This is a genomic window from Serratia sp. TMDUHS_CL (assembly GCF_037137105.1).
GTDB lineage: Bacteria > Pseudomonadota > Gammaproteobacteria > Enterobacterales > Enterobacteriaceae > Serratia > Serratia nevei.
This window is the reverse complement of the sequence record NZ_JBBBDV010000013.1, coordinates 115,344-170,005: the sequence shown is the minus strand read 5'-3', so window position 1 is coordinate 170,005 and position 54,662 is coordinate 115,344. Positions and strand designations below refer to the sequence as shown.

The following is a 54,662-nucleotide window of genomic DNA, read 5'->3' as shown; positions in this document are numbered from 1 at the left end:
AGCCTTAACGCCGCGTGCGGCGGCCCCACAGGGGAGAGTCTCAGGATGAGACGAATTGTGTAGGACAAATCCGCCGGGAGCGGATTTGAACGTTGCGAAGCAACGGCCCGAAGGGGGGGCGGGCAGGACGCCCGCCATAAACTGCCAGGCATCAAACCAAGCCGAAAGCCCTGAACTGACGTTCAGGGCTTTCGGCTATGCGTAAAATGGAAAATCCCCGTTGTAACCCGCTTCATCTTTCATCTCACGATTCTATATTCATCACAAAACCAATTCATTTTTTGAATGAACTCCAGATATTCTTCGTCCGCTATTAAGTTTGGCTGTTAACTTATAAATAACAATAAAGTAACAACCAGGGCGGCAGGAAGCCGAATTTCATCATTGCTATGGCTCGGAGAACATATCATGACAGAAACAACCTCGGCTCTTGAGGGTGAGCGCGGCGTCGAACAGGGGGCGCTGGATAACAAAAAACGCATTTTCGCTATCGTTGGGGCTTCGTCAGGCAATCTGGTGGAGTGGTTTGATTTTTACGTTTACTCCTTCTGCTCAATCTACTTTGCCGCCTCATTTTTTCCGGCGGGCAACAGCACCACGCAGCTGCTGCAAACCGCCGGGGTATTCGCCGCCGGCTTCTTTATGCGACCTATCGGCGGCTGGCTGTTCGGCTATATTGCCGACAAACATGGCCGAAAAAACTCAATGCTGATTTCGGTCTGCATGATGTGCGCCGGATCGCTGGTGATCGCCTGTCTGCCGACGTATGAGTCGATCGGCAGCTGGGCACCGGCGCTGTTGTTGATCGCGCGCCTGTTCCAGGGGCTGTCGGTGGGCGGCGAGTACGGCACCAGCGCTACCTACATGAGCGAGGTGGCGATCAAGGGCCGCCGTGGCTTTTATGCTTCGTTCCAGTATGTCACGCTGATCGGCGGGCAACTGCTGGCGCTGCTGGTCTTGGTGATCCTGCAGCAAATATTGTCCGGCGAAGAGCTGAAGGCCTGGGGATGGCGTATTCCGTTTGCCCTGGGTGCCGTGTTGGCGGTAGTGGCGCTGTACCTGCGCCGCTCTCTGAATGAAACCTCCGATGCGAAGACGCGTAACCATAAGGATGCCGGTTCGCTGACGGGGCTGTGGAAAAACCGCAAAGCGTTTCTGATGGTGCTGGGCTTTACCGCCGCCGGTTCGCTGACCTTCTACACCTTCACCACCTACATGCAGAAATATCTGGTGAACACCGCTGGTATGGACGCCAAGCTGGCCAGCGCCATCATGACCGTCGCGCTGTTCGTCTTTATGCTGCTGCAGCCGGCGGTCGGCGCGTTCTCGGATAAAATTGGCCGTCGCAGTTCGATGCTGATCTTCTCGGCATTGGCCACCGTGTTGACGGTGCCAATTCTGTTTGCCCTGAAAGAGGTGACCAATCCCTTCATGGCGTTCGGCCTGATCGTGCTGGCGTTGTTCGTCGTCAGCTTCTACACCGCGATCAGCGGGCTGCTTAAAGCCGAGATGTTCCCGCCGGAGGTGCGGGCGTTAGGGGTAGGCTTGTCTTATGCGGTAGCGAATGCCCTGTTCGGTGGTTCGGCGGAATATGTCGCGCTGTCGCTGAAATCGTTCGGCGTGGAGAACGCTTTCTTCTGGTACGTTTCCGGCATGTGCCTGCTGGCGTTGCTGGTCTCACTCCGGCTGCATCGCAAAGGCAAGGAGATACAGCTGTAATAAAAACCCCGGCCTTGGCCGGGGTCAGAGTACATCTTACAGGATACGGCTAATCAGCCGATCGATGCGGATGCGCCGCAGACGGCGAATCAGCTTACGCACCTTGATCGGGTACTGCTGAATGCTTTGCAGCTCCTGATAATGGCCGACCACGGTGGTGTGGGTGCGGATGCATTCCAGCTCTTTTTGCCGCTGCTCGCGCATTTCCTGCTTGGGATCGTGGATCAGAATGGCGTTTTCCAGATCCAGCCGCCAGGCGCGCGGGTTGAGGTTATTGCCGGTGACCAGCTGCCACTCTTCGTCTACCCACATGCCTTTCAGGTGATAACTGTTATCGCCATCCTTCCACAGACGCACGATCAGCTGACCGGTGTCGACGTAACGCTGCAAGCGGCTCAGGAAGCGGCGCAGGTTGATCTCGTACAGGTAGGGCAGCGCGCCGATGATTTTGAACGGCTGGTCTTCCGGAATATAGAAGTCGTTGGCGGTTTTGTCGCCGACGATGATCTCCACCTGTTTGCCCTGGCGCAGCAGATAAATGATGTTGCGCACCAGCAGCGCCGGCAGGTTGAAATAGGGGGTACACAGCGTCAGTTTCTGGTCGGCGCACGACATCAGGTGATGAATGGTTTTATTCAGCACGCTTTGCTTGCCAAGCCCAACCAGCGGCGTCACCGCCAGCTCATCGTTACCGGCTTTACCGCGGAAGTGGTAACCGGCGCGGCGCAGGGCGAAACGGAACAGACGGGTCTCGTTTTTGATCTCCGGGCTTTTCGGCCGATCGCTGCGATCGAGGCGCTGTACGGCGCCGGCGGTGAGCAGATGCTGCTTGATGTAATCGATCAGGGTATCGGCCAACGCCTCGTTGGTAATCAGCTGGTAGCGATCGTAACGGTATTTCTCATGCTGATGCAGATAGACGTCATTGATGCTGGCGCCGCTGTAGATCACGGTATCGTCGACCACGAAGCCCTTCAGGTGCAGGACGCCCAGCGCTTCGCGGGTATTGACCGGCACGCCGTAGATAGGCACCGATTGCTCTGGATGTTGGCTGGCCATGGCGCAGTACCAGTCGGCGTTGGTATTGGCGGCGGCGGCGCCGATGCGCCCGCGCTGTGCGCGGTGCCAGTCGACCAGCACGCAGATTTCCAGCTCGGGCCGCTGCTGCTTGGCTTGATACAGCGCGTTGAGGATCTCGCGCCCGGCGTCGTCATGCTCCAGATACAGGGCCACCAGATAGATACGTTGGGTGGCGTTGGCGATGGCGTCCAGCAGCGTGGTGCGAAAGTCGGACGGCGCGTACAGCGTACGAACATCAGCAACCGTCTGGGGGAGTTTGGGCAGTTGTGCAAGGTGTTGTTGATGTTTGCTACGTTTAAATTTTGACAACATCACAGTGCGTTTCTTCTCTCATGATTGATGGCCGGAACGCCACAGGCTTAAAAACAATAAACCGAATAATCGGGCGATAATACCATTAGTTGCCTCGATTGTGCGTATGTTTTGGCGTTAAGTGGTGGATTCGTAGCGCATTGCGACGCAGGTCACTGCGCGTCGGCGGCCTGCAGCGGCAGCGTCAGATTGACGATGCCGTCCTCAAGCTGCACCTCGATGCCAAAGCCCAGCCGCTGCGCCAGTGCGATCATGCCGCGGTTATTCGGCATGGTGATGCCGCTCAGGCGAGTCAGGCCATGAGCGCGCGCATAGGCGATCATTTTCTCCAGCAGCTGACGACCCAGGCCCACGCCTTTCAGATCGGAACGCACCAGCACGGCGAATTCGGCGTCGGTGTTGTCCGGATCGGACAGCGCGCGGGTCACGCCGATGATCTCGTCTGCGCGCACCGCTACAAAGGCCATTTCTCGATCGTAGTCGATCTGCGTCATGTTGGCCAAATCGTCATGGGTAAACTCGTTGATCTCGCTGAAGTAGCGATAATAGAGATCTTCCTTGGTCACTCTATCGATGAAATGCTTCAGCGCCGGCTCGTCTTCCGGCAGGATTGGGCGGAACAGGCATTGGCTGCCGTCTTTCAGCGCGATGGTCTCTTCCAGCTCCTGCGGATAAGGGCGGATCGCCAGCCGCGCCTGCGGATCGCCGCTGAACGGCGCGAGTTGCATCGAAACGTCCAGCAGGGTGAACTCGCTGCCGGAGGCCAGCACCGGGTGAATATCCAACCGGGCGATCTCCGGGCAGTCGAGGATCAGGTTGGAGACCTGCACCAGCAGGCGGCTCAGCCCAGGGATATCCAAAGGCCGCAGCGCGCTGCGCCCGCGGATCTTGCCGCCTTTCACCGCCTGCAGCACCAGATAACGCGCCAGCGCCATGTTCAGCGGCGGCAGCGCGACCGCCACCTGATTTTCCTGGCGCCACTCTACGCCGCCTTCGCCCAGCATGATCAGCGGGCCGAAAATCGCATCCTGCTCTACCGCGATGCGCAGCTCCTGGGCACCGGCGCGGTTGGCCATGCTCTGTACCAGCAGGCCATGGATACGCGCCTGGGGGTAGGTGCGCTTCACGCGGTCGAGGATCGCCTCCGCCGCGCGCTGCACTTCGGTCGCGGTGCGCAGGTAGAGCATGACGCCCTGAACTTCCGATTTATGCGGGATATCCGGCGAACGCAGCTTCAGCGCCACCGGGTAGCCGATCTGTTCGGCAATGTGCACCGCTTCGGCGCTGTCCTCGGCAATCCAGGTCGGCAGGGTGCTCAGATCGTAGGCCTGCAGGATGGATTGCACCTCGTGGGTATCCAACTGGGTGGCGCCTTCGGCCAGCGCCTGATGGATAAGGCGGTGGGCGTCGGCGGTGTTGGCGGTGAGGCCGACCGGCAGCGCCGGCGTCTCTTTCAACTGCTTCTGGTTGCGGCGATATTCCACCATATGCATAAAGGCGGTCACCGCGCCTTCCGGCGTGCGGTAGGTGGGAATGGCGGCCTCGGTAAATAACCGGCGCGCCTCTTGCGAAGAGTATTCGCCGCACCAGTTGGTCAGCAGCGTGATGCGTTTGCCGCGCGGATGGCGGTGCAGCGCCTCGATCAGCCGCTGCGCCGTGGCGGTGCCCGGCGCCGCCGCGCTCGGCGCGTGGATTAACAGCAGCGCGTCATAGTCGTGGCTGTCGAGCAGCGCTTCGATTGCCGCCAGGAAGCGCTGCGGCGTGGCATCGTCGCGCAGGTCGAGCGGATTGCCGGCGCGGATGAAATCCGGCAGCGCGTCGCTCAATGTCGCCAGGCTCTCATCGCTCAGCGTGGCCAACTTGCCGTTGCGTCCGAGCAGTTCGTCCAGTGCCATCGCCGCCGGCGCCGCCCCGTTGCTGACGATCATCAGCCGCTCGCCGCGCAGCGGATGCATATGGCTGAGGGTTTCCACCGCCGAGAACAGCTCATGGGTATCCTGCACGCGCAGCAGGCCGGCGCGCTGGATGGCGGCGTCATAGGCGGCGTCCAGCCCCAGCTGGCTGTTGAGCAACAGCTGCGCCTGTTGGCTGCGGCCGCTTTTGATCACCAGAATGGGCTTGTTGCGCGAGGCGCTGCGCGAGGCGGAGAGAAAGCGCCGCGCATCGCTGATGTTTTCCAGATACAGCAGAATGGCGCTGGTCTTGCTGTCGCGCGCCAAAAAGTCGAGCAGGTCGTCGACGTCGATGTCCAGGCTGTCGCCCAGTGCGATAAAGTAAGAGAAGCCGACTTCGCGCTGCTGCGCCCAGTCGAGAATGGTGTTGGCCACGGCGGCGGACTGCGAGATAAACGCCAGCTTGCCCTTTTGGATCGGCACCGGCGAGAAGCTGGCGTTGATGCCCTGCCACGGCGCCAGCAGCCCCAGGCTGTTGGGGCCCAATAGCCGCATGGCGTAGCGCTGCGCGCAGGCCTTCAGCTCGGCAAACTGTTCCGGCGGCGAAGAGAGTACGATGGCGGTTTTACAGCCGCGTTGGCCCAGCGCTTCAATCAGCGCCAGATTGCGTTTGGCGTGGGTGCAGATGATCGCCAGATCCGGCGTCAGCGGCAGGCTGGCGACGTCGGGGTAGGCCATCACGCCGCAGACCGCCTTGTAGCGCGGCGTGACCGGCAAGATGGGCCCGCCGAAACCGCCGGCCAGCAGGTTGCTCATCATCAGGTTGCCGGCGCGGCCGGGCTGCTGCGAAGCGCCCAGCACGGCGATCGATTTGGGACGTAGTAGCGCTTCTAACCCTCGCTGGCTCATGCACGGCTCCTTTTGGCAACGTTACGCCTGATTTTAGGCGCTTTCTGGCTACATTGCTGTGACCGGTGCCTCCGGCCGGGTCGGTTTTCCCGCCAGATATTGTTGACGGAAATAGCGGAAATGCTGATTCAATCCGTCGGCGGCCGGCAGATCGCCCGCCTGTTGCAGCAGGGCGGCGGCCACTTCCGCCGTGCAGTGTTGCTCGGCGCGGCTGGCTTCGCGCAGCTGGTAGTCCGATGCCGCGTCGACGTTGAGGGAAAACACCGGGAATTGATTGAGGTATGGGCTTTTACGGAACATTTTGCGCGCTTCCGCCCAGGTGCCGTCCAGCATGATGAACAGCGGCGGTTTGCCACCGGCGGGCAGCTCGCTGAACACCGGCCGTTCGGCGTCGGCGTAGGAAGCGGGGAACACCACATAAGGCTGCCGCGCCGGATCGTTGATGGCCGCCAGCAGGGCCGGATCGACTTCGGTGCGCGACCAGAGGAACGCCTGGGTGTCCGGCAGGATATCGGCGATCAGGCGGCCGGTGTTGCTGGGCTTGAGCGGCTCGGCGCCGAACATGAGCAGGCAGAAACGGCTGCCGGCCTGCTGCGGGCGAATGGTGTCGCATAGGCAGTTTTTATGCGGCAGCAGGCAACCCTGACAACGCGCCACCCGGCAACCGCGCGCCAGAAAAGGGCGGGTGGCGCGGTCTAAACGGAATTGGCGCAGGCGAAGTACGGCGTTGTCGGTCATAACGATCCCGGGGAAAAACCGCCATTGTAACGCAGAAAAAAGCCCGCCGGGAGGGGCAGGCTCGATCGGGGCGCGTTCGCGCGCGATGGCGGGATACGGCCTATACTTGCCGAATCACACTAACTCGTTGAGCCAGTTGTCAAACGGCGCTTTTGGCATCGCGCCGTTGAGCATGTCGACCATCTTGCCCTGACGGAACACCATGATGGTCGGGATGCTGCGGATGCGGAAACGGGCGCTCAGTTCCGGCTCGGCTTCGGTGTTCACTTTCACGAAGCGCACTTTGCCGGCGCGCTCTTCGGCCACGTCTTCAAAGATCGGCGCAAAGCTGCGGCACGGGCCGCACCATGGCGCCCAGAAATCGACCACGACCGGCAGATCGTCCTGCAGCAGCTGGTCCAGCGTGGCGGCGGTGGCGTTGATCACTTCACCGTCGAAGAGCTCATGGCCGCAGCGGCCGCATTTCGCGTTGTCCGCCAGACGTTCTTCCGGCACGCGGTTGGTGGCATTGCAAGCTGCACAAACTGTATTCATGTTGACCTCGGGTACAGAGAAAGCATGGTCCCCGCAACGCAGTTGCAGAGATGTTTCTTTAATACTGACAATTATCGGCAAAACCCGGCGCATGAACAATGAGGTTTGTTCAATGGATGTGATAGTTGGGAGCTTTTAGCGCAAGTTGGTGGCTTCATGCACCAACATCAGGTAATCTTCGCGCCCTGCGCGTTGGTGGAGAAGACAATGAACGATTCATTTAGTGGCAAGAACGGTAAAGTCAAAGTGATGTACGTCCGCAATGACGACGACAACGGCGACGACCGCAACAAGAATAAACGTCCGGCCGGCAAAGGCCGTCCGGCTGACGGTGCGCGCTCGGGCCGCACCGGTCAAGACAAGGCGCGCGGCGGCAACGATCGCCGCGGCGCCGACTCCCGCCGCAGTGAAAGCGATCGTCCTCGCCGTCCGGCGCGCTCTGAAGATCGCGGTGGCAACGAGTCGCCGTGGAGAACCGTTTCGCGCGCGCCGAATGAAGAGCCGGCGTTCGATCACGGCGGTATCAGCGGCAAAAGCTTTATCGATCCGGAACAGCTGCGCCGTCAGCGTGCGGAAGAAACCCGCGTTTACGGTGAAAACGCCTGTCAGGCGCTGTTCGCCAGCCGCCCGGAAGCGATCGTGCGCGCTTGGTTCGTGCAGTCGGTCACCCCGCGTTTCCGCGAAGCGCTGCGCTGGATGGCGGCTAACCGCAAGGCTTACCACGTGGTGGATGAGGAAGAGCTGGCCAAGGCTTCCGGCACCGAGCACCACGGCGGCGTCTGCTTCCTGATCAAAAAGCGTCAGGGCCTGGATGCGCAGACCTACCTGAAAAGCGCACCGGCGACCGACTGCGTGCTGGCGCTCGAAGAAGTGGGTAACCCGCATAACCTGGGCGCTATCGTCCGTTCTTGCGCTCACTTCGGCGTCAACGGCGTGCTGCTGCAGGATCCGGCGCTGCTGGAATCCGGCGCGGCGGTGCGTACCGCAGAAGGCGGCGCGGAGCACATCAAGGCGATCAACGCCGACGATTTCCTGTCGGTGCTGGACACCTTCCGCAAGGCGGGTTACACCATCGTTACCACCTCCAGCCACAAAGGCACCGCGCTGGCGCAGGCCAAGCTGCCGGCCAAGATGGTGCTGGTGCTGGGCCAGGAACGTGACGGTCTGAGCGACAGCGCCTGGCAGCAGGGCGACATGAACGTGTCTATCGGCGGCACCGGCAAGGTGGAAAGCCTGAACGTTTCCGTAGCGACCGGCATTCTGCTGGCGGACTGGTGGCGTCAGAATCAGGCGTAATCTGTTCTACGTCGGATAAAAAAACGGGCGCCCCAGGGCGCCCGTTTCGTTTATTGAAGCTTAGTGAGCGCCGCCGCCCCCACCGCCGCCGGAGCTGAACGGCGGTTTCGCCACCCACACCAGCACCAGCAGCACCAGGAATACCCCGGCCGACAGCCAGAAGATCTCGTTGGCGGAGATGATCAGGCCCTGAGCGGTGATCTCGTTGGCGATATACGCCGACGCTTGTTGTTTGCTCATGCCGAGCTGCTCCAGCTGCCGGTACATCTCCTGCGACTGCGGGTTGTACGGGTTGACGAACTCCGTCAGCTGCGAATGGTGCTGCGATTCGCGCTGCGTCCACAGGGTGGTGGTGATCGAGGTACCGATCGACCCCGCCAGCGTTCGCGTGAAGTTCGACAGGCTCGACGCCGCCGCCATGCGTTCCGGCGGCAGGCCGGACAGCGTGATGGTGGTCAACGGCATGAAGAAGCAGGCGATGGCGAAGCCCTGGACAAACTGCGGCCAGGCGGAAGCGCCGAAGTCCATGCCCGGTTCAAATGTATAGGCGCGCCAGTAGAAGCACACGGCATACATGATGAAGCTGAAGGTGACCAGCCGGCGCATGTCGAGCCGGTTGCCGAACTTGCCGATGATCGGCGACAGCAGCACCGGGATCAGCCCAACCGGCGCCGACGCCAGCCCCGCCCAGGTGGCGGTATAGCCGTACACCTCTTGCAGCAGCTGCGGCAACAGCACGATGGCGCCGAAGTACAGCATGTAGGCCAGGCTGATACACAGGCAGCCGATGGTGAAGTTGCGCGACTTGAACAGCGACAGATCCACCACCGGATGGTCGTCCGTCAGCTCCCACACCACCAGGAACAGCAGTGCCACCACCGCGACGACGGTGAGCGTGATGATCTCGGTCGAGTTGAACCAGTCCAGCTCCTTGCCCTGATCGAGCATGATCTGCAGTGAACCGATGCCGACGATCAGCAATACCAGGCCGACGGTGTCGATCGGTTTGATCTCGGTTTTGGTTTCCCGCCCCTTCAACGTCGCCATCGCCGCCACGATCACGAAGACGCCGATCGGGATGTTGATGAAGAAGATCCAGCCCCAATGGTAGTTGTCGCTGATGTAGCCGCCGAGGATCGGCCCAAAGATCGGCGCGACGATAACGGTCATCGACCAAAGCGCCAGGGCCATCGCTCGCTTGGCGGGCGGATAGTTGTTCAGCAACAGGCTCTGCGACAGCGGGATCAACGGCCCGGCCACCACGCCCTGGATCACGCGGAAGAAGATCAGCATGCCGAGGCTGTTGGAGATGCCGCACAGCCAGGAGGCGAGGGCGAACAGCGCGGTGGACCAGAGGAACAGCCGCACTTCGCCGAAGCGCTTCGCCAGCCAGCCGGTGATCGGAATCGAGATGGCGTTCGCCACGCCAAACGAGGTGATCACCCAGGTGCCCTGCGAGTTGGAAGACCCGAGGTTACCGGAAATGGTGGGGATCGCCACGTTGGCGATGGTGGAGTCCAGCACCTGCATGAAGGTCGCCATGGCGAGCGCGACCGTCATCCAGGCAAGCTGGGCGCCTTCAAGCGGTTTCTGTGGCAAGATGGCCTCCCGCGCGCTTAGCCGGCGTTCGCATGGATCACGTCGGCGATCAGCTGGTTAACCGGCGCCAGATTCAACGCCAGCGCATCGCTCTGATACAGCGGTTTGTCGCGCACCACGTCGGCCAGCACGCGGCCGTCCAGGTTGGCGGTGTCGACGGTCACCAGCGTAGAAAGACCGATGCGCAGCGGATGATCGGCCACCTGCTTGGCGTCGAGCTCAATACGTACCGGCAGACGTTGCACTACCTTGATCCAGTTGCCGGTGGCGTTTTGCGCCGGCAGCAGGGAGAAGGCGCTACCGGTGCCCATGTCGATACCGGCCACTTTGCCCTGATACACCACGTCGTCGCCGTAGACGTCGCTGACCACCGTCGCCGGCTGGCCGATGCGCATGTTGGCGATCTGGGTTTCCTTGAAGTTGGCGTCAACCCAAATGTGATCGGCCGGCACCACCGCCATCAGCGGCGAACCGGCGGCGATCTGCGCGCCGACCTGCACGCTGCGGCGCGAGACATAGCCGGTGATCGGGCTGATCACTTTGGTACGCTGCAGCGCCAGCCAGGCATCGCGCATCTGCGCGGCGGCCTGTTGGATCGCCGGCTGCTGTTCCAGCGGGGTGTTCAGCACCATCGCCTGATTGGCGTTGTATTGCTGCACCGCCACTTCCAGCGCGGCCTTGGCACTGTCGACCGCATCGCGAGCGTGTTGCAGCTCTTCGCGGCCGATGGCGTCAACGCTGCCCAGCACCACGCGGCGCTTCAGATCGTTCTCGGCCTTGCTCAGATCGGTCTTGCGCAGGGCGATGTTGGCCTGATACTGCTTGCTGTTGATGATCAGCTGGTGGGTCTGACGCACGCTGTTGGCCAGGCCGGTCTTGGCGCGTTCAAACGCCTGCTCGGCATCGGTCGGATCGAGCGTCAGCAGCACGTCGCCCTGCTTGACGTAGTCGGTGTTGTCGAAATTGACGCTGTTCACGCTGCCGGACACCTGGGCCATGATCTGCACCTGGTTGCCGGAGACGTAGGCGTCGTCGGTTTCCTGGTGATGACGCAGCACCAGGAACCAATACACTAAGTAAGCCACCCCTATAACAATGAAAATAACCGTCAGCAACAGCAGCCAAAATTTACGCTGCTTCTTTTTGCCGTTCGGCTGCTGCGGGTTTTGGATTTCCGCGCTTGCGCTCATGGTGTTCTCCAAGCCTTATATTATTATGCTTTCGAATCCGCTGCGGCCGGGGCCTGATAGCCACCGCCCAGCGCGCGGATCAGTCCTATCTTCGCCTGCAGTAAATTGCTGCTGGCATTCAACTCCGCCTGTTGCTGCTGTAATAGCTGCGTCTGGCTGGTCAACAGATCGTCGCGTCCGATAATCCCTGCCTGGTAACGGGCGTTGGCGACCTGATACACCTGTTGCATCGACTGGGCCGCGGACGCCGCCTGCAGCTGCTGTTGCGCAGAGCTCTGCTGGATGGTGATGGCGTCGGCGGTTTCCTGTACCGCATTCAGGATGGTTTGGTTGTAGGATTCCACCGCTTCGTCATACAGCGCGGATTCCTCGCCCAGCTTGCTGCGCAGCGCCCCGGCGTGGAAGATCGGCAGCGAAATCGCCGGCATCACGTTCCAGGCCTGGCTGGCCGCTTCAAACAGATTCGGGCTGGTGCCACTGGTATTGGTGGTCATCAGGCCGGCGAAGGCTGAAATGGTCAGGCTGGGGTAAAACTCTTTACGCGCGGCACTGACGCGCTGGCTGTAAGACTCCACCAGCTGGCGTTGCGCGGCGATGTCCGGGCGTTTGCCCAGCAGATCCGCCGTCAGCTCGCCCTGCGGCGCCATCAGGTTGTCTGCGGGCAACGGCACCTGACGCAGGTGCTGCATGGCGTTCGGCCCCTGGCCGGCCAGCGCGGCGAGCTGGTGTCTGAGCTGCTCGATCTGCGATTGCAGCTGCAGGATCTGCTGCTTGGCGACGTCGGACTGCGCCTGGGTTTGTTGCGGCACGTCGACGCCGGTCAGGCCGGCCTGATAGCGCTGTTGGCGCAGCGCGGTCAGGCGCTCATTGTTGTTCACTTCCTGCTGCAGCAGCTTTTCGAGCGCCAGGTTGCTCTGCAGCTGATAATAGGCGGACGCCACCGAACTGGTCAGCGTCAGCGCCGCTTGTTCCTGCTCGGCGCGCGCGGCGTTGACCTGCGCCTTGGCGGCGTTCACCTGGTTGCGGTATTTGCCCCACCAGTCGAACTCGTACGCCAGGTTCAGCCCCAGCGAATTGGAGCTTTCGTAGATCGGCTTATGCGGATACCCCAGCCCCATATTGACGTTTTGCGGCACGCGCTGGCGTTGGGTGCTGGCGTTCAGATCCAGGTTCGGCCCGTTGGCGGCGCTGGCTTCACCCACCACGCTCTGCGCTTCGCGCACGCGGGCGGCGGCCTGCCGCAGGGTCGGCGAGCTTTGCAGCGTCTGCGTCATCAAGGCGTCCAGCTGCGGATCCTTGAGGGCGCGCCACCACTGCGGGCTGACGGCCAGCGAACTGACTTTCGGCTGAGCCAACTGCAGGCTCTGCGGATCCATCAGCGTGGATTGCGGGGCAATATTATCGGTCGAAGCACACCCGGCCAGCAGCAACACGGCGAACAGCGGGGTGAATCTCCAGTTAAATGGGGATCGCATAAGTAGGTACCTGAACAGAAATTGTGAATTAGGATAACTGTTCTGTGATTTCCATTTGATCCAGACGTGCCAGCAATTTGCGCGTCAGCTGTTCCAGCTGTTTTTGCTCATCGTCGGTCAGCGTGGACCACAGGAAATGCAGACATTGGTGCTGCGGCGGCAGCAGTTGACTGAGAAATTCTTCCCCCTGCGGCGTCAGATGCAGATGCAGGCAGCGGCGATCGTTGTCGCTTTCCCGGCGCTCGATCCAGCCGCGTTTCTCCAGCTCGTCGGCGATGCGGGTCGCATTGGTGCGCGAGGAGCCTAAGGCAGAGCTTAGCTCAGAAGGTTGGATGCTGTGGCTTTCCTGCGCATCCAGGGTGATCAGCGCCATAAACAGTGTTTCGTTAATCCCCTGCGCCTTCAGCATCTTATTGCGGTTTTCCAGCAGCTTGCCTTGCATGTGCATGCACAGGCGGGTCAGCAGGATTTCCTGATAAGGGAAATCTTTCTGCCGGGTGGCGCGGAAATTCAGCATTTGTTCTATGGGGGCAAACGAACTTTCCATAATTTAGGGCCTCATTAATTTCGTTCGAGATAGTAACGACGGTGACTAATAATGTAAATGTTCAGCCGTGCGGATAATTTAGCAATTCGTGTCATTTGTCAGTGTTTGTAAAGATGTGACGCATGAAAACGCCAAAGTGAAGCCAAACGATCGGGAGCGGCGTCAGCCCGGACCGAAAAGCATTAACAGCTTTAATGTGACGCCAAAGGCCGTCGCGCCGAGCAGCGTCGACAGAATGATGCTTTTGCTGCGATAGAAGCACAGCGCCAGCGCGGCGAACCCTACCAACGTCGGCAGCAGCTTGTCCGGTTCGCGCATGACGACCGGCGTGCTGGAGACTACCAGCAGGGCGCAGATCGAGGCGATGCCGATGCTGTCGAGCAGCAGGGCGGCTTTACCGCGTTTGAGGCCGGGCTGGGCGCGCGCCGGCGCCAGCCGCAGCGGCAGATAACGGAACAGGTAATTGGCGCAGCCCACCACCAGGCCGATCACCAGCACATCAGTGTTCATGGTTGGCCTCCGCAGGGGCGGGCTGGAACAGGGCGGCGACGCAACCGGCGCCGATACCGGCCAAAATGGCGACCGGAATGGAGAACAGCACCACGCCGAGCAGCGCGCCGGCCAATGCGGCAGCAATGGTCAGGCTCTGCGGGCGCCGGAAGGCGGCCAGCAGGAAACTGAGAAACAGCGCCGGCAGCATGAAGGCCAGCGAGGCTTCGATCACCGGGAACTGCTCCAGCGGGCCGTTGCCGAACAGCGCGCCGAGCGCGGTGCCGGCCACCCAGGAAAGCCAGGAACAGAGCGCGATGCCCAGCATCCAGTTTTCGCTCCAGCTGCGGTTATTGCGCATCAGCCTGGCGGTAGCGGCGGCGAAGACCTCATCGGTCAGGCCAAAGGCCCACATCGCCGTTTTACCGGGCGACATGCGCGAGACGATGCGGTGGCGCAGCGCCGGGCCGTAGAGCAGGTGGCGCACATCCATCGCCATCACCGTTAACGCGGAGACCCACAGCGACATCCCGGCGCTCAACAGGGCGGTGATCACGAACTGGCTGGCACCGGCGTAGATAATGCAGGAGAAGAAAATGCTTTCCAGCGGGGAAAAGCCCAGTTTGACGGCACTGAGGCCAAAGGCGAACGCCACCGGGACATACCCGATGACGATCGGCAAACTGTCGACGACGCCGTTGGCGAAGGTGGCGCTGACGGCGGGCGGATTGAGGCTGTCTGCAGTTTGGCTTTGCATGGTTGTGGGTCGCAGGGTAGATAGGACTTCAATAGTTTATGCCCAGAACATTACCAGAGAGTAAGTAATGTTTATACCCTGCACCGTTAATAAATTTCTTAAGTGACTATTTGCACGATAATCAGATTGTCGCCGGCCCCTGCGGATCGTGGTGCTTGCCGAGCCACCAGGTCAGCAGGTTGAGCAGGCATAACACCCCGCCGGCGGCGGCCACGCCGTACCAGCCGGCATGCTGATAGGCCGAGGCGGAGAGCAGTGAACCGAGGGCGCCGCCGATAAAGTAGCTGGTCATATAGCCGGCGGTCAGGCGGTTGCGCGCGTCCGGCATGATGCGGTACATCACGCTCTGGTTGGTGACGTGTACCGCCTGCACCGCCAGATCGAGGATCAGGATGCCGGCGATCAGCGCCCACAGCGATTGTTTGGCGAACGCGATAGGTATCCAGGACAGCAGCAGCAGCACCAGGCCGACGGTGGTGGTCAATCCGGCTTTGCCCTTGTCCGCCAGATGCCCGGCGCGTGAAGCGGCCAGCGCCCCGGCGGCGCCCACCAGGCCGAACAGCCCGATCACCCCCTCGGAATAGTTGAACGGCGGCGCGGCGAGCAGAAAGGCCATGGAGGTCCAGAGCACGCTGAAGTTGGCGAACGACAGGGCGCCGAGGATGGCGCGGGTGCGCAGCAGCGGCGTGCGGCAGAACAGGCTGAAGATCGAGGCCAGCAGCTGCGGGTAGTTCAGCCCGGAGTGTTGCTTATAGCGCGGCAGCGCGCGCCACAGGATCAGCGCCATCAGGATCATCAGCACGCTGGCGACCCAGTAGATGGTGCGCCAGCCGCCGAACGATGCCAGCGCGCCCGCGACGGTGCGTGCCAGCAGGATGCCGAGCAGCAGGCCGCTCATGATGATGCCGACGGTCTTGCCGCGCTTTTCCGGGTGGGCCAGCGTGGCGGCCAGCGGCACCAGAATCTGCGCCACCACCGAGAACAGCCCGGTGAGCGCGGTGCCGAGGATCATCATCGGCAGGGTGGCGGAGGTGGCGGTGATCAGCATGCCCCCGGCGGCCAGCAGCGTCATGAACACGATCAGCCCGCGGCGCTCGAACATATCGCCGAGCGGCACCAGCAGCAGCAGCCCGGTGGCGTAACCGAGCTGCGCGGCGGTCACGATAAAGCCGGCCTGATTGACCGACAGGTTGAAGCCGGTGGCGATGGTTTCCAGCAGCGGCTGCGCGTAATAGTTGCTGGCGACCGCCAGGCCGGTAGCGATGGCGATCAGCACGGTCAGCGCCGGGCTGAGGCCCGGGTGGGCGTTTTGTTGGCTCATGGTTTTTTCATCACGGGAGAAGATGGCGCGCAGTATCCGGCAACGCACGCCGGGAAACCAATGTATAATTTTCATTTTATTTATCTCATTTCAAGATAGATGCCATGAACCTGAAACAGATCCGCTATGCGCTGGCGGTGGCGGAAGAGCTGAACTTTACCCGGGCGGCGCAGCGCTGCCATACGGTGCAGTCGGCGCTGAGCCACCAGATCGCCAAACTGGAAGAAGAGCTGGGCTGTACGCTGTTTGAACGCACTTCGCGTCGGGTGCGGTTGACCCCCGCCGGCCAGGCTTTCGTGGCCCCTGCGCAGCGCCTGTTGGCGGCGCAGCAGGCGCTGGTGGAGGAGGTGACGGCGGCCGACGGCGCGGTGTCCGGCACCCTGACCATCGGCACCATTTCAACGATAAACGTGATGGCTCTGACCGAAAGGCTCGACAAGTTTCATCGCCACTATCCGGCGGTGAATATCCGCCTGTACGTCGGCATGAGCGAAGCGCTGCTGGAGGACGTACGCCAGCAAAAATGCGATATGGCGTTCGTCGGCATCTGGCCGGGCGATGCCGATCTGCTGCCGATGTCGCACCGGCAGTTGGCCGATGAGCCGCTGGTGGCGCTGGTGGCGCCGCAGCATCCGCTGGCCGGCCGCGAGCGGGTGAACCTGCAGGCGCTGGCGGAAGTGCCGCTGGTGGATTTCTACAGCGGCACCGGCGCGCGGCGCCAAACCGATCGCGCCTTTCAGGCGGCGGGCATTCGTCGGCACGTCAGTTTTGAAATCGATCATATCGAATGGCTGGAGAATTTGGTGCGGCGCGGGCTGGCGGCGGGCATCGTACCGATTTCGACCGCGCAACGCTTAAGCGCGCTGGTGTCGATTCCGATTGAAGACGGGCCGCGGCGCCAGGTGTATTGCATTTGGCCGCAGCCCATGTCGACTATCGCCGAGCGCTTTTTGCATTTCAGCGGCATCGATATGGCGGGGTAGGGGCGCGGCACTGGCGGCGCCCCTGAACGGTTACGGCTTCGCCGCTTCGGCGGCGGTTTTCACCCAGCCGTCGAAGGTGGCCTGGTGCGCCTTGATCCAGCCGTTGACGTGGTTCTGGATGTCGGCTTCCGAAGCCTGGCCTTCATGCATGCGCAGGTTTTGCGCGTTGATGTCGGCGATCGGCAGCTTCATGATGGCGAACAGCTTGGCGGCCGCCGGATTGGCTTCGGCCCACTGCTTGTTGGCGGCGATGCGCATGGTGTTGACCGGGAAGCCGTAGTTGGCGCCGTTAGGCAGCTTGGTGTCGACGTTCTTTTGCTCGCCCGGCAGGGAGGAGAACGGCACCTGCAGCCAGACCACGTCGCGCCCCGGCACCATCACATCGCTGACCCAGTACGGCGTCCAGGTGTAATACAGCACCGGTTTGCCCTCTTTGTAGCGGGTGATGGTATCGGCGATCATCGCCGCGTAGTTGCCCTGGTTGTGTTCGACGGTATTGCTCAGGCCATAGGCCTTGATGTGGTGGTTAATCACCGCTTCGCAGCCCCAGCCCGGGGTGCAGCCGGTCAGATCGGCCTTGCCGTCGCCGTTGGTGTCGAACAGCTTGGCGATCTTGGGATCCTTGAGCTGCTCGACGTTGGTGATGTGGTACTGTTCGGCGGTTTTCTTGTCGATCAGGTAGCCCTGCGCGGCGCCGTTGACGTAGACGCCTTCGCGGTAGAACTTGGCGTCGCCGCCGGCGGCCTTGTACTGATCGGCGTGCAGCGGATCCCAGTTGACCGCGATAAAGGTCGCGTCGCCGGAGGCGATCGAGGTGTAGGCGACGTTGTAATCCACTTCACGCGGTTCCTTCACGTCGTAACCCAATTTTTCCAGCGCCTTGCTGACCAGCAGCGTCTGGAACGTCTCTTCGGAAATGGTGCTTTGCACCGGCTGTACCGCGATCCCCTTGCCGGGTAAATCTGCCGCGCTCACGCTCTGTGAGCCAATCAGCGTCGTCAGGGCGAGAGCCCAGATGCCCGTAGTGCGCATAGTGTTTCCCCTTTTTTCGATGTGGTGGTGTCATAGCCCGCCGGGGCCGCAGCCGCCGGCGGGAAAAGCGTCAGGCCTGTTTGATGAACGGGCGAGTCAGCAGCCCGATGGGGCCGCGGCGATACCAGCGGCTGATGCCTTTGCTGCGGCGATCGCGCCCCAGCGATTGGGTGAGGCGATCGAGAATGATCGCCAGGATCACGATGCCGACGCCGCCGACGGCGGCCAGGCCCATGTCCAGCCGGCCGATGCCGCGCAGCACCATCTGGCCCAGACCGCCGACGGCGATCATCGAGGCAATGACGACCATCGACAGCGCCAACATCAGCGTCTGGTTAACGCCGGCCATGATGGTCGGCATCGCCAGCGGCAGCTGCACCTTGAACAGCAGCTGGCGCGGGCTGGCGCCGAAGGATTCGGCGGCCTCGATCAGATCCTCCGGCACCTGCTTGATGCCCAGAATGGTCAGGCGCACGATCGGCGGCAGCGCGAAGATGATGGTCACCACCACGCCCGGCACGTTGCCGATGCCGAACAGCATGACGATCGGCACCAGGTAGACGAAGGCCGGGGTGGTCTGCATGGCGTCGAGCAGCGGTCTAATCATCTTGGCGGCATGCTTGCTGCGCGCCAGCCAGATGCCGAGCGGCAGGCCGATAAGAATGCAGAAGAACAGCGCGGTCAGCACCAGCGCCAGCGTGACCATCGCCTGCGACCAGGCGCCGATAGCGCCGATCGCAACCAGGGAGAGCAGCGTGGCGGCGCCCATGCCGAGGCCTGAGACCTGCCAGGCGAGCAGCGAGAACACCAGAATGGCGATCGGCGCCGGCATGCCCTGCAGCAATTGCTGGAAGCCGCTCAGGATCATGTCCACCGGCACGCGGATGCCCTGGAACAGCGGGCGGAAGTGCAGCACCAGCCAGTCGATGCCTTGCGTGACCCAGGCGTCGAACGGCACCCAGGCTTTGTGGAACGGATCGAGCAGGCTGAAGTGTTCCGGCTGCGCCGGGGCGCCGCTGAGCCAATCGGCGCCTGACGCGGCGGCGTCATGGGCGGCCGGCGGCGGCGCGCTGGACCAGGCGTCGCCGGCGTTGGCGGCGGCATCGTTTGCGGCGCCGGTATCGGCCGGTGCGGTAGCCCAGGGATCTTGGGTTTGCGTGGTATCACTCATTGGCGGAGCCCTCCTTGTCCAACGCCTGCAGCAGCATGGCCTTGGAGATGATGCCGAGATAGTTATGTTCTTCGCACACCACCGGCACCGCGCACGGCGCCTGGGCGACCAGGGAGATTAGATCGCTGAGCGGCGTGTCGGCCGGCACGGCGGCGGGGGCCTCGAGCAGGGCATCGTCCAGCGTTTGATTGGCGGACAGCGCCTTTTTCAGCGACTCTATCGACACCACGCCGATAAATTTCTTCCCGCGTTCAACCACATAACCATAGTCCCGGTCCTCATCGCGCAGCAGCTGCAGCGCCGAACGGGGGCCAAAACCGGGGGTTTTGCGGATCAGCGTCACCGGGCGCCGTTGGGCGATATCCTTGGCGTTGAACACATGACTGATGTCCACGCCGCGGAAGAAGGTGCGCACATAGTCGTTGGCCGGGTTATTCAGGATCTCGTCCGGGGTACCGACCTGGATCACCTCACCGCCCTGCATGATGGCGATGCGATCGCCGATGCGCATCGCTTCGTCCAGATCGTGGGAAATAAACACGATGGTGCGTTGATGCTGGGCCTGTAATTTCACCAGCTCATCCTGCATTTCGGTACGAATTAACGGATCGAGCGCCGAGAAGGCTTCGTCCATCAATAATATATCCGGGTTATTGGCCAGGGCGCGGGCTAATCCCACGCGCTGGCGCATACCGCCGGATAATTCATCCGGATAAGACAGCGCATAATTCTCCAGCCCGACCTGGCGCAGGGCATCCAGCGCTTTTTCCTGGCGCTCCTGCAGCGGTATGCCGGCTAATTCCATACCGAAGGCGGTATTATTCAGGACATTCATGTGCGGCATTAACGCGAATGACTGAAATACCATGCTGATCTTATTTCGCCGCACGGTGCGCAGCGCGGTGTCGGATATTTTGGCGATGTCCTCACCGTCGATCAGTACCTGACCGCGGGTGGGTTCTATCAGACGATTGAGAAGGCGTACCAGGGTGGACTTGCCGGAACCGGAGAGCCCCATGATGACAAATATCTCGCCTTCTTCAATGGCCAGAGTGGCGTCTTTTACGCCGAGCGATAAGCCGGTTTTTTCAAACAGCCGATCTTTTGTCAGACCTTTATCCAGCAGTTTGAATGCGCGTTCCGGGTGTTCGCCAAATATCTTATACAGGTTCTTTACTTCAAGTTTAATTGCCATGCAATTTGCTGTTTCCTCTGGTTTAATTAAAGCGATATGAGCTGTCCTTAGCAAAATAAAAGAGCTTTTTACCCTAACACAGTGAATATCTGAGACAACCCTGAATGTCGTTTAAATGGGATATTAGTGGTTTACATCAAGGTTTTAATTAGTTATGGTAATTTGGCCCGCGACTCAAAATTGACGGCCGTTATTCGCCATAATGGATTGGTTTTGGGGGAAATAACGCGGCGTGAAGCAATGGGATATTTCGCTTCTGCGTCTGCCGTTCGGATAATAAAAAACCCGACCAGAGGCCGGGCAAAAGTCATCAGTATTTCATCAGTTTTAACGACAGGTGCCGATATCGAGGGGGATATCGTCGGGCGCTATGTTATCGCCGTAATATGACAGCCAGATGGCAGCCTCAGGCCTTGCGATACAGCCGCCGCGGATGGCCGATATTGCCGTACAGCATCTCCACCCGCACGAACTGGGTGGCGACGCAATATTCCAGATAACGGCGGGCGGTGGTCTTGCTGATGCCGACCTGCTCCACCACGTCTTCCACCGCATGCGCCACCGCCGGCTGGGCGATAAACAGCGCCTGCACCAGCTCGAGGGTATTGGTTTCGATGCCTTTGGCGCTCGGCTCGCTGGAGAACTGCTTCGACTGCAGGTTGTACAGCGCATCGACGTTGTCCTGATCGATAATCTTGAAGGTGCGCTGGGTCTGCACAAACTGCATGAAGCGTTCGAGCGAATTGCGCAGCCGCTTGTAAGACACCGGCTTGATGATGTAGTCGAAGGCGCCGTTGCGGATCGCCTGGCTGCAGGTATGCATGTCGCTGGCGGCGGTGATGAAGATCACCGAGCAGGCGGGGTTCTTCACCGCCGGTTCTTCCATCAGCTCGATGCCCTGGCCGTCCGGCAGGAAGTTATCCAGCAGAATCAGCCGCGGCTGATGCGTATTGGCTTTGGCCCGCGCTTCGGCCAGCGTGGCGGCGTAAGCCACCACCCGTAGGTTGAAATTTTTCTCGATGAACTCCGCGTGCAGCGTCGCCAGTTGCGGCTCGTCTTCCACGATCAGAACGTCCAGTGCTTGGTGTGACATAATCGGGTGCTCAAAAAATCGGGTTATGGGTTTTATTTAGGGATAAATATAGAGAATATCGCGCCGTGCGGCTCGTTGTCCGACACTTCTATGCTGCCGTGCGCCTGCGCCACGTGGCTGGCGACCAGATGCAGGCCGATGCCGTGGTCGCTTTTATCCGCTTTGGTGGTGACGCCCTGTTCAAACAGCGTATCACGAATCTCCTCGGCGATGCCGGTGCCGCGATCCGCCACCTCGATCACCAGCTCGTCGCTGCCGTCGCTGATATAAAGCTCGATCGCTTCGTGCGGGGCCGGGTAGTGCAGCGTCGCCTCCACGGCATTATCCAACAGGTTGCCGACGATCGACATCAGTTCGGTCTCATTCAGCGCCGCCGGGATCTGCCGCAGCTGGCAGGCCGGATCGAAGCGCAGCTCGATGCCTTTTTCTCTGGCGCTGGAGTATTTGCCCAGCAGCAGGCCGCACAGCGCCGCCGAGCTGAAGCGCTGCGAGATGAAATCGAGGATTTCCTGCGCGCCCTCCGACTGGGCCTCCACGTAGCGGATGGCCTCGTCGTAGCGCTGCATATGCAGCAGCCCGGCCAGCGTGGCGGTCCAGTTCAGCTGCTCGTGGCGCATGATGCGCAGGTTGTCGGCATAGCGTTTCACCTGGCTGAGCTGGCTGCTCAGGGTATTGATATCGTTCTTGTCGCGGAAGCTGATCACCCAGCCTTGCAGCTCCTGTTCCTGCATGATGCGCACCCGGCTGGCGATCACCCGCACGTGGTTGAAGCGGCACACCTCGTCATGCGTATCCTGGCCCAGCTGCGCGGCGGCGAAGAAGTTCGGCTGCGCCTGGATCACGTCGCCGATCGGCCGGCCCAGCAAGCCGGCGGCGGGCTGGTGCAGATCCAGCAGCTCGCGCGCCGCATGGTTGATGGTGATGATCCGCAGCTGCGGATCGATGGCGATCACCCCTTCATAGATGGCTTCCAGCAGCGCTTTTTGCTGGCGAACCAGCAGCGCGATCTCTTTCGGCTCCAGCCAGAACATCTGGCGCTTGAGGTTTTTCGACAGCAGCCAGGAAAAGACGAACAGGGCGATCAGCAGCAGGACGATGGAGCCGATAATTTGCGTCAACGTCCTGGCATTTAAATTATCGATATGCGATTTCAAATAGCCGACGGAAACGATGCCGATCACGCGATTATTTTCATCCACGATCGGCGCCTTGCTGCGTAATGAAACGCCAATGCCGCCCTTGCGAATGGAAATAATGCTTTTTCCTTCCAGCACCTCTTTATTATCGCCGCCGATCATCGGCGTGCCCAGGCGGCCTTCATATTCGGAATGATAAAGGTGGCGGGCATGATTATCGCCGATGACGATATAACTGGCGTCGCTGCTGGCGCGGATTTTTTTCATCAGCGCGGCGATCCGGGCGTCGTCGTTGTTCTCCACTGCGTCCACCAGCGAAGGAATGAGGGCGATTTCCCGCGCCTGTACCTGGGCGCGGGCGCCGAGATCGCGGTGCAGCTGCGCATCCAGCTGGTAATAGGTATAGGCGCCGATACAGGTCAGCAGCAGGCAGGAGAAGGCCACCAGGCACAGAAACAGCTTGATTTGAAATGAGAGTTTGAGGCGCATGGCGGTGCTTCACCGTAAAGAGATCCTGAAGCCTTACCCTATCACGAGAAGCGGGGTCTGTTATATTGCGCCCGATCAACTTGTGATCCCTCACACGGGATTAGAGTGAACCGGACAAGAATTGTTCGTCTGCGATAAAGTTGATAAGCTTTAAAATAAAAACGGTATTAACACCATTAAAACCACGCCGGTTTTTACATAATCTTAATTAACCCCATAGAAACCATAACCACCATTAAAAACCCTTTTTAACTTTGAACATAATCACAGCAGATAATCCGTGCGCTTCTCTATGATGGCTGAACAAACTAATAAGAGGCCAGATTATGAGCACAACAGATGATTCTTACCTCGTAGCCAAAGACAAGGCCGCCGATATTCCTCTGCGTGAGAAATGGTGGCGGATACTGGACAATTATAAAGTAGGGATTATTCCGTTACCGTTCTTTATTCTGGCCGGCGTATTGATTCTGCTCGACTGCCTGGAAGGCAAATTGCCGAGCGATATCGTGGTGATGGTGGCCACCCTGGCGTTCTTCGGTTTCGCCTGCGGCGAATTCGGCAAGCGCCTGCCGCTGATCGGCAAAATGGGCGCGGCGGCGATCTGCGCCACCTTCATTCCTTCTGCGCTGGTGCACTACGGCCTGCTGCCGGACGTGGTGGTGGAGTCGACCACCAAGTTCTACAAATCGACCAACATTCTTTATCTCTACATCTGCTGCATCATCGTCGGCAGCATCATGAGCATGAACCGCCAGGTGCTGATCCAGGGCTTCCTACGCATCTTCATTCCGATGCTGTGCGGCGAGATCGTCGGCATGCTGGTGGGGATGGGCGTCGGCATGGCGCTGGGCCTGGAGCCGTTCCAGATCTTCTTCTTCCTGATCCTGCCGATCATGGCCGGCGGCGTGGGTGAAGGGGCGATCCCGCTGTCGATGGGCTACGCGGCGATCCTGCACATGGAGCAGGGCGTGGCGTTGGGGCGCATTCTGCCGATCGTGATGCTCGGCAGCCTGACTGCCATCGTCATCGCCGGCCTGCTCAACCAACTGGGCAAGCGTTATCCGCACCTGACCGGCGAAGGCAGCCTGATGCCGAGCAAGCAGGGCGACAGCGACATGAACGCGGTGGAAAAAATCAGCGGCAAGGTGGACGTCAGCACCATCGCCTGCGGCGCGCTGCTGGCCATCCTGCTGTATATGGTAGGCATGCTGCTGCACCGCCTGATCGGTCTGCCGGCGCCGGTGGGCATGCTGTTCGCCGCCGTGGCGGTGAAGCTGGCGCACGGGGTGTCGCCGCGCATTCAGGAAGGCTCGCAGGTGGTGTACAAATTCTTCCGCACCGCCGTGACTTATCCGATCCTGTTCGCGGTCGGCGTGGCCATCACGCCGTGGCAGGAGCTGGTGGACGCGTTCACCGTACAGAATCTGATCGTGATCGTCACAACCGTCAGCGCGCTGGTGGCGACCGGTTTCTTCGTCGGCAAGAAAATCGGCATGCACCCTATCGACGTGGCGATCGTCTCCTGCTGCCAGAGTGGGCAGGGCGGTACCGGCGACGTCGCTATCCTCACCGCCGGCAACCGCATGTCGCTGATGCCGTTCGCCCAAATCGCGACGCGTATCGGGGGCGCTATCAACGTCTCGCTGTCGCTGCTGGTGTTGGCCAAGTTCTTCGTATAACTCCTATAAATCCTTAGCGTTACTTTGCCTTTCCCCGCCCCCGCGGGGATTTTTTTTGCCCGCGCGCCGGCCGTACGCGCGGGCAGGGATAATACCGGTTACGCTGCCTGTTTCATGGCGGCGTCGTACCAGGCGAAGTAGCGCTCTACGCCGCGGCGGCCGGATTCGATCAGCGCGCGTTTCTTCTCCTCGCTGATGCCGAACTCCAGCGTGCCGACGTCGAGCGTGTCGACATACACGGTGCGCTTCCAGTCGTCGCTGTCCAGGTGCACCTTGGTTTGGATGTCCAGCATCACGTTGGCCACCGCCAGGGTGAAATCAAACAGGTTGTTGACCGGCGTGCGCGGGCCGGCCTGCCCGGCGGCCTGGGCGATTTCGCCGGCGGAGTCCAGGCGAAGGCCCAGGGTGCGGGTGTTGATGCGCTGGCTGGAACTGTCGATATAAGGCGGCGTGGCGGAAAAGTCATAGTCGAACAGCCGCACTGGGTAGTTGTCGATCATGCCGCCGTCGAAGCACAGATCGCCTAGGGTATTGTTCTTCGCCACGAAGGCGAACGGGAACGACATCGAAATACGCAGGCCGTCCGCCACTTTCATGCGCGGCGTGGTGCGATGCGAATAGACCTCGCGCTGGCCGCTGTTGAGGTTGGCGCCGATAAAGTAAATCGACTTGAACCCTTTCGCCGCCTTCATCGCTTCGAACTGCTCGAAGGTAATATCCGGCTTGCCGGTATATTGCTTGATAATATCGCGCGACCATTGATAGAAATAATCGCCGGGCGCGATGCCGTATTGATTGAACAGGCGGTAGGCGTCTTGGAGCGTACCGAAAAAGCCGCCGTTATAATCGAGGAATTTTTTAAAATCCATCGCCGACAGAATTTTGGTGACGTCCGCCGAGCTGCAGCCCAGGCCGACCAGCAGCGCGGCGATGGCGCCCGCCGAGGCGCCGGAGGTTTGCTTGATCTGCGGCATGATGCCTTTGGCTTCCAGTAATTCCAGCGCGCCGCCATAGGCGATGCCTTTTACGCCGCCGCCTTCAAAGACCAGATTTTCGAATTGATAGTTCATGATATTTCCTCACTCTTGGTTTAGGGAGTAAGAAAAATAACCAAGTGGCGAGCGAGAAAATATGGATTGGGGTTGTGTGGCTCGGCAAACAAAATTATTCATAATAAATATATTATTTATATATTTATCAAAGGCATTTATTAAACAGGCGCATCGGGCCTTTTGCGTCAATACTTAGCGCTGTCCAATTCTCGCAAGGAGTCATCATGTTCTGGAAACGTTGTCTGCTGGGCGCGGCGCTGGCCGTTATGTCATTACAGGCCGGGGCCGCCGCGCCGCAGGCCAAAACCCCGACGCCGGGATTTTATCGCATCATGCTGGGCAGCTTTGAAGTGACCGCGCTGTCCGACGGCATTATTCGTTTGCCGGCGGACAAGCTGTTGCTGAACACCACGCCGCAGCAGATCGCCGCCGGGTTGGCCGAGCGGCATCAAAGCCTGCCGGTGGTCACCTCGGTCAATGCCTATCTGATCAATACCGGCGATAAGCTGGTGATGATCGACAGCGGCGCCGGCCAACTGCTGGGCGACGGCCTGGGCAAGCTGGTGGATAACCTGCGTGCGGCGGGCTACCAGCCGGAGCAGGTGGATGAGATCTACCTGACCCACATGCACCCGGACCACCTCGGCGGCCTGACGCACGACGGCAAGGCGGTATTCCCCAATGCGGTGGTGCGCGCCGCCAGTCAGGACGCGGACTTCTGGCTAAGCGCGGACAAACTGAAACAGGCCGGCGCGGGCAGTAAAAGCAACTTCGAACGGGCCCAGGCGGTGATCAAGCCTTATCAGGCGGCCGGGCACTTTAAGCCATTCAACGGCGACGGCGAGCTTTCGCCGGGCATCGCCGCCTTTGCCGCCCACGGGCATACGCCGGGCCACAGCGTCTATCAGGTGACGAGTCAGGGCAAAAAGCTGCTGTTGCTGGGGGATCTGATCCACGTAGCAGCGGTACAGTTGCCGCATCCGAAGGTGGCTATCAGCTTTGACAGCGACGCCAAGGCGGCGGTTGCTCAGCGGCTGCGGATATTTGGCGACAGCGCGCGGCAGAGCGAACTGGTCGGCGGCGCACACCTGTCGTTCCCGGGGTTGGGGTATCTGAACCGCCAGGGCGACGGTTACACCTGGGTGCCGTTGAACTACGGCGCGCTGTAACGCACGCTCTTGTTATCGGTTCCGCTCGGCGAACACCCGGCTGAACCAGTCGAGAAACACGCGCACCCGCGGCGACAGCTGGCGGTTGCGCGGATAAAGCAGCGAGACCGGCATCGGAGGAGAAGGCCAATCCGGCAGCAGCGGCAACAGGCTGCCGTCGGCGAGATCGCCGCGCAGGTGATAGCGCGGCACCTGAATGATGCCCAACCCGGCGCGGGCGGCGGCGACCAGGCTCTCCGCCGCGCTGACCGATACCGTCGCCGGCAGCGTGATGGGCTGCGCTTGCCCCGTCACCGTGAACGCCAGCGGCATTAACGCGCCGGTCGCCGAAGAGCGAAAGCCCACCATGCGGTGATGGCGCAGATCGTCCAGGCTTTGCGGCGTGCCGAAGCGCTGCAGGTAGGCCGGGGCGGCACAGGTCACCTCTTCCAGCTCGCCCAGGCGGCGCGCCACCATGTCGCTGTCCCGCAGTTTGCCGACGCGCACCACGCAGTCGATGCCTTCCCGCAGCGCGTCCACCAGCCGATCGCCTTCGCTCATATAGAGCTCGATATCCGGGTATTGCGCCAAAAAATCAGGCAAGTCGGGCAACAGAAAATGGCGCGCCAGCGTGCCGTGCACCTCGATGCGCAGCAGCCCGCGCGGTTTGGCGCCGGCGAACGCCATCTCCGCCTCTTCGATGTCCGCCAGAATGCTCAGACAGCGCTGATAGTAGGCTTCGCCGTCCAGCGTCGGGCTGACGTGGCGGGTGGTGCGCTGCAGCAGCCTGACCTGCAGCCGGGCTTCGAGCTGTTTGATGGCGTCGGTCACGGTGGAGCGCGGCAGGTTCAGATCCTGCGCCGCCTGGGTAAAGCTGCGTTGTTCTACCACGCGGGTGAACAGGCGCATAGCGTCGATTCTGTCCATAATTGTTCGTTTATTTCGGATAGTGATAACGAAGAATAGGGGATTATTCGCCGTGCCGAAAGGTGCATGATGACAACTCACTGACCCAGGAGGAGAGACTTATGCAGAACGCCACTCAACGCGTCACCATCGTCACCGGCGCATCTCGCGGCATCGGCGCCGCCATTGCCGAGCGTCTGGCCGCCGACGGTTTTACCGTCATCATCAACTATTCAGGCAACCCGGCGCCGGCCGATGAACTGGTGCGCAAGATAGAACAGGCGGGCGGCCGCGCGCTCGGCGCCAAAGCCGACGTCAGCGATGCGGCAGCGGTTTCCCGATTGTTCGACAGCGCCGAACAGGCGTTTGGCGGCGTCGACGTGCTGGTCAACAACGCCGGGGTGATGGCGCTGGCACCGGTGGCGGACATGCGCGATGAAGACGCGGATCGCCTGATCGACATCAACCTGAAAGGCAGTTTCAACACGATGCGCGAGGCGGCGAAGCGCCTGCGCGACAACGGCCGCATCATCAACTTCTCCTCCAGCGTGGTGGGGCTGCTGCAGCCGGGGTACGGCATGTATGCCGCCAGCAAGGCGGCGATCGAGGCGCTGACCAGCGTGCTGGCAAAAGAGCTGCGCGGCCGCAATATCACGGTGAACGCCGTTGCGCCGGGGCCGACCGCGACCGGGCTGTTCCTCGACGGTAAAACCCCGGAGCTTATCGAGCGGCTGGCGAAGATGGCGCCGCTGGAGCGCCTGGGCACGCCGGAAGATATCGCCGCGGCGGTGGCCTTCCTCGCCGGGAACGACGGCGGCTGGATCAACGGCCAAACCCTGCGCGCCAACGGCGGCATCATCTGATTGACGACGCGCCGCCGCAGGATCGGGTATCCTGTGGCGGCACACATCACATCAAGGGCGGTTTATGGCGGGCGACAATCAGCAATTCCAGCACGGCGTGAGATCGCCCTGCGTCAGCCTGTGCCGCATCGACGACGAAACCCAGCGGTGCCGGGGATGTCGGCGCACGCGGGCGGAGATCGCCGCCTGGCCGACCGCCAGCGACGCGGAGAAACGCGCTATTTGGCGGCGGCTTGAGCTGCGTGCGGCCTTCAAGCAAAACACATAGTCGCGGGAGCACGACACGTCGCACTCCCGCGAAAGCCTTTTCCTGATACGGCCAGCCAGCCCTCAGAAATCCCAGTCCTCATCCTCGGTGTTGACCGCCTTGCCGATGACGTAAGACGAACCGGAGCCGGAGAAGAAGTCGTGGTTTTCATCGGCGTTCGGCGACAATGCCGACAGGATAGCCGGGTTGACCTCCGCCATCGCCGGTGGGAACAGCGCTTCATATCCCAGATTCATCAGCGCCTTGTTGGCGTTGTAGTGCAGGAAGGTTTTCACGTCTTCCGTCCAGCCGACGCCGTCGTACAGCTCCTCGGTGTAGCGCACCTCGTTGTCGTACAAATCCTGCATCAGGTCGAAGGCGAAGTTTTTCACCTGCCGGCGCCGCGCGGCGTCCACTTTCTCCAGCCCTTTCTGGAACTTATAGCCTATGTAGTAGCCGTGCACCGCCTCGTCGCGAATGATCAGGCGGATCAGATCGGCGGTGTTGGTCAGCTTGGCGCGGCTCGACCAGTACATCGGCAGATAAAAGCCCGAATAGAACAGGAACGACTCGAGGAACACGCTGGCAACCTTCTTCAACAGCGGATCGTCGCTGCGGTAGTGGGCCAGAATGATGCCGGCCTTTTTCTGCAGCGCGCGGTTTTCCTCGCTCCAGCGGTAGGCATCGTCCACATCCGGCGTTTGGCACAGGGTGGAGAAGATTGAGCTGTACGAGCGGGCGTGTACCGCCTCCATAAAGCTGATGTTGGAGTACACCGCCTCTTCGTGCGGCGTCAGCGCATCGGCGATCAGGGCCGGCGCGCCGACGGTGTTCTGGATGGTGTCCAGCAGCGTCAGCCCGGTAAACACCCGAATGGTCAGCTGCTGCTCCTTCGGCGTCAGCGTGGCCCAGGAGGGGATATCGTTGGACAGCGGCACCTTCTCCGGCAGCCAGAAGTTGGAGGTCAGGCGGTTCCATACCTCCAGATCCTTGTCGTCTTCGATGATGTTCCAGTTGATGGCGCGCACCAGCGGCGCCGATGTTAGGGTCGTCATAAGTTGCCTCACAGCGAGCAGGACACGCAGCCCTGCACCTCGGTGCCTTCCAGCGCCATCTGGCGCAGGCGGATGTAGTAAATGGTCTTGATGCCTTTGCGCCAGGCGTAGATCTGCGCGCGGTTGATATCGCGGGTGGTGGCGGTATCGCGGAAGAACAGCGTCAGCGACAGCCCCTGATCGACGTGCTGCGTGGCGGCGGCGTAGGTATCGATGATCTTTTCCGGGCCAATCTCGTAGGCATCCTGGTAATACGCCAGGTTGTCGTTGGTCATGTAGGGCGCCGGGTAGTAAACGCGGCCAATCTTGCCTTCCTTGCGGATCTCGATGCGCGAGACGATCGGGTGGATGCTGGAGGTGGCGTTGTTGATGTACGAGATGGAACCGGTCGGCGGCACCGCCTGCAGGTTCTGATTGTACAGCCCGTGCAGCATCACCGACTGGCGCAGCGCGCGCCACTCGTCGCGGCCCGGAATGGCGATGCCGGCGGCGGCGAATAGCTCGCGTACCCGCTCGGTTTGCGGCAGCCAGTCGCGTTCGGTGTACTTGTCGAAGTACTCGCCGCTGGCATAGCGGGAGTGTTCAAAACCGTCGAAGGCGCCGCCGCGCTCGATCGCCAGCCGGTTCGAGGCGCGAATGGCGTGATAGGCCACGGTATAGAAATAGAGGTTGGTGAAGTCGATGCCTTCTTCCGAGCCGTAGAAAATGCGCTCGCGCGCCAGGTAACCGTGCAGGTTCATCTGGCCCAGGCCGATGGCGCGGGCGCTGCGGTTGCCCTCGGCGATCGACGGCACCGAGCGGATATCGCTCATGTCGGCCACCGCAGTCAGCGCGCGGATCGCGGTCTCGATCGCCTTGCCGAAGTCCGGCGCGTCCATGGTTTTGGCGATGTTCAGCGAGCCGAGGTTGCAGGAGATGTCCTTGCCGATGCGATCGTAGCTCAGATCCTCGTGATACGTGCTGGCGCGGTTGACCTGCAGGATCTCCGAACACAGGTTGCTCATGTTGATGCGCCCGGCGATCGGGTTCTCCCGGTTGACGGTGTCCTCGAACATCACGTACGGGTAGCCGGATTCGAACTGGATCTCCGCCAGCACCTGGAAGAACTCGCGCGCGTTGATGCGCGACTTGCGGATGCGCTTGTCGTCCACCATCTCGCGATATTTCTCGCTGACGGCAATCTCCGAAAACGGCACGCCGTACACCCGTTCGACGTCGTAGGGTGAGAACAGGTACATCTCTTCGTTGTTCTTCGCCAGCTCGAAGGTGATATCCGGGATCACCACCCCCAGCGACAGCGTTTTGATGCGGATCTTCTCGTCGGCGTTTTCCCGTTTGGTGTCGAGGAAACGCAGAATGTCCGGGTGGTGGGCATTGAGATACACCGCGCCGGCCCCCTGGCGCGCGCCGAGCTGGTTGGCGTAGGAGAAGGCGTCTTCGAGCATTTTCATGATCGGAATGACGCCGGAGGACTGGTTCTCGATGCGCTTGATTGGCGCGCCCACCTCGCGAATATTGCTCAGCAGGAAGGCCACGCCGCCGCCGCGTTTCGACAGCTGCAGCGCGGAGTTCACCGCCCGCCCGATCGATTCCATATTGTCTTCGATACGCAGCAGGAAGCAGGAGACCAGCTCGCCGCGCTGGCGTTTGCCGCAGTTGAGGAAGGTTGGGGTGGCCGGCTGGAAGCGGCCGGAAATCATCTCCTCCACCAGATCCTGCGCCAGCCCGGTGTCGCCCGCCGCCAGCGTCAGCGCCACCATGCATACCCGATCTTCGTAGCGCTCCAGATAGCGTTTGCCATCGAAGGTTTTGAGCGTATAGCTGGTGTAATACTTGAAGGCGCCGAGGAAGGTCTCGAAGCGGAATTTTTTGGCGTAGGCCTGCTGGAACAGCTGCTTGATAAATGGGAATTCGTACTGCGCCAGCACCTGCGGCTCGTAGTAGCCTTCCTCCACCAGATAGCGCAGCTTTTCCTCCAGGTTATGGAAGAACACGGTGTTTTGGTTGACGTGCTGCAGGAAGTAGTGCCGCGCCGCCAGCCGATCTTTATCGAACTGGATCCGGCCTTCCGCATCGTAGAGATTGAGCATCGCGTTGAGCGAATGGTAATCCAGCGCGCCCGTCTCGGGCCTGGTCAGTTCTGTCGTTGCCAAAATGCGGTTACTCCCTGTCGAACGTTTTCAACGTCTTGCGCGGTGCCGAGCAGCTCGAAGCGGTACAAAAAAGGCACCTGGCATTTTTTGGCGATGATGTCGCCGGCGATGCCGTATGCTGCGCCGAAGTTGGTGTTCCCGGCGGCGATGACGCCGCGCAGGTGTGAACGGTTTTGCGGAACGTTGAGAAAGCGGATGACCTGGATCGGCACCGCGCCGACGGCGCTGCCGCCGCCATAGCTGGGCACGATCAAGATATAGGGTTGTTCCATCAGCAATTTGCTGCGGGCACCGGCGATCGGAATGCGGATCGCCGGTAGGCCCAGTTTCTCAACGAACCGATGGGTGTTCTCCGAGCTGCTGGAGAAATAGACCAGCGGATTCATCGGCGGGCCTCAGCAGGTGAGCGCCAGCGCGCCGATCTTGTCCGGCCGGAACCCGGACCAGTGATCGTCACCGGCGATAATCACCGGAACTTGCTGATAACCTAAGGATTTAACGTGGTTCAGCGCCTGCTGATCCTGGGTGAGATCGATCACCTGATAATCAATCCCCTGTTTATCAAATGCGCGATAGGTGGCGTTGCACTGGACACAGTCCGGCTTACTGTAAATAATAATGCTCATGATTCGCATTTACCTTTAGGCTGAAGGAAAGGCGGACAAGTCAGATAACGGAGCATCGTTCCTGGCGTTTCTGACGGCGTTATCAACCGAACGACACTCCCTGCGGCTGACCCATAAAATACTATATGTTGATATTTGTTTTATCAACCACGCTATATATGGTGTCTTGTCAGGTTGGAGGCGCAGGCCGCGCCGGGGCTGGAAAAGGCGAGGGAAAAAATTTTTGCGGGTGTGAAATTCCCCCTCTCAGTGAAGAGGGGGAGGCGAGCGCATTACTGGCGCATGCTGACGGCCAGCCGGTTGAAGGCGTTCATGATGCTGATGGCGAAGGTCAGATCGGCGATCTCGGTATCGCTGAAGTGCGCCTTCAGCGCCTCGAAAGCGCTGTCCGGTGCGCCGGTGGCGGCGATCAGCGTCACCGACTCGGCCCATTCCAGCGCGGCGCGTTCGCGCTCGCTGAACTCATGGCTGACGCGCCAGCCCGCCAGCGTATCCAGCTTGGCATGGCTGAAGCCGCTTTCGCGCAGCGCTTTGCCGTGCATATCCAGGCAGTAGGCGCAGCCGTTGATCTGCGAAACGCGCATAAACATCAACTCGATGGTCGCCTTGTCCAGGGCACCTTTCTCCAGCGCCATCAGCGCGCTTACCATATTTTTGTACGGGGCGGGCGCCAGCTCGGCATAGTTCAAACGTTGCTTAATCATGGTCAACCTCAATCGGTAGTAACGAAATCATGCCGCTACTTTAGCGGCCTTATGGTCTATGCTATAGGGCCATAAAATGATTATTTAACCAGGCCATGATGCCATCTTTCCTGACCTCGCTGCGGCTGGACAACCGGCTGGCGGAACCGCTGTACCGGCAGATTTACCTGCGGATTAAAGACGCCATCGCCCAGGGCAGCTTGGCGGCGGGCAGCCGATTACCCTCAGTGCGCGGGTTGGCGAGCGATCTGGGCGTGGCGCGCGCCACGGTGGAAAGCGCCTACGCGCAACTTATTGCCGAAGGTTTCTTGCAGAGCCGCGGGCAGGCGGGCACCTATGTCTCGCCGCAGCTGCCGCAGCTGCCGCACGTGCCGCCGGGCGGGGTATCCGCTGCGCCGCCGCTGGCGGCGATGGCACCCGATCCGCTGCAGCCGCAGGGCATGCTGCAGCCTTTCCAACTGGGCGTGCCGGCGCTGGACGCGTTTCCCCGGGCGTTATGGCAGCGCATTGTCGCCCGCCAGCTGCGCGGTTCCACGGTGGCTTCCCTGGCGCTGCCGCCGGCCGGCGGCCTGCCTGAGCTGCGTGAGGCGATCGCCCATTATCTGCATTTGTCGCGCGGCATCAGCTGCAGGCCGGAGCAGGTTTTCCTCTGCGCCGGTTATCCGGCGCTGTTGGACTGGGTGGTGGAGACGCTGTTGCACGCCGGCGACGCGGTATGGATCGAAGATCCCGGCTATCCGGCCACGCGCCCGCTGCTGCGGGCCGCCGGCGTCAGGCCGATCGCCGTGCCGGTGGATGAACAAGGCATGGACGTGGCCGCCGGTATGCTGACGGCGCCTGAGGCGCGGCTGGCGGTGGTGACGCCAACCCATCAAAGCCCGCTCGGCGTCACGCTCAGCCTGGCGCGGCGCATGGCGCTGCTCGACTGGGCGCAGCAGCGCAGGGCCTGGATCCTGGAAGATGACTACGACAGCGAGTTTCGCTATCACGGGCGGCCATTGCCGCCGCTGAAAAGCCTCGATGTTCAGGGGCGGGTGCTGTACGCCGGCACCTTCAGCAAAACGCTGTTCCCGGCGCTGCGCATGGCCTACCTGGTGGTGCCCGCCGGCCTGACGGAGGCCTTTGCGCGCAGCAGCCGGCTACGTGGCTGCGGCTGCCCGCCGCTGCTGCAGGCCGGCGTGGCGAATTTTATCCGGCAAGGGCATTTCTACCGCCACCTGAAACGCATGCGGCCGCTGTACCGCCAGCGGCGTGAGTGGCTGACGCAGGCGCTGGAACGGCAGCTGGGGACGTGGCTGACGGCGGTGCCGCAACAGGGCGGCATTCAGCTGTTGGCCCGGCTGCGTGACGGGGTGGCGGATACGCCGTTGGCGGCGCAAGCCTGGCAACAGGGGTTGGCGGTGCAGGCGTTATCGGACTGGCGAATCGATCATCCGGCGGGGCAGGGGTTACTGCTGGGGTTCGCCAATTTCAGCCGGCGAGAGGAAACGGAGCGGGCGGTGCAAGGACTGGCACAGCTGTTCAAACGCACAAATTAAACGGCCCGCGATTTCCGCGGGCCAGACGCACATCTGTTTTATCTTTATGACTGCAGGGGTGTTAACGCCGGGCCAGCAGCACGCCGAGCACGATGCCGACGGCGGCACCGATCCCTACGCCCTGCCAAGGTTTGTCACGCACATAGCTGTCTGCTTGATCGACCGCGTCGCGCGCATGCTGTGTCAGACTGGTGGAGCCATTGAACCGCGCCCGGGCGTCGCGCAGCACGCCTTTCGCCTTACTGTGCAGCTCTTTCAGTTCCTCTTTGGTCTTGTCACCGGACTCGCGCAACACTTCATCCAGCGTATCGGCCAACAGAGTGACGTCCTGATCGATATCGCGTTCTGTTCTTTCCGCTTTCTTAAACATTCAGCTCTCCATTTCGACACATGTCTTTTAAGTGTAGACCATGCCGAGATTTATGTGGCCGATCACGCAAAAAAACGACGATTTACCGGCGTTAGCAGCCGGCGGCGATAAAATCGCCGTTGGCGCTGACCGGGATCACCGAATTGAACAACACCAGCGCGAACAGGATCAGGATCACGCCGCCGAGCATCACGGCGATGCGCGACGCCTGTGCCAGATAGTAGCCCGTCAGGCCGGGTTGATGGGCCAGAAAACGCTCGCGCGCGTGGTGCACCAGCGTGGCGAGGATCATGATCGACAGCCCGGTGCCCAGCGCCATGCTCATGGCGGAGATCACCCCCCAGGTGAACATGCCGATGGCGTTGGCGAACACCAGAATCAGGATGGCGCCGCTGCATGGACGAATACCGATGGAGACGATCAGCCACAGCGCGTTGCGCCAGCCGCCGGTCAGTTCGGCTGCGCCGGGCTGATGCCGGTGGCCGCACTCGCACGCCGCGCTATGCGCGTGGTCCGCTGGGTGCAGCGCCTGAATGACCGGCGCGCGGCGCCGACGCCAGCGCCAGCCGCTGGCGCGCAGGATCACCATCAGGCCGAAGGCGGCGATGAAGACCGCGCTGCCTTTTTCCACCCAATAACGGCTGAGGCTGAGATCGCCCATCGACAGGTTGAGCGCCACCGCCAGCACCACCACGAACACAATGGCGACCACGCCTTGCATCAGGCTGCCCAGCAGGGTGATCGCCCGGCTGGCGTTCAGCCGTTCGCGGTGGGTGGCCAGATAAGTGGTGATGACGAACTTGCCGTGGCCGGGGCCGATGGAGTGCAGGAAGCCGTAAGCGAAACTGGCCAGCGTCAGCATTAGCCCGCCGCTGTATTGCTGGTTACGCTGCTGCAGCAGATAGAGCACCAGATAGCGGTGCATGTAAATCTGGAAGTTGATGCAATACTGCACAAACTCGGCCCAGTGCCGCACGAACAGGTAGAGCAGCGTCAGCAGCAGCAGACCGGCGAGGGCCAGACCGGCGTAGCGGCCCGGCGCGTGTTTCAGCGAGACGGTTTTCATAGCGTGAGCGAGCCTGTACGAGGGGCATCTTCCTTCAGCATATACCCGCCGATGCGGTTCACAAGCGCCGTTCACAAACGTTGTACATTTGGTTACTCGGCGAAACCAATCACTCACGGAAACGGCAGTTTGATTCCACTAGTATCTGTTTCAACGGCTCCACCGGAGCTTACCGAAACAACACTCTGAGGATTTAAAGATGAAAAAAGTATTAGCGCTGATCGTTGCTGCCACTATGGGTCTGTCTTCTGTTGCTTTCGCTGCTGATACTGCAGCTACTGCTCCGGCTACCACCACCGCGCCAGCTGCGACCACCACTACCGCTGCGCCAGCGGCTGCTGCTGAAAAAGCACCAGCTAAAGCAACGCACCACAAGAAAGCTAAGCACCACAAAAAAGCGCCAGCCCAGAAAGCTCAGGCCGCTAAAAAGCACCACAAAAAAGCGCCAGCTCAGAAAGCCCAGGCTGCTAAAAAACACCACAAAAAAGCGCCAGTGCAGAAAGCTCAGGCCGCTAAAAAACACCACAAAAAAGCCGGTAAAAAAGCTTAATTAAGTGATGTTTGCGGAACCGAAAGGTTCCGCACTCTCCAGCCCGTACTCCAGACACCCGGTTCTTCCGGGTGTCTTCTTTTGAGGCGACGAACGATGATCAATCGCTATCTGTTTGAAGTCATTTTCAGTGCGGTAACCCTGTGCGGGGTGATCGTCGGTTGGGAACTGTTTTTGGCCGGCAGCTTTTTGTAATTATTGCGCCGCGGCGGTTTCGTGCAAATGCCGCCAGCCGAGTACGTTGGGCTGACGTTCAAAGACCACCGTGGAATAGCGCAGCGTGGCGCTTTGCCCCGGCAGGCTCTGTTTTTCCCGGTAGCTGACTACCGCGCCCGTCGGCCATTCGGCCACCAGCTTCATCTCTTCTATCTCGATTTCCAATCCCGGTTTGGCGGCGCGATGCGCACGGAAAAAGGCGCACAGCGCGGCAAAATCCAGCGGAGCGCCGCTCAGCGCGATCATGCTGAAATCCGGCGTAAAGCGCGCCAGCAGCGCCTGTTCTTCTCCAGCCCCTTTGCCCAGCCAGCGTTCAATGGCGATGTGGGCGTCGAGCACTTCGGTAAAGTACGGGTTCATAAAGCATCCTGTTGAGCGTTGAGTTGGCGCACGATGGCGCGGTTGGCGAGGCGCAGGCACAGCAGCAGCGGGATAAATACGCTGGCGCCCGCCAGAATGAAGCAGGTGCGGTAGGCCGCCGCGGGCGGCAGCCCGGTCAGCAGCAAATTCAGCAGCAGGCTGAGCAGCGCCACGCCGAGGCAAAAACTGAGCTGGCGATTGATGTTCCACAGCGCGCTGGCGTCCGCCAGCTGAGCGTCGGGGATCTGCAGGAACGCGCTGCTCTGCGCGGTGCTGCTGCACAGGCTGCCGCCAAACCCCATCAGGGCGAAGGCGGCGATCTGCAATGCGTGCTGGCCGGCCAGATCGATCTGCGCCAGCGTCAGCATGCCGGCGCCTTGCAACAGGCAGCCGGCGATCAGCAGCGGCCGCGGGCCGAGGCGGTTAAAAGTTTTGCCGGTCAGCGTGATGGCCAGGAACGACGCCAGCGCCCAGGGCAGCATCAGGCCGCCGACCTGGGCGGCGGGCATCCCCAGCTGGTTTTGCAGATACAGCATCGCCACCAGGCTGACGCCGATGAACAGGCCGGGAATGCACAAATAAACCGCCATGGCGTTGCGCAGCAGCGGATCGGCGACCAGCCGCAGGTTCAGCAGCGGCTGCGGGGTGCGCAGGCTATGGCGCAGATAATAGGCCAGCACCAGCAGGCCGGCGGCCAGCAGCGCCGCGCCGGAAGCCTGATGACCGGCCTCGCTCAGCCGAGTCAGGCCGAGCAGCAGCAGCGTCAACGCCGCGCAGGCGCTCAGCAGCCCTTTGCCGTCGAGCGGTTTACGCACCGCCGCCGACGTTTCCGCGCGCAGCCACAGCGCCGCCAGCGCCAGGGCCAGGGCCGCCAGCGGCAGGTTGGCGAAAAACACCCAGCGCCAGTCCAGCCGATCGACGAGCCAGCCGCCCAGCGCCGGTGACAGCGCCGGCGCCAGCAGCCCCACCAACATGATGGCCGCCGACAGCCCGGCGCGTTCATGGCTGCGGTACAGCTGGTAGGTCAGCGTTTGGCCGATGGGGATCAGTAAGCCGCCGCCCATGCCTTGCAGGGTGCGCCAGCCGATCAGCGCGCCGATGCTGTCGGCGTTGCCCGCACCGAGGGTGGCCAGCATGAACAGCGCCAGCGACAGCAGGAACACCCGCCGCCCGCCGATGCGCTGCGCCAGCCAGGCGCTGAGGGGGATCACCAGCGTCAGGCCGAGAATATAGCCGTTGCTGACCCACGCCAGTTGGCTGACCGACGCCCGCATCGCCTGGCCGATGGCGGGGTAGGCGACGTTGGCGATAAACATATTGATCAGATCGACGAAAAAGCCGAGCAGATAGACGATTGCCACTTTGCTGCGATAAGACATGGTGCCTCCGGTTGAAGGCGAGCAGTGTATCGGGGGGAAAAGTGCGGATAAATCGGCGGCGGGCGATTACACTGTCAAAATGATTTTGACAATAAGGGCGGCGAAATGCTGAATCTGCAGCGCCTGGCGATCTTTGCGGCGGTGGTGGAAGCGGGCAGCTTTACCGCGGCAGCGGCGGCGCTGGGGCAAACCAAGGCGGTGGTGAGCTTTAACGTCAAACAGCTGGAGAACGAGCTGGGGGTGTCACTGCTGGCGCGCAGCACCCGGCGGCTGTCGCTGACCGACGCCGGCGAACGCTTTTACCAGCGCAGCCTGCAGCTGCTGCAGGAGGCGGAAAACGTGCTGGACGACGTGCGTCGCGATCATCACGGCCTGAGCGGCGTGCTGCGCATCACCAGCACGCCGGAGTACGGCGCGCAGGTGGTGGTGCCGGCGCTGGCGGCTTTTTCGCGGCAGCATCCGCGGCTGCGCATCCAGCATGTCTCTTCTTCTTATCATGCCGATCTGATCTCGGAGCGCTTTGACGTGGCGATCCGCCTGGGCCAGCTGGCGGACTCCAGCCACCGCGCGGCGCTGATCGACAGCTTCGCCATTTTTCCGGTGGCGTCGCCGGGTTATCTGGCCGACCGACCGATTCATTCGCTGACGGATCTGGCGCAGGCGCAGTGGATCGCCCACAGCCGGCTCAGTTCACCGCTCAGCTGGCAGGTGGCCACGCCGCAGCGCGAAGCGGTGCTGTTCAAGGTCGCGGACGCTGCCACGCTCACTGGCGACAGCGCCGCGGCATTGCTGGCGTTCGCCCTGCATGGCGCCGGGGTGGCGCTGCTGCCGGCGTGGCTGGCACAGCCCGAAATCGACGCCGGGCGGCTGCAGCGGTTGCTGCCGGATCACCGTTTCCCCGAGCAGAGCATCTATGCGCTCTACCCGAACACCCGCCATGTGCCGGAAAAGGTACGGGCGTTTATCGATTTTCTGCGCGCGCGGGTGGCGGCAAAATCGTTAGCGAAATAATAATTCGTTATAACTCTCTCATTTATCATCAGATCCCATCGGGGTATGCTGGCAATCTCTGTCTACCCCGTCCGATGCGAGCCACCTTCGATGATCGCAGAAAATAACCTCCAGCTGAACCGACGCATTCTGTCCGTGGTGATGTTCACCTTCGTCTGCTACCTGACCATCGGCCTGCCGCTGGCGGTGCTGCCGGGATTTGTGCATGAGCATCTGGGCTACAACTCGGTGCTGGCGGGCCTTATCATCAGCGCGCAGTACTTCGCCACGCTGTTCAGCCGCCCGCACGCCGGGCGCTATGCCGATCAGCTGGGGCCGAAGAAGGTGGTGCTGTTCGGCCTGGCGTGCTGCGGTGCCAGCGGCCTGTTTTACGCGCTGGCGTTCGGCGTTGACGGTTACCCGTGGCTCAGCCTGCTGTTGCTGTGCGTGGGGCGGGTGTTTCTCGGCGTCGGCGAAAGCTTCGCCAGCACTGGTTCCACGCTGTGGGGCATCGGCCGGGTCGGAGCGATGCACACCGCGCGGGTGATTTCCTGGAACGGCGTTGCCACCTACGGGGCGATGGCGGCCGGGGCGCCGCTCGGCGTGTACCTGAATCAGCAGTGGGGATTGGCCGGGGTGGCGGCGCTGATCGTGCTGGCGGTCGCGGTGGCGCTGCTGTTGGCGAGCGGCAAGCCGGACGTCTCGATCGCCGCCGGGCAGCGCATCGCCTTTCGCGCGGTGTTCGGTCGCATTTGGGCCTATGGCCTCGGGCTGGCGATGGGCACCGTCGGCTTCGGCGTGATCGCCACGTTCATCACGCTTTACTATGCCGACAAAGGTTGGAGCGGCGCGGCGTTTTCGCTGACGCTGTTCAGCTGCGCCTTCGTCGGCATCCGCCTGATCTTCAGCAACGTCATCAACCGCCACGGCGGTCTGAAGGTGACGCTGGCGTCGTTTCTGGTCGAGATCGTCGGGCTGCTGTTGATCTGGCTGGCCGGTGAGCCCTGGATGGTGCAAACCGGCGCGTTGCTGGCCGGCGCCGGTTTCTCGCTGGTGTTCCCGGCGCTGGGCGTCGAGGCGGTGAAACAGGTGCCGCCGCAGAATCAGGGCACGGCGCTCGGCACCTATTCGGCGTTCCTCGACCTGGCGCTGGGCATCACCGGCCCGCTGGCCGGGCTGCTGATTGGGCAAGCGGGCGTGCCGTCGATCTATCTGGCGGCGGCGCTGCTGGTGGCGCTCGGGGTTATGCTCACTCTGCGCCTGCTGCAGCGCAGCCGGGCTTGATTCAGGAATAGTCCGAAACCCGGATTCCTCCCCAGAAAATCATTGTTTCGGTGAATGATTACGGTAAGGTCGCTCAGCGGTCCAGAATGAGAGGAGGAATCGATGTATTTACGGCCGGATGAAGTGGCTAAAGTGTTGGAGAATACCGGCTTTGAGCGTGATTATGTCACCGATCAGGCCTATGGCTACCGCAAGGGTGCACACTACGTGTATGTGAACCGCGAAGCGCGGATGGGCAGAACCGCGTTGGTGATCCACCCGGCGTTGAAAGAGAGAAGCGTGCATTTCGCCACGCCAACCTCCCCGGTGCGCACCAGCGAGCAGTATCTGGAATTTCCCCTGGATTTAAGCGGCGACGCCCCGAACCTGCGTTACGGCATCGCACACGGCTTCAGCTCGCGCGAAGCGCTGTCGCGCTACCTCTTCAGCATGTTCCTGTAATCGGTCCCCCGCTTCGGGGGACGCGATCAGCCGTGGGCCAACGCTTCGCGGTTGAAACGCTCGTTGTAGGCGCGACGGAACTGCGCCAGTTCAAACGCATCGATATCCAGCTCGGCGAAGTAAAACAGCGCCGCTTCGGTGTGCTCGGCGTGCAGCTCCGGCGATAGCCCGGCGCGCAGCAGCACGTCGCGCCACAGGGCAATCTGTTCGTCGTCCGCCTGTTTGATGAACGTCAGGTAGATGAACAGCAGATAAGCCGCCTGGTGCATATCTTCGGTGTAGCCGTTGTTCAGCATGCGAATAAAGGTCTGGCTTTGGCGGCCGCCCATTTCCTGGATCATCGATTCGATCAGCATCGGTTTGACCCTCAGCAGATGGGCCAGCGAATCGATGGCTTTGCGGGTGTCGGACGTCAGGATGCGGTAACCGATAATGAATACGACGATCAGGGCGGCGAGGATGATCCAGGTCATTTAGGCTTTATTACACTCTCAATACGCCAGAAGAGGGGCGGGAGGCGCTGTGCGACAGCGCCCGCTATCAATGCTGTTCGCCGCTGAAATTACCGACCGCGCTCTGTTGGCGCAGGTGGTGATTGAAGGTGGCCGCGTCTTTGGCCAGCGCGTCCAGATGGGCGCCGAGCATTTTGATCTGCTTCACCAGCGCATGCTGTTCCGGCACCGAACTGGCGGTGCTCAGTTTGCGCGCCAGTTGTTCATTCTGCGCCCGCAGCGCGGCTTCGCGCTGTTTGGCTTCTTCCAGCAGTTGCTGCAGCGCCTGGTAGCTCTGCTGCCATTCGCGGTGTTGCCGTTCGAAGCTGCTCTGCAACTCATTCATCGCATTTTGAAACTGGATTTCCAGCTCGCGCATTGTCATGGGCTCGATCCTTTGCGGCACTCAATGATGGCTTAGCAGTATAGCGAAAACTGTTCGCAAGCTCACCCGTTGACGACAAATGAGACAAATGCTGCTGACAATTCCCGGCTTGCAACCGCGCCAAGGCGTCTTACAATCGCCCCCATTCCCGGCCGTAAAGGCTGCCGTTCAAGAGAGGTGGGAGATGAGCGAGCAGGAAAAAGACTTTTTTGAACAGGCGATGGCGGACGTGGTGCCGTTGGCGAGCGGACGGCAGACGCTGTACCTCAAGCCGCAGGAGGCGATGGACAAAAGCGCGCGGCGCGAAGCGCAGCGGCTGATGCAGGAAAACTTCCTCAGCACCGATTTTCTCGAGGTGATCCCCTGCGAACAGCCGCTGGAGTTCAAAGGGGAAGGCATTCAACAGGGCGTGTTGGACAAGCTGCGCAACGGGCGTTATCCGCCGCAGGCGTCGCTGAACCTGCTGCGTCAGTCGGTCGAAGCCAGCCGGCAGGCGCTGTTTCGCTTCATCGTGCAGGCGGAGGCGAAAAACCTGCGTTCGCTGCTGATCGTGCACGGCCGCGGACGGCAGAACGAAAGCCATCCGAATATCGTGCGCAGTTACGTCGCCAAATGGCTGGCGCAGTTTGAACAGGTACAGGCGTTTTGCCGCGCCTTACCGCGCGACGGCGGCGAGGGCGCCTGCTATGTCACGCTGCGTAAATCGGCGCAGGCCAAGGCGGAAAACTTTGAGCGCCACGCCAAGCGCAGCCGTTGAGTGAGGAAACCGCTATACCTCAGGAGAATGATTGCGGCGTGACATGAGACATGAAACAGCGGACTTATCGATGGCGACGAGATTTACCCGAAAAGATAACAGTACCGATGATATGGCAGTTGCTGTTGATTGGGATGTAACGTTCCGGCCAATCAGGATTGAGTGCTTTTAGCATCCGTTCTGAGCCCTCTTCAATAAAACGTTTAAATGTGGTTTCGCCGAAGTCGCTCATTAAAGCGATCACGTCATCGCCATTCCAGGGGGTAACATCAGGATCGACAAAAATCAGATCGCCAGGGGAGTATTCCGGGCTCATTGAATCGCCGACCACACGCAAAATGTAGGTCCTTTCCCCACAGGCGACAGGGCAGGGATAGTGTTCTGTTTGAATCAAATCAACCTCTGAAAACGCGATTTCCGTCCAGGCTCCTGCCTGAACCCAGGATATCACCGGAACCAATTTTATCTTTTTATCGTTGCCGTACGATGTTTCCTGAACGTTGGTGTGGCCGGCGGCGGTGTCATGGGTTTTATCCAACCATCCGGTAGCAAGAGAAAAACAAATTTCCATATGGCGAGCGAGATCGTCGCCAATTTTTTTTGTGGGGTTTTTACCGATAACTCGGCTGATTTGCGTCGCTTCGCGATCCAACATGGCAGCGAAGTTTGAGTTGCCGCCCACGCCGTCGCGCAATTTTCTGGCGTTTTCCCGTCGGATTTCTTCGATCGTTTTCATATCACTTATTACAGCATATGTACCAAAATGGTACAAGTTACTTGTTTAACTATTTTTTATATGCATAATGTATCCATTGGGTACATTTATTGATGGTTTTAGTCAGAGTAAATGTACTTTTAGCACATTTTTTGAGTGATAGTGAATTCATAAGGTACATTCCAGGAGGGGGCATGAGGGATATACAGCAGGTATTGATGCGGTGGGGAGGCTGGGCGCGGGAACATCCTTCGATGGGATACTCTCATATCGCTGCGGGCTTTAAGGGATTGTTGCCGCATACGGCAAAGAATCGCCTTTCTTGTTGTGATGAAGACGGATTGGCTGTCGATCGTGCCGTTGCTCGATTGCAGGCTATACGTCAACCAGAAGAGTTGGAATTGATTCTGCGTCACTATGTGTATGGCGAATCAAAATCGGCTATCGCACGTGGTTGGAAATGCTCTGAAGGGAGAGTTCGTCAGCAAATGCAAATTGCGGAAGGTTTTATAGATGGATGTTTATCTCATGAGGAAATAAAGTTGCAGATGGAAAAATATTAGCGTATTCATAAAAAAGCTGAGATTTTTCACATTTTTTATATAGCCCCGTTTATCGGGGTGTTTTTGTTTGTTTTGTTTTTTAATTTAAAAAATAATAAAATAATTCTTCTCGCTTCGAATTTTATCATGTAGCTTGATAACATCTGAAGTTGGTATGCATGAGGCATTAATTCTAATTTTTTATTCTCGTTGAGAAAAACACCGTATAGGGGTGTGTCAATTCCTGATGGGCATGAGAGGATTTATGGGTTAAATAATTTGGAGGTTGTGTTGAGTACCTTAAAGATAAAAGATTTGTTTGAGTCGGTACTGTTGCAATGGGCGGAAAAAAACAATATCGACTATACGTTGGCAAATTTCCCTGTTGAGGGAAGTGCGGTGTTGCATCTTGAGCCATTTATTGTTCCTGCAGTCAATCAGGGGGTCGGTGTTTCTCAGGATGTGACGGTATACAGCGGTAATTATCAGATCAATATTGTGATCAAAAAAGGCGAGGGGAGCCATGAGGGCTATCTGTTAGCGGAGCGGGTGTTGTCACTTTTTCCCAATGGTGCTGAGCTTTCCGATGATTATTTGAGCTGCAGTATTAATTCCCCGGCCAGTGTTTTACCTGCTATTCAAAAAGAAGATAGCTATATTATTCCTGTTAGTATCAGTTATTGGTCTCAGTCATGAGGTTTCTAATGCGCTGAGACGTAACCGATTATAAATGCAATGAAGAAGCACATCAAAATGATGTCTTTCTTTTTATCTGTTACCGCCTCATGGCGGTTTTTTTATATCTAAAAATGGAGAATTACCATGAGTTTTGCATTACCTAATGGCGCAACTGTATTTGCCGGTATCCCTGCTACTTCGACGGTAGCAACGACGGCGGTTAGCAACGCTAATGGCGCTGTATTTACTCTGGCCACAGGTCATGGTTTGAAAATTGGGGACATTGTCATTGTCAATTCAGGCTGGGGGCTGATTGATGACTTGGTTGCCAAGATCACAGCCTCAACCGATACCAGCGTTACTATTGGTGCGATCAATACTTCGGATGTGAAGTTTTTCCCTGCCGGTATCGGTAAAGGTGCACTGACTAAAGTCGCCAACTGGACCCAAATTCCGCAAATTACCGAAGTGGCTCAGTCGGGCGGCGATCAACAATATGCTCAGGTTCAGTTTCTTGAGGATGATCGTCAACGCAACCTCGCGACATTCAAGGCGGCGAAAACGCAAACCTTTACCTTCGCTCACGATTCGACACAGCCAATTTATAGCGTGTTGCAGAATGCGGATCGTAATGGCGATGTTTTGGCATTTTATATGTACGTCCCTAAAGCTAACGAACTGCGCTATTGGTCAGCAATTCCATCTTTTGACCCTCAACCAACAACGGCTGTCAACCAGGTGGAAACTGTGGCTGTATCGCTGGCAATTCAGTCCAGCGACATGACTTTCTATAAAACTACCCTTTAATCGGTACGGCGAACAGGTCTTATCTCGGTAAGGCCTGTTTTTCAACGACACTATTTTTGCTTGGAGCTTTTTCATGATGACTGAATTTACCCTTAACCCAACCCCAACTTTTAGCATTGACGTCGCTATTCCACGTGCGGGAAGCGAGGATGGAATATTGACATTTTCGTTCAAACATAAAAAACGCAGCCAATTGGAAACGCTGGAAAAATCGCTGCGCGAAGCAACCGAACAGCAATTGGATGCGGGTAGCTACAACAATGAACCTATGGCCGATTTCTTACACGAAATTTGTGATGGATGGGCATTGCCCGACACGTTGAATAGAGAAAGCATTATCACATTGCTTGATAACTATCCGCGCGCGTTTGATGCAATTGCCACTGCGTATACCAAAGAGTTGATGGTGGTACGGGAAAAAAACTGACGGCGCTTGCCGAGGCTTTCTACACGCCTAAAACCCCTCCCGAAGAGCTTGCCGCATTTGGATTAACGATAGATGACTACGAAACGGTCACTCTGGAAATCTGGCCGGATATGGTATCAGCTGTCACTATTTTCCAGATGATGGCGACGCAGTGGCGTATCGGAATGAATGGTGTCACCGGGTTGGATTATAACTGTCTGCCTTGGTTAATGAAGGTTTATGCGGTAGATGACGAGGCGAGCACATTAAATGATATCCGTATTATGGAAAACGCAGCGCTAAGAGTCATTCACCGAAAATGATCGCCTGCGAGGGTGCCAGCCCCGTGCTGGCTTTTGTTGTGGCGAGGAGCCAGACATGGCAGATATTGCAACCATGACGCTGCGTATTCATACCGGTGATTTGCAGCGTGCGAATAAAGAATTGAACGACTTGCAACGTAACGCTTCGGCAACCGTCGGTAAAATCGATGTGCTGAATCGCGCTTTTCGTAGTGGGGCGCAGGATCTCCGCCGCTATAGTGATAGTTTACATCAGATGTCGACTCGGCTGGGTCCGTTAAATAATGAATTGGGCAAGTTGATTCGGCAGCAACGTCAAACCCAGAGTTCAGTTTCCCGCAGCGCCTTCGATGAGCAAGGTTTAAGGCGCCATGGGGCGGCGCTGCAGCAGCTTAGAAGGCAAATGGGGCAGCAAGCTGCTGATATGCATACTGGTAATAATAATGCCAAAGCCTATAAGGAAACATTAAACACTCTATCAACCAATATGTTGGGTTTGGTGTCGTCATTGGCGTCGGGGGAGCCTGTTTGGAAAGTTGCGCTAAATCATGGGGCACAACTGGTCACTTCATTTGGTGGCGTAAGCAATACGTTGCAAGCATTACGCCCATTGCTGGTGACCACCAGCGCCGCTTTGGGTGGGGTCATCGGTGGTGTCGCAACGTTGGCCAGTTGGGGCTATAACGTCCGTGAATCATTCGACAGTATGCGAACTTCCATCATTATGACCAACGGCCAGGCCTTCAACTCGATTGGCCAAATGGAGTCTCTGGCAGTTTCTATCGGTTCAATGACGAACAGCAGCATCAGTTCGAATGAAACATTACTCACGTCTTTGAACCGTTTGGGACGTTATTCCGCGCCGCAGATAGGCATTATTGCCAAAGCAACGCAGGATCTTGGTGCGGTGACCGAGGTGACCGCTGAAGAGGTTGAAGCCAACTTCCGCAAAATAGCGGACGATCCCGTTAAAGGATTGGCGGAGTTGGGTAAGCAGTATGGCTTTGTCAACGTTGAGATGTTAGAGCATGTCTCTCGTTTGGTAGATGCTGGGAAAAGCACCGATGCGGCTACGTTGGCGATGCAGTTCTATGGTGATGAGACCGGCAGGCAGTCTGCGGCTATCATGGAAAACATGTCTCCGCTGTCGCTGATGTGGATGGACGTTAAAAAATGGGCTTCTGATGCCGCACATGGCGTTGGCGTGGATATGTTGGCCATGGCCAGGTTGGTGAAAGATATCGTGGGCACGCTTATCGATGAAGTCAGGCTGTTAATCACAAAAGGCGATGGATTGATTTCCGGCTTTATCGTTGATTCTTTGGGGCCTATCGCCAAGATGGCCCACGTTGACTTTCTTAACGGTTTTATTGAGACGAATAAAAAAATTGTTGAGGACAGCCAGAAGACCTCCGCTAAGTTAGAGGAGAGCATCTTTCAGGGGCACGCAAGAATCAGTGCCGGTCTTGCAGGATATCGTGAGGCCATGACGGCGGAACAACCGCCTGTTCACAAGGGGGACAGCCGTGAGCAAATAGACACGTGGCTGGGTAAGCGCAATAAGCGCTCCGGATTTTATTCTCCCACGGCGGTAGCGGCCCCTGTCTCGTCGGCGAAAGGGCAAGAAAAGCCCGACTACGGCCATATTGCGGCGGATTACATTAATCAACAACGCTCAAAATCCCAGCAAGTACTGCAAGAAAGCGGAGTGAGTGACCGTGAATTGCAACGCCGTCGTGAGCTTCAGCAGTTGAGTCGGGAGAATAAAGAAAACCCGTTTGCGGCAAATATGGTGAGTGAGCTGACAAACACATTCGCCGCTGAAGATAAGGTTCGTGGCGACTGGCTTGCCGGTGCACGTAAAGGATGGAGCGAATATCTGGATACTGCGACCAACGTTTACGCCTCTATGGCGGATGTTGGGCGAGCCACCTTTAACGGCCTTTCCGGAATGTTGACGGATATGGTCACCACAGGGAAAACCAGTTTTCAAGAGTTTACTTCCTCTATCTTGAAAATGATCGTCCAGGTTATCAATCAGTTGTTGGTGGCGTTTATGGTGCAAAAAGCCATGGGATGGATTGCCCGAGATGCTTCTTCGGGCGGTAACACTCCCGGGGCGGTGCCGATGGGGTTGAAGTCCTCCGGTGGGTATACCGGTGATGGCGGCAAGTATGATGCTGCCGGCGTTGTGCATCGCGGTGAGTTTGTCATGACCAAGGAGGCGACGCAGCGTATTGGCGTAGGTCATCTTTACGCCATGATGCGCGGCTACGCTGACGGTGGTTTGGTCGGCGAGCGTGCACCGATGTTCGGACTGAAAGGCGATCGGGGAGGCGGTATTACGGTAAATAGTACTGTGGTGATGAGCCAGGATGGCAATGCGCGTAACGCCGGTGAGTCTCCTGCGGGAGGGATGGGGAAAATCGTACAGGGTATCGTCAACCAAGCGATTACCGAACGGTTGAGCAAAGAACTAAAACCGGGGGGATTAATTTGGAATGCCTCGGGAGCGCGCTGATTTTATCGGTGCTAAAACTACGAAATATACGGTCACAACCCGCTACGGCGGGTTTTTTTATGTCTGGAGTAAATATGCCAATCGATACTTTTCAATGGCGCACGCAGGCGGCACCTGTCGGCAACTTTTCTCACAATGTCCGCAGCGCACAGTTTGGCGACGGATATAAGCAAATCAGCAGCAATGGGTTAAACAGCGTTACCCAATCCTGGCAGCTGGTCTATACCGGCCACCCTACGGTTACGGAGTTGCTGTTGGCTTTTTTAAATGCGCATGTGATCCGCGCCTTTTTCTGGACGCCGCCCGGCGGCAGAAAAAATCTGTTTAGAGTCAAATCTGACTCCATCACGGTATCACCGCTTTCACGCAATGTGTTTTCGGTGAGTTTTACCTTTGAACAGGCCTTCGGGGTGTAGGGGGAGCCATGTCATATCACAGCGATGTGCAAAAATTAGAGCCCGGTGAAGTTATCCAATTGATTGAAATTGATGGGACCGGTTTTGGCGCGGACATCCTGCGCTTCCATGCGTACAGCCTTCCTCGGGAGTCTGAGGAGCTTGCTGCGTCTGCAGGGGATGAGCAACGCCTGAAGCCCAGGTCAATTTGGTGGCGGGGCCAGGAATATGAAGCTTACCCGTATGAAATTACCGGTTTGGCCACGACAACCGACGGTTCACAGCCTACGCCGAAACTGCGCGTTGCTAATATCAGCAATGTGGTGACTGCGTTATGTCTGGCGTACAGCGATCTTGTCCAGGCCAAAGTCTCCGTGCATCAGACCTTTGTGAAATACCTTGATGCGCGCAACTTTCCGGCAGGCAATTCGCTGGCGGATGCCAGTCAGGAACGGGTGCAGGTATTTTATATCGATAGCAAAACTGCTGAGACTAACACCGTCGTGGAATTCCAACTGGCCACACCTTTTGATTTGCAGGGGCAACAATTGCCGTCACGGCAAATCCATGGTTTGTGCACGTGGTGTATTCGCGGTTGGTATCGTACAGGAAGAGGTTGCGACTACGGCGGCGTTGCCGGCTTCGACAAAGATGATCAACCGGTGGACGATCCCGCGTTGGATGTCTGTGGCGGCCGTGTTTCCTCATGCAGAAAAAGGTTTGGTGACGCCCAGCCGCTCTCCTTCGGTGGTTTCCCTGGTTCAAATCTTTTAGGGAAATGAGCATGCAAGAACATGTTATGCAGGCCATATATGAGCATGCCCGCTCGGTGTACCCGAATGAAAGCTGCGGTTTTGTGGTGCTCAGTGGCCGTAAAGTACGGTATTTGCCGTGTGATAATGTGGCTGACTGCCCGCTGGAAGGGTTTGTTATTGCTCCGCAGGACTATGCTCGTGCGGAAGCGTGTGGGGAAATTATTCGCATTATTCACAGCCATCCCGATGTGCCAAATGTAGTTCCTTCTGAGTTGGACCGGGTTCAGTGCGATCATTCGGGTATTGTCTGGGGCATTTTGTCGTGGCCTGAAGGGGATTATCTCGAAATTGCACCGCGTGGCGATCGTCCGTTGATTGGCCGCAACTGGCTGCTGGGACATGCCGATTGCTGGTCATTGATCATGGATTATTACCACCGGCAGCATGGAATCATGCTGAATAATTACTCCGTAGAGCATGAGTGGTGGAGAGATGGTCATACCCGACTCTATGACGAGCATTGGTATCGTGAAGGGTTTCGTGAATTTGCGGGAGAAATACGGCCGGGTGACATGATCATGATGCAAATTTCAGCTCCGGTGACAAACCATGCGGGGATTTATTTAGGGGATAGCATGATGTTGCATCATCTCTATGGCCAGTTAAGCCAACGTTATCCCTATAACGGCTATTTCCAAGAACGAACGGTACGAGTGGTCAGGCGTAAGGAGTTGTTATGAACAAGGTAGCGAGAACAATCAGGTTAGGAGGCCAACTGGGCAAGCGGTTTGGCAAGACTCACCGGTTGGTGGTCGAAGATACTTGTGAAGCCTTGCGCGCGTTGTGCGTCACGGTCGAGGGGTTTGAGAAATATATGATGGGCGCTCATCGCCAAGGCATTCACTTCGCTTTTTTCAACGGTGATCAAAATATCGGGGTTGAAGAGTTCGCAACCTCGAAAGGTGATGCCGTGATCCGCATCATGCCGATCATTGCGGGCAGCAAGAACGGCGGCATGTTCCAGATAGTGCTCGGCGTTGCCGCTTTGATAGGGGCATTTTATACGGGGGGCGGCACGTTGGCGCTTTGGAAGGCATCCATGGCAACTTCTCTCACCGTTTCAACGCTCAGCATGATGGGTGCTTCCATGGTGATGGGCGGTGTCATCCAGATGTTGACACCGCAACCCAGCTTCGGCATGTCTGTTTCACAATCGGTGGAGAACAAACCCTCGTATGCTTTCGGTTCCCCGGTCAATACCACTGCACAGGGCTACCCTGTGCCCATTTTGTACGGTGAACGCGAGATCGGGGGGGCGGTGATCTCAGCGGGCATTTACGCCGAAAACCAACAATAGGACGTTTCTTTATTCATCATGGTCGCTCAGGCGGCCTTTTTTTATGGGCGCAATATGGCACAGACACTTATTCGCGGGCGCAAAGGTGGTGGTGGAGCGGCGCATACACCGGTCGAATCACCTGATGACTTGCAGTCCAATGCAAAAATTAAAATCCTCCTGGCGTTATCGGAAGGTGAGATCGCCGGCGAACTGGACGGCACGCGCATTCTGCTGGATGGCACGCCGATACACAATGCCGACGGCAGCGAGAATTTCACCGGACTGAAATGGGAGGTGCGCAATGGTACGCAAATGCAGGATTACATTCAGGGGATGCCGGACGTTGAGTCGGAAACCTCTGTCAACGTAAAACTGACGACGACCAATGCCTGGACACGTACTTTCACTAATACCGACATTGATGCATTGCGCATTCGGATGGGATTTCCATCGCTGTTTCGTTATGAAAATAACGGTGATATGCATGGCGCGGTTGTGGAATACAAAATTGAACTCTCCACCGACGGCGCTGCTTATCAAACGGTCGTTGCCGGAAAAGTAGAGGGCAAAACCACCAGTTTGTATGAGCGTGACCATCGGGTTAACTTGCCCAAGGCAACAAACGGCTGGACGTTGCGTGTAAGTCGTCTGACGCCGGACTCCACCAGCAGCAAACTGGTAAATAATACCCAGGTTCAGACTTATACCGAGATCGTTGACGCGAAGTTTCGTTATCCCAATACGGCACTGTTGTTCATTGAGTTCGACGCAGCTCAATTCAACGCGGTCCCTAAAATTACCGTCAGGCCAAAAGGCAAGATTATACGCATTCCCGCCAACTACGATCCGTTGGCTCGCAGTTACTCCGGCGCTTGGGATGGCAGTTTCAAATGGGCTTGGAGCAACAACCCTGCCTGGGTGTTCTACGATATTGCGCTTGATAAGAACTATGGGTTGGGGAACCGGGTTTCCGCATTGGAAATGGACAAATGGGGACTCTATCGAATCGCCCAGTATTGTGATGAGCTCGTCAGTGACGGACTGGGTGGTGAGGGTAAGGAACCGCGCTTTTTGTGCGATGTGTATATTCAATCTCAGCAAGATGCTTACACCGTCTTACGCGATATTTCGGCTATTTTCCGCGGTATTACCTACTGGGGTAACGATCAGCTATTTGCCTATGCGGATATGCCGCGCGATATGGATTTTGTCTATTCGCGAGCCAACGTGATTAACGGTGAGTTTACCTATGCCTCAGGTTCTTACAAGAATCGCTATACCTCGGCGTTGGTCAAATGGGGCGATCCATCCAATCATTATGCCGAGGCCGTTGAGGCGGCCTACGATAACGATTTGGTTAAACGGTATGGGGTGAACCAGACCGAAATAACGGCTATTGGCTGCACACGCCGGACCGAAGCTCATCGCCGCGGTCGCTGGGCTATTTTAAGCAATGCCAAAGATCGTACCGTCAGTTTTAACGTTGGACTGGACGGCAATATTCCTCTGCCTGCGCGTATTATCGGCGTCGCGGACGCGATGTTGGCTGGTAAGGCCAATGGCGGCAGGATCCGATCTGCACAGGAACGAACAGTCGTTTTGGATCGTGAGGTCGAGTTTACCGCGGGCGATCGTTTGTGCGTTAATCTGCCGGATGGCACGGCCCAACGCCGCACCATTGCCAGCATTGCCGCTGACAAGAAAACCGTAACGCTCACTGCGGCTTTTCGTCAGCAACCGGAAACGGAAGCGGTCTGGAGCATCGATTCTGACGACCTGGCCGTTCAACAGTTCCGCGTGATTTCAGTGCAATCCAACGATGACGGCACTTTCACCATCAGTGCGGTAGAGCACGATCCAAATAAATACGCGTTTATCGATAACGGTGTTCGGTTGGATTCTCCGCCGCTTACTGTCACCCCCCCTGGCACGATAGCCGCACCCGCCAATATCACTCTTTCCCGGTATGACTATGTCAGCCAAGGGATCAATATCGCCACTCTGCGCGTGCAATGGGCGAGGGTGACCGGTGCGCTGAAGTATGAAGCGCAATGGCGCAAAGACAGCGGCAACTGGGTGAATATCGGTGCGACCTCTTCGCTTGGGTTTGAAGTCAACGGTATTTTCGCAGGCAATTATGATGTTCGGGTGCGTGCGGTTAATGCAGTCGACGTCTCCTCACCTTGGGGCCGCTCGGAAACCACCTATTTGGCCGGTAAAGAAGGGGCTCCGCCGCGAATCGTTGGGCTGCGCGCTTCTACCGATCGGGTATTTGGTATCCAACTTTCCTGGATGTTTGGTACAGGGGCTGAGGATGGTCTGAAAACAACGCTAGCCGTTGCTGCACGAGCGGATTTCTCTGATGAGAAACTGTTGGCAGACGTGCCTTATCCGCAAAATAACTATGACATGCAAGGACTCCGGGCGGGGCAAACGCTGTATTTTCGCGCGGCGTTTACGGATAAAAACGGCTTACAGTCTGAATGGACGGAGTTTGTACGCGGCATTTCCTCCGATAAAGCGGATATCGTTTTGGAACAGATTGCCAACAGCATTACCGAGACGGAGTTAGGTAAAGAACTGTTGGATAAAATCTCCAGTCTGCCGTCCGATCAAAACGTTCAGGATCTGGCGAATAAGATCGCTAAGGCGCAGCGTGACATTGAACAAAACAAGGAGGCACTGGCCGGCGATGTCGGTGCGTTGGAGCAGGCTCTCGAGAGTGTTAAAGAACAAGTTGCCGGCACCAATACCGATCTGAACATGACCGTAGAAGGTTTGCAGCGCAACCTGGAACAAATCAGCAAGGCGGCGATTGAGAATAGCCTGACACTCGATTTGGCACGCACTGATTTGACGATGGCGAAGCAAACGTTGGCCGGAGATATTCAAGATGCCCGGCATGAGCTCAGCGGGACGCGAGCGGCTCTGCAGCGGGCCGATGCCGAGCTACAGGCTAAAGTAGACGCATTGACCGGCGGT

The 54,662-nt window shown here is 58.9% G+C and carries 55 protein-coding genes (1 of these 55 only partly in view); 25 read left to right on the top strand and 30 right to left on the bottom strand.

All coding sequences use genetic code 11. From position 1 onward, the window contains the following. The first annotated feature begins 408 nt into the window (after window positions 1-408). Window positions 409-1,719 carry an MFS family transporter gene (locus tag WCL58_RS21215; RefSeq protein ID WP_336851567.1) on the top strand — a complete coding sequence of 437 codons (1,311 nt, stop codon included), beginning with the start codon at window positions 409-411 and terminating at the stop codon, window positions 1,717-1,719. Window positions 1,720-1,755: 36 nt separating this feature from the next. Here the strand turns inward: WCL58_RS21215 and pssA are convergent, their stop codons facing one another. The 4 genes from pssA to trxC form a co-directional block, all read right to left on the bottom strand. Then, the gene (gene pssA, locus WCL58_RS21210) at window positions 1,756-3,111 is read right to left on the bottom strand and encodes a CDP-diacylglycerol--serine O-phosphatidyltransferase (protein WP_060441100.1); all 1,356 of its coding nucleotides are present in this window, start codon (window positions 3,109-3,111) and stop codon (window positions 1,756-1,758) included. A gap of 152 nt (window positions 3,112-3,263) precedes the next feature. Next, window positions 3,264-5,912 carry a bifunctional acetate--CoA ligase family protein/GNAT family N-acetyltransferase gene (locus tag WCL58_RS21205; protein WP_070913743.1) on the bottom strand — a complete coding sequence of 883 codons (2,649 nt, stop codon included), beginning with the start codon at window positions 5,910-5,912 and terminating at the stop codon, window positions 3,264-3,266. A gap of 48 nt (window positions 5,913-5,960) precedes the next feature. Continuing rightward, window positions 5,961-6,650 (bottom strand): tRNA-uridine aminocarboxypropyltransferase, encoded by a 690-nt coding sequence (locus WCL58_RS21200; protein ID WP_102984233.1) that lies wholly within the window; start codon window positions 6,648-6,650, stop codon window positions 5,961-5,963. A gap of 114 nt (window positions 6,651-6,764) precedes the next feature. After that, entirely contained in the window at window positions 6,765-7,184 is a 420-nt protein-coding gene (gene trxC, locus WCL58_RS21195; RefSeq protein WP_004928868.1) for a thioredoxin TrxC, read from the bottom strand. Between the two features lie 207 nt (window positions 7,185-7,391). Between trxC and WCL58_RS21190 the strand changes: the two genes are divergently transcribed. Then, window positions 7,392-8,480, top strand: coding sequence for a tRNA/rRNA methyltransferase (locus WCL58_RS21190; protein WP_197768843.1), 1,089 nt, complete (start codon window positions 7,392-7,394; stop codon window positions 8,478-8,480). Window positions 8,481-8,540: 60 nt separating this feature from the next. Here the strand turns inward: WCL58_RS21190 and emrB are convergent, their stop codons facing one another. From emrB to WCL58_RS21155, 7 genes are all read right to left on the bottom strand, one after another. Further along, a complete protein-coding gene (gene emrB, locus WCL58_RS21185) occupies window positions 8,541-10,079 on the bottom strand; it encodes a multidrug efflux MFS transporter permease subunit EmrB (RefSeq protein ID WP_038872860.1) in 1,539 nt (512 codons plus the stop codon). A 17-nt stretch (window positions 10,080-10,096) separates the two neighbouring features. Next, the gene (gene emrA, locus WCL58_RS21180) at window positions 10,097-11,269 is read right to left on the bottom strand and encodes a multidrug efflux MFS transporter periplasmic adaptor subunit EmrA (protein WP_033635707.1); all 1,173 of its coding nucleotides are present in this window, start codon (window positions 11,267-11,269) and stop codon (window positions 10,097-10,099) included. Between the two features lie 23 nt (window positions 11,270-11,292). Further along, the gene (locus tag WCL58_RS21175) at window positions 11,293-12,744 is read right to left on the bottom strand and encodes an efflux transporter outer membrane subunit (RefSeq protein WP_060425102.1); all 1,452 of its coding nucleotides are present in this window, start codon (window positions 12,742-12,744) and stop codon (window positions 11,293-11,295) included. 28 nt (window positions 12,745-12,772) lie between these two features. Next, entirely contained in the window at window positions 12,773-13,291 is a 519-nt protein-coding gene (gene mprA / locus WCL58_RS21170) for a transcriptional repressor MprA (protein ID WP_025160249.1), read from the bottom strand. A gap of 162 nt (window positions 13,292-13,453) precedes the next feature. Next, window positions 13,454-13,801, bottom strand: a complete 348-nt coding sequence (ygaH, locus tag WCL58_RS21165) for an L-valine transporter subunit YgaH (RefSeq protein ID WP_033635704.1) — start codon at window positions 13,799-13,801, stop codon at window positions 13,454-13,456. Further along, window positions 13,791-14,537, bottom strand: a complete 747-nt coding sequence (locus tag WCL58_RS21160) for an AzlC family ABC transporter permease (protein ID WP_336851566.1) — start codon at window positions 14,535-14,537, stop codon at window positions 13,791-13,793. The genes ygaH and WCL58_RS21160 overlap by 11 nt, the downstream gene beginning before the upstream one ends. Before the next feature lie 121 nt (window positions 14,538-14,658). Continuing rightward, window positions 14,659-15,858 (bottom strand): MFS transporter, encoded by a 1,200-nt coding sequence (locus WCL58_RS21155; protein ID WP_033632267.1) that lies wholly within the window; start codon window positions 15,856-15,858, stop codon window positions 14,659-14,661. Between the two features lie 104 nt (window positions 15,859-15,962). Between WCL58_RS21155 and WCL58_RS21150 the strand changes: the two genes are divergently transcribed. After that, a complete protein-coding gene (locus tag WCL58_RS21150) occupies window positions 15,963-16,841 on the top strand; it encodes a LysR family transcriptional regulator (RefSeq protein WP_038872847.1) in 879 nt (292 codons plus the stop codon). A gap of 30 nt (window positions 16,842-16,871) precedes the next feature. Here the strand turns inward: WCL58_RS21150 and proX are convergent, their stop codons facing one another. From proX to proV, 3 genes are all read right to left on the bottom strand, one after another. Then, complete coding sequence (proX, locus tag WCL58_RS21145; RefSeq protein WP_033635697.1) at window positions 16,872-17,873, bottom strand: glycine betaine/L-proline ABC transporter substrate-binding protein ProX; 1,002 nt, start codon at window positions 17,871-17,873, stop codon at window positions 16,872-16,874. A 70-nt stretch (window positions 17,874-17,943) separates the two neighbouring features. Then, window positions 17,944-19,044: a glycine betaine/L-proline ABC transporter permease ProW gene (gene proW, locus WCL58_RS21140; RefSeq protein ID WP_336851565.1), complete on the bottom strand. Its 1,101-nt coding sequence runs from the start codon at window positions 19,042-19,044 to the stop codon at window positions 17,944-17,946. Continuing rightward, complete coding sequence (gene proV, locus WCL58_RS21135; RefSeq protein ID WP_084827238.1) at window positions 19,037-20,239, bottom strand: glycine betaine/L-proline ABC transporter ATP-binding protein ProV; 1,203 nt, start codon at window positions 20,237-20,239, stop codon at window positions 19,037-19,039. The genes proW and proV overlap by 8 nt, the downstream gene beginning before the upstream one ends. A 126-nt stretch (window positions 20,240-20,365) precedes the next feature. Between proV and WCL58_RS21130 the strand changes: the two genes are divergently transcribed. Further along, window positions 20,366-20,629 (top strand): hypothetical protein, encoded by a 264-nt coding sequence (locus WCL58_RS21130; RefSeq protein ID WP_139159287.1) that lies wholly within the window; start codon window positions 20,366-20,368, stop codon window positions 20,627-20,629. A 16-nt stretch (window positions 20,630-20,645) separates the two neighbouring features. Here the strand turns inward: WCL58_RS21130 and WCL58_RS21125 are convergent, their stop codons facing one another. Together WCL58_RS21125 and WCL58_RS21120 are read right to left on the bottom strand one after the other, a co-directional pair. Further along, window positions 20,646-21,332 (bottom strand): response regulator, encoded by a 687-nt coding sequence (locus WCL58_RS21125; protein ID WP_048234594.1) that lies wholly within the window; start codon window positions 21,330-21,332, stop codon window positions 20,646-20,648. A gap of 32 nt (window positions 21,333-21,364) precedes the next feature. After that, window positions 21,365-22,957: a sensor histidine kinase gene (locus WCL58_RS21120; RefSeq protein WP_336851564.1), complete on the bottom strand. Its 1,593-nt coding sequence runs from the start codon at window positions 22,955-22,957 to the stop codon at window positions 21,365-21,367. Window positions 22,958-23,283: 326 nt separating this feature from the next. On the opposite strand from WCL58_RS21120, the gene WCL58_RS21115 reads away from it, so the two are divergent. Continuing rightward, window positions 23,284-24,639: a 2-hydroxycarboxylate transporter family protein gene (locus tag WCL58_RS21115; RefSeq protein ID WP_033635692.1), complete on the top strand. Its 1,356-nt coding sequence runs from the start codon at window positions 23,284-23,286 to the stop codon at window positions 24,637-24,639. A 98-nt stretch (window positions 24,640-24,737) separates the two neighbouring features. Here the strand turns inward: WCL58_RS21115 and WCL58_RS21110 are convergent, their stop codons facing one another. Continuing rightward, window positions 24,738-25,709: a patatin-like phospholipase family protein gene (locus WCL58_RS21110; RefSeq protein WP_336851563.1), complete on the bottom strand. Its 972-nt coding sequence runs from the start codon at window positions 25,707-25,709 to the stop codon at window positions 24,738-24,740. 206 nt (window positions 25,710-25,915) lie between these two features. On the opposite strand from WCL58_RS21110, the gene WCL58_RS21105 reads away from it, so the two are divergent. Continuing rightward, complete coding sequence (locus WCL58_RS21105) at window positions 25,916-26,860, top strand: MBL fold metallo-hydrolase (protein WP_336851562.1); 945 nt, start codon at window positions 25,916-25,918, stop codon at window positions 26,858-26,860. Window positions 26,861-26,872: 12 nt separating this feature from the next. On the opposite strand, the gene WCL58_RS21100 is transcribed toward WCL58_RS21105, so the two are convergent. Further along, the gene (locus WCL58_RS21100; RefSeq protein ID WP_197658742.1) at window positions 26,873-27,766 is read right to left on the bottom strand and encodes a LysR family transcriptional regulator; all 894 of its coding nucleotides are present in this window, start codon (window positions 27,764-27,766) and stop codon (window positions 26,873-26,875) included. A gap of 101 nt (window positions 27,767-27,867) precedes the next feature. Here WCL58_RS21100 and WCL58_RS21095 point away from each other — a divergent pair, with 101 nt between their 5' ends. Both WCL58_RS21095 and WCL58_RS21090 read left to right on the top strand, forming a co-directional pair. Beyond that, window positions 27,868-28,608, top strand: coding sequence for an SDR family oxidoreductase (locus tag WCL58_RS21095; RefSeq protein WP_060441091.1), 741 nt, complete (start codon window positions 27,868-27,870; stop codon window positions 28,606-28,608). 64 nt (window positions 28,609-28,672) lie between these two features. Beyond that, the gene (locus WCL58_RS21090; protein WP_060425090.1) at window positions 28,673-28,876 is read left to right on the top strand and encodes a DUF1289 domain-containing protein; all 204 of its coding nucleotides are present in this window, start codon (window positions 28,673-28,675) and stop codon (window positions 28,874-28,876) included. Between the two features lie 62 nt (window positions 28,877-28,938). Here WCL58_RS21090 and nrdF read toward each other — a convergent pair whose 3' ends face one another. From nrdF to WCL58_RS21065, 5 genes are all read right to left on the bottom strand, one after another. Beyond that, window positions 28,939-29,910: a class 1b ribonucleoside-diphosphate reductase subunit beta gene (nrdF, locus tag WCL58_RS21085; protein ID WP_038872807.1), complete on the bottom strand. Its 972-nt coding sequence runs from the start codon at window positions 29,908-29,910 to the stop codon at window positions 28,939-28,941. Between the two features lie 8 nt (window positions 29,911-29,918). Further along, window positions 29,919-32,063, bottom strand: coding sequence for a class 1b ribonucleoside-diphosphate reductase subunit alpha (nrdE, locus tag WCL58_RS21080; protein ID WP_141960023.1), 2,145 nt, complete (start codon window positions 32,061-32,063; stop codon window positions 29,919-29,921). After that, a complete protein-coding gene (gene nrdI, locus WCL58_RS21075) occupies window positions 32,045-32,449 on the bottom strand; it encodes a class Ib ribonucleoside-diphosphate reductase assembly flavoprotein NrdI (protein WP_070913750.1) in 405 nt (134 codons plus the stop codon). The genes nrdE and nrdI overlap by 19 nt, the downstream gene beginning before the upstream one ends. A gap of 9 nt (window positions 32,450-32,458) precedes the next feature. Then, window positions 32,459-32,689: a glutaredoxin-like protein NrdH gene (gene nrdH, locus WCL58_RS21070; RefSeq protein ID WP_004928934.1), complete on the bottom strand. Its 231-nt coding sequence runs from the start codon at window positions 32,687-32,689 to the stop codon at window positions 32,459-32,461. A 272-nt stretch (window positions 32,690-32,961) separates the two neighbouring features. Then, the gene (locus WCL58_RS21065; RefSeq protein WP_015378864.1) at window positions 32,962-33,393 is read right to left on the bottom strand and encodes a carboxymuconolactone decarboxylase family protein; all 432 of its coding nucleotides are present in this window, start codon (window positions 33,391-33,393) and stop codon (window positions 32,962-32,964) included. 95 nt (window positions 33,394-33,488) lie between these two features. Here WCL58_RS21065 and pdxR point away from each other — a divergent pair, with 95 nt between their 5' ends. Continuing rightward, complete coding sequence (gene pdxR / locus WCL58_RS21060) at window positions 33,489-34,931, top strand: MocR-like pyridoxine biosynthesis transcription factor PdxR (protein ID WP_336851561.1); 1,443 nt, start codon at window positions 33,489-33,491, stop codon at window positions 34,929-34,931. Window positions 34,932-34,992: 61 nt separating this feature from the next. Here pdxR and WCL58_RS21055 read toward each other — a convergent pair whose 3' ends face one another. Then, window positions 34,993-35,301 carry a DUF883 family protein gene (locus tag WCL58_RS21055; RefSeq protein ID WP_004928950.1) on the bottom strand — a complete coding sequence of 103 codons (309 nt, stop codon included), beginning with the start codon at window positions 35,299-35,301 and terminating at the stop codon, window positions 34,993-34,995. Window positions 35,302-35,392: 91 nt separating this feature from the next. Beyond that, the gene (locus tag WCL58_RS21050; protein WP_060425082.1) at window positions 35,393-36,367 is read right to left on the bottom strand and encodes a nickel/cobalt transporter; all 975 of its coding nucleotides are present in this window, start codon (window positions 36,365-36,367) and stop codon (window positions 35,393-35,395) included. Window positions 36,368-36,566: 199 nt separating this feature from the next. Between WCL58_RS21050 and asr the strand changes: the two genes are divergently transcribed. Then, window positions 36,567-36,917: an acid resistance repetitive basic protein Asr gene (gene asr / locus WCL58_RS21045; protein WP_004928953.1), complete on the top strand. Its 351-nt coding sequence runs from the start codon at window positions 36,567-36,569 to the stop codon at window positions 36,915-36,917. Window positions 36,918-37,112: 195 nt separating this feature from the next. Here asr and WCL58_RS21040 read toward each other — a convergent pair whose 3' ends face one another. Next, window positions 37,113-37,493 carry a DUF4440 domain-containing protein gene (locus tag WCL58_RS21040; RefSeq protein ID WP_336851560.1) on the bottom strand — a complete coding sequence of 127 codons (381 nt, stop codon included), beginning with the start codon at window positions 37,491-37,493 and terminating at the stop codon, window positions 37,113-37,115. Then, entirely contained in the window at window positions 37,490-38,872 is a 1,383-nt protein-coding gene (locus WCL58_RS21035) for an MFS transporter (protein ID WP_141960019.1), read from the bottom strand. The genes WCL58_RS21040 and WCL58_RS21035 overlap by 4 nt, the downstream gene beginning before the upstream one ends. Before the next feature lie 105 nt (window positions 38,873-38,977). Between WCL58_RS21035 and WCL58_RS21030 the strand changes: the two genes are divergently transcribed. The 3 genes from WCL58_RS21030 to WCL58_RS21020 all read left to right on the top strand — a co-directional run bounded on the left by WCL58_RS21030 (window position 38,978) and on the right by WCL58_RS21020 (window position 41,587). Beyond that, a complete protein-coding gene (locus WCL58_RS21030) occupies window positions 38,978-39,883 on the top strand; it encodes a LysR family transcriptional regulator (RefSeq protein WP_049200821.1) in 906 nt (301 codons plus the stop codon). Window positions 39,884-39,973: 90 nt separating this feature from the next. Continuing rightward, a complete protein-coding gene (locus WCL58_RS21025) occupies window positions 39,974-41,146 on the top strand; it encodes an MFS transporter (protein WP_336851559.1) in 1,173 nt (390 codons plus the stop codon). A 102-nt stretch (window positions 41,147-41,248) separates the two neighbouring features. Further along, the gene (locus WCL58_RS21020) at window positions 41,249-41,587 is read left to right on the top strand and encodes a DUF2002 family protein (protein ID WP_038872785.1); all 339 of its coding nucleotides are present in this window, start codon (window positions 41,249-41,251) and stop codon (window positions 41,585-41,587) included. Window positions 41,588-41,613: 26 nt separating this feature from the next. Here the strand turns inward: WCL58_RS21020 and WCL58_RS21015 are convergent, their stop codons facing one another. After that, complete coding sequence (locus WCL58_RS21015; protein ID WP_016929829.1) at window positions 41,614-42,060, bottom strand: DUF1198 family protein; 447 nt, start codon at window positions 42,058-42,060, stop codon at window positions 41,614-41,616. A 67-nt stretch (window positions 42,061-42,127) separates the two neighbouring features. Continuing rightward, window positions 42,128-42,463 carry an MbeD/MobD family mobilization/exclusion protein gene (locus WCL58_RS21010; protein WP_004928976.1) on the bottom strand — a complete coding sequence of 112 codons (336 nt, stop codon included), beginning with the start codon at window positions 42,461-42,463 and terminating at the stop codon, window positions 42,128-42,130. A 184-nt stretch (window positions 42,464-42,647) separates the two neighbouring features. Between WCL58_RS21010 and smrA the strand changes: the two genes are divergently transcribed. Continuing rightward, window positions 42,648-43,220, top strand: coding sequence for a DNA endonuclease SmrA (gene smrA, locus WCL58_RS21005; RefSeq protein WP_336851558.1), 573 nt, complete (start codon window positions 42,648-42,650; stop codon window positions 43,218-43,220). Window positions 43,221-43,284: 64 nt separating this feature from the next. Here the strand turns inward: smrA and WCL58_RS21000 are convergent, their stop codons facing one another. Beyond that, window positions 43,285-43,956, bottom strand: a complete 672-nt coding sequence (locus tag WCL58_RS21000; RefSeq protein WP_019455565.1) for a LexA family protein — start codon at window positions 43,954-43,956, stop codon at window positions 43,285-43,287. A 173-nt stretch (window positions 43,957-44,129) separates the two neighbouring features. Between WCL58_RS21000 and WCL58_RS20995 the strand changes: the two genes are divergently transcribed. From WCL58_RS20995 to gpJ, 11 genes are all read left to right on the top strand, one after another. Beyond that, on the top strand, window positions 44,130-44,498 hold the full coding sequence (locus tag WCL58_RS20995; RefSeq protein WP_123892442.1) for an antiterminator Q family protein: 369 nt from the start codon (window positions 44,130-44,132) through the stop codon (window positions 44,496-44,498). 270 nt (window positions 44,499-44,768) lie between these two features. Further along, window positions 44,769-45,173: a phage tail terminator-like protein gene (locus WCL58_RS20990; protein ID WP_172962896.1), complete on the top strand. Its 405-nt coding sequence runs from the start codon at window positions 44,769-44,771 to the stop codon at window positions 45,171-45,173. A gap of 126 nt (window positions 45,174-45,299) precedes the next feature. After that, on the top strand, window positions 45,300-45,962 hold the full coding sequence (locus WCL58_RS20985) for a phage tail protein (protein ID WP_019455562.1): 663 nt from the start codon (window positions 45,300-45,302) through the stop codon (window positions 45,960-45,962). A 73-nt stretch (window positions 45,963-46,035) separates the two neighbouring features. Next, complete coding sequence (locus WCL58_RS20980) at window positions 46,036-46,389, top strand: phage tail assembly chaperone (RefSeq protein WP_019455561.1); 354 nt, start codon at window positions 46,036-46,038, stop codon at window positions 46,387-46,389. Beyond that, on the top strand, window positions 46,386-46,691 hold the full coding sequence (locus tag WCL58_RS20975; RefSeq protein ID WP_123895543.1) for a DUF1799 domain-containing protein: 306 nt from the start codon (window positions 46,386-46,388) through the stop codon (window positions 46,689-46,691). The genes WCL58_RS20980 and WCL58_RS20975 overlap by 4 nt, the downstream gene beginning before the upstream one ends. A 55-nt stretch (window positions 46,692-46,746) precedes the next feature. Next, a complete protein-coding gene (locus tag WCL58_RS20970) occupies window positions 46,747-49,191 on the top strand; it encodes a phage tail tape measure protein (protein ID WP_123892439.1) in 2,445 nt (814 codons plus the stop codon). Between the two features lie 74 nt (window positions 49,192-49,265). Continuing rightward, window positions 49,266-49,607, top strand: coding sequence for a phage tail protein (locus tag WCL58_RS20965; RefSeq protein WP_141960006.1), 342 nt, complete (start codon window positions 49,266-49,268; stop codon window positions 49,605-49,607). An 8-nt stretch (window positions 49,608-49,615) separates the two neighbouring features. Then, window positions 49,616-50,368 carry a phage minor tail protein L gene (locus tag WCL58_RS20960; protein WP_336851557.1) on the top strand — a complete coding sequence of 251 codons (753 nt, stop codon included), beginning with the start codon at window positions 49,616-49,618 and terminating at the stop codon, window positions 50,366-50,368. A 2-nt stretch (window positions 50,369-50,370) separates the two neighbouring features. Continuing rightward, complete coding sequence (locus tag WCL58_RS20955) at window positions 50,371-51,081, top strand: C40 family peptidase (RefSeq protein ID WP_123892436.1); 711 nt, start codon at window positions 50,371-50,373, stop codon at window positions 51,079-51,081. Then, on the top strand, window positions 51,078-51,698 hold the full coding sequence (locus WCL58_RS20950; RefSeq protein ID WP_060441078.1) for a tail assembly protein: 621 nt from the start codon (window positions 51,078-51,080) through the stop codon (window positions 51,696-51,698). Before WCL58_RS20955 ends, WCL58_RS20950 begins: the two co-directional genes overlap by 4 nt. Before the next feature lie 54 nt (window positions 51,699-51,752). Next, a protein-coding gene (gene gpJ, locus WCL58_RS20945; protein ID WP_336851556.1) for a TipJ family phage tail tip protein crosses the window boundary here: on the top strand, window positions 51,753-54,662 show its 5' portion. Its footprint extends 2,808 nt past the window's final position; the window shows 2,910 of its 5,718 coding nt (coding positions 1-2,910); it begins with the start codon at window positions 51,753-51,755; the stop codon falls past the right edge of the window.

What these genes read in the sequence shown, in the direction of transcription:
- WCL58_RS21215 (WP_336851567.1), top strand. Translation starts at nt 409, where the DNA reads ATGACAGAAACAACCTCGGCTCTTGAGGGTGAGCGCGGCGTCGAACAG.
- pssA (WP_060441100.1), bottom strand. Translation starts at nt 3,111, where the DNA reads ATGTTGTCAAAATTTAAACGTAGCAAACATCAACAACACCTTGCACAA.
- WCL58_RS21205 (WP_070913743.1), bottom strand. Translation starts at nt 5,912, where the DNA reads ATGAGCCAGCGAGGGTTAGAAGCGCTACTACGTCCCAAATCGATCGCC.
- WCL58_RS21200 (WP_102984233.1), bottom strand. Translation starts at nt 6,650, where the DNA reads ATGACCGACAACGCCGTACTTCGCCTGCGCCAATTCCGTTTAGACCGC.
- trxC (WP_004928868.1), bottom strand. Translation starts at nt 7,184, where the DNA reads ATGAATACAGTTTGTGCAGCTTGCAATGCCACCAACCGCGTGCCGGAA.
- WCL58_RS21190 (WP_197768843.1), top strand. Translation starts at nt 7,392, where the DNA reads ATGAACGATTCATTTAGTGGCAAGAACGGTAAAGTCAAAGTGATGTAC.
- emrA (WP_033635707.1), bottom strand. Translation starts at nt 11,269, where the DNA reads ATGAGCGCAAGCGCGGAAATCCAAAACCCGCAGCAGCCGAACGGCAAA.
- WCL58_RS21175 (WP_060425102.1), bottom strand. Translation starts at nt 12,744, where the DNA reads ATGCGATCCCCATTTAACTGGAGATTCACCCCGCTGTTCGCCGTGTTG.
- mprA (WP_025160249.1), bottom strand. Translation starts at nt 13,291, where the DNA reads ATGGAAAGTTCGTTTGCCCCCATAGAACAAATGCTGAATTTCCGCGCC.
- ygaH (WP_033635704.1), bottom strand. Translation starts at nt 13,801, where the DNA reads ATGAACACTGATGTGCTGGTGATCGGCCTGGTGGTGGGCTGCGCCAAT.
- WCL58_RS21160 (WP_336851566.1), bottom strand. Translation starts at nt 14,537, where the DNA reads ATGCAAAGCCAAACTGCAGACAGCCTCAATCCGCCCGCCGTCAGCGCC.
- WCL58_RS21155 (WP_033632267.1), bottom strand. Translation starts at nt 15,858, where the DNA reads ATGAGCCAACAAAACGCCCACCCGGGCCTCAGCCCGGCGCTGACCGTG.
- WCL58_RS21150 (WP_038872847.1), top strand. Translation starts at nt 15,963, where the DNA reads ATGAACCTGAAACAGATCCGCTATGCGCTGGCGGTGGCGGAAGAGCTG.
- proX (WP_033635697.1), bottom strand. Translation starts at nt 17,873, where the DNA reads ATGCGCACTACGGGCATCTGGGCTCTCGCCCTGACGACGCTGATTGGC.
- proW (WP_336851565.1), bottom strand. Translation starts at nt 19,044, where the DNA reads ATGAGTGATACCACGCAAACCCAAGATCCCTGGGCTACCGCACCGGCC.
- proV (WP_084827238.1), bottom strand. Translation starts at nt 20,239, where the DNA reads ATGGCAATTAAACTTGAAGTAAAGAACCTGTATAAGATATTTGGCGAA.
- WCL58_RS21125 (WP_048234594.1), bottom strand. Translation starts at nt 21,332, where the DNA reads ATGTCACACCAAGCACTGGACGTTCTGATCGTGGAAGACGAGCCGCAA.
- WCL58_RS21120 (WP_336851564.1), bottom strand. Translation starts at nt 22,957, where the DNA reads ATGCGCCTCAAACTCTCATTTCAAATCAAGCTGTTTCTGTGCCTGGTG.
- WCL58_RS21115 (WP_033635692.1), top strand. Translation starts at nt 23,284, where the DNA reads ATGAGCACAACAGATGATTCTTACCTCGTAGCCAAAGACAAGGCCGCC.
- WCL58_RS21110 (WP_336851563.1), bottom strand. Translation starts at nt 25,709, where the DNA reads ATGAACTATCAATTCGAAAATCTGGTCTTTGAAGGCGGCGGCGTAAAA.
- WCL58_RS21105 (WP_336851562.1), top strand. Translation starts at nt 25,916, where the DNA reads ATGTTCTGGAAACGTTGTCTGCTGGGCGCGGCGCTGGCCGTTATGTCA.
- WCL58_RS21100 (WP_197658742.1), bottom strand. Translation starts at nt 27,766, where the DNA reads ATGGACAGAATCGACGCTATGCGCCTGTTCACCCGCGTGGTAGAACAA.
- WCL58_RS21095 (WP_060441091.1), top strand. Translation starts at nt 27,868, where the DNA reads ATGCAGAACGCCACTCAACGCGTCACCATCGTCACCGGCGCATCTCGC.
- WCL58_RS21090 (WP_060425090.1), top strand. Translation starts at nt 28,673, where the DNA reads ATGGCGGGCGACAATCAGCAATTCCAGCACGGCGTGAGATCGCCCTGC.
- nrdF (WP_038872807.1), bottom strand. Translation starts at nt 29,910, where the DNA reads ATGACGACCCTAACATCGGCGCCGCTGGTGCGCGCCATCAACTGGAAC.
- nrdI (WP_070913750.1), bottom strand. Translation starts at nt 32,449, where the DNA reads ATGAATCCGCTGGTCTATTTCTCCAGCAGCTCGGAGAACACCCATCGG.
- nrdH (WP_004928934.1), bottom strand. Translation starts at nt 32,689, where the DNA reads ATGAGCATTATTATTTACAGTAAGCCGGACTGTGTCCAGTGCAACGCC.
- WCL58_RS21065 (WP_015378864.1), bottom strand. Translation starts at nt 33,393, where the DNA reads ATGATTAAGCAACGTTTGAACTATGCCGAGCTGGCGCCCGCCCCGTAC.
- pdxR (WP_336851561.1), top strand. Translation starts at nt 33,489, where the DNA reads ATGATGCCATCTTTCCTGACCTCGCTGCGGCTGGACAACCGGCTGGCG.
- WCL58_RS21055 (WP_004928950.1), bottom strand. Translation starts at nt 35,301, where the DNA reads ATGTTTAAGAAAGCGGAAAGAACAGAACGCGATATCGATCAGGACGTC.
- WCL58_RS21050 (WP_060425082.1), bottom strand. Translation starts at nt 36,367, where the DNA reads ATGAAAACCGTCTCGCTGAAACACGCGCCGGGCCGCTACGCCGGTCTG.
- asr (WP_004928953.1), top strand. Translation starts at nt 36,567, where the DNA reads ATGAAAAAAGTATTAGCGCTGATCGTTGCTGCCACTATGGGTCTGTCT.
- WCL58_RS21040 (WP_336851560.1), bottom strand. Translation starts at nt 37,493, where the DNA reads ATGAACCCGTACTTTACCGAAGTGCTCGACGCCCACATCGCCATTGAA.
- WCL58_RS21035 (WP_141960019.1), bottom strand. Translation starts at nt 38,872, where the DNA reads ATGTCTTATCGCAGCAAAGTGGCAATCGTCTATCTGCTCGGCTTTTTC.
- WCL58_RS21030 (WP_049200821.1), top strand. Translation starts at nt 38,978, where the DNA reads ATGCTGAATCTGCAGCGCCTGGCGATCTTTGCGGCGGTGGTGGAAGCG.
- WCL58_RS21025 (WP_336851559.1), top strand. Translation starts at nt 39,974, where the DNA reads ATGATCGCAGAAAATAACCTCCAGCTGAACCGACGCATTCTGTCCGTG.
- WCL58_RS21020 (WP_038872785.1), top strand. Translation starts at nt 41,249, where the DNA reads ATGTATTTACGGCCGGATGAAGTGGCTAAAGTGTTGGAGAATACCGGC.
- WCL58_RS21015 (WP_016929829.1), bottom strand. Translation starts at nt 42,060, where the DNA reads ATGACCTGGATCATCCTCGCCGCCCTGATCGTCGTATTCATTATCGGT.
- WCL58_RS21010 (WP_004928976.1), bottom strand. Translation starts at nt 42,463, where the DNA reads ATGACAATGCGCGAGCTGGAAATCCAGTTTCAAAATGCGATGAATGAG.
- smrA (WP_336851558.1), top strand. Translation starts at nt 42,648, where the DNA reads ATGAGCGAGCAGGAAAAAGACTTTTTTGAACAGGCGATGGCGGACGTG.
- WCL58_RS21000 (WP_019455565.1), bottom strand. Translation starts at nt 43,956, where the DNA reads ATGAAAACGATCGAAGAAATCCGACGGGAAAACGCCAGAAAATTGCGC.
- WCL58_RS20995 (WP_123892442.1), top strand. Translation starts at nt 44,130, where the DNA reads ATGAGGGATATACAGCAGGTATTGATGCGGTGGGGAGGCTGGGCGCGG.
- WCL58_RS20985 (WP_019455562.1), top strand. Translation starts at nt 45,300, where the DNA reads ATGAGTTTTGCATTACCTAATGGCGCAACTGTATTTGCCGGTATCCCT.
- WCL58_RS20980 (WP_019455561.1), top strand. Translation starts at nt 46,036, where the DNA reads ATGATGACTGAATTTACCCTTAACCCAACCCCAACTTTTAGCATTGAC.
- WCL58_RS20970 (WP_123892439.1), top strand. Translation starts at nt 46,747, where the DNA reads ATGGCAGATATTGCAACCATGACGCTGCGTATTCATACCGGTGATTTG.
- WCL58_RS20965 (WP_141960006.1), top strand. Translation starts at nt 49,266, where the DNA reads ATGCCAATCGATACTTTTCAATGGCGCACGCAGGCGGCACCTGTCGGC.
- WCL58_RS20960 (WP_336851557.1), top strand. Translation starts at nt 49,616, where the DNA reads ATGTCATATCACAGCGATGTGCAAAAATTAGAGCCCGGTGAAGTTATC.
- WCL58_RS20955 (WP_123892436.1), top strand. Translation starts at nt 50,371, where the DNA reads ATGCAAGAACATGTTATGCAGGCCATATATGAGCATGCCCGCTCGGTG.
- WCL58_RS20950 (WP_060441078.1), top strand. Translation starts at nt 51,078, where the DNA reads ATGAACAAGGTAGCGAGAACAATCAGGTTAGGAGGCCAACTGGGCAAG.